The organism is Coriobacteriia bacterium, from assembly GCA_018368455.1.
Taxonomy (GTDB): domain Bacteria; phylum Actinomycetota; class Coriobacteriia; order Coriobacteriales; family UMGS124; genus JAGZEG01.
The window spans coordinates 173,015-230,685 of the sequence record JAGZEG010000002.1; the positions used below are offsets into that span (position 1 = coordinate 173,015).

Sequence of the window (57,671 nt, forward strand, 5' to 3'; positions counted from 1 at the left end):
CGAGCTGCGAGCGCATTCCCATGCTGCCCGACGTCGAGACGCTCGCAAACAACGAGGAGTGGCGCGAGCAGGAAGACGCCCTCCATGGTTTGGACGAGCAGGCTGGCGGGAGCTCTCCCCTGCGCCGGCAGGACATTTGCGGGAACTTCATCGACCCGGAGGGCTACCGCATCAGCTCGCTCAACCTCTCAAACGCCGCCGCCATCGTGCTGTACGAGGCACTGCGCCAGACCGGGTTTGCGGGGATGGAGGCGTAGGAGCGGCCAGCGACACATCCTTCCGGGGTCTCCCGGCCCCGCAGCCCGCAATTTCACCCGCAAAGAGACGGCTGATGCAAAAGGCCGAGAGGCACATCCAGAACTGGACTGCCCCTCGGCCTTTCTTTACCGTCCGATGCACCTGCTTTGACGTTGCGCGCTTACTCCGCCACCGCCGTCACGCCGGAGAAGGCGTTGACCTTGTCCTCGAGGTAGAAGACGTCGATCGTCTCGGCAGTGGCGTCAGCCGAGGACGAACCGTCGGCGCCCGCGGAGGTCGAGCTTGGTGCGGCCGCGCCGCCCTCGGTACCCTGCGAAGCGGGAGCCTCAGCCGACATCGAGCCCGCAACGGCGCCCGCGTCCCCCACGGGCATCGCGGGCGGTTCTCCGTCCGGCGCGCCCTCGGAGCCGGTACCTCCACTCGGAGGCTCGACGCCCTCGGGGAGCTCGGGCGGCTCGCCTTCCGTACCACTCGGCGGCTCCATGCCCTCGGGAGGTTCGCCCGGGAAGCCCTCGCCGCCCATGCCGCCAGGGCCGCCACCCATTCCCATGCCGCCACCGGGGCCACCGAACCCGCCGACGGACGTCCCCGTATACGCCTGCTGCGCTCCGCCCTCATAGCCGGTCACGCTCGCCGCGTCGTAGACACCCTCAACCTCATCACCGCTCACGACGCCACCGATATACACGTGGTACGATCCGCCGACCTCGAAGTTCGCGCAGCTAAGCACCGCACCCTGGTAGCTGCGGATCTGCGTACCGGCCACCTCGTCCTCGGAGGGGTCGTATGCGAACACGACCGTGCCGTCCTCATCGGTCACGACGATGACGTCCCCGGCGTCCTGAGCGGCTGCGAACTGCAGGTTCATCGTCACCTGATCGGAGTCGCTCTCTGCCCAGTCCATCGTCGAGCCCAGCGCTATGACCGTACCGCCGTTGACATAGGCGCCGCACGTGGCGTCGAGACCCGAGTCAGAGCGCGGGTTGGCCATCGCAACGACCGTACCGCCGTTGATGACGAGCCATCCGTTGGAGTCGATGCCGTCGCCCTCATCGCCCAGGCCGCCCATAACATGCAGGCTACCACCGTTGATCGTGCAGACGGAAACGTTGTCCTCGCTCGTGTTGACGGCGTCGTCCTGGCCAAGCACGCTGATGTTGCCGCCGCTGATCGTCAGGTGCAGCTCGGAGCCCAGCCCCTCGTTGTCGCCGACGATGGCGAGCCTACCCGTCCCCTGCTCGCCGCCGTCGATGTTCATCGACATGAACGAGTGAAACGCGCCGTCGATCTTCCAGAGCTTCTCCTGCGTGCCGTCATCCTTGTAGATACGCGCGATGTGCGAGCCAGTAACCGTGTTCGTCGAGCCGTCGGCGACGATGACGTTGGCACCCGCGGCGGACGTGTCCACCTCGGAGGTCGCGGTCTCCTCGCTGGCCTCCGCGTCGCACTCGTACACGTTGTAGAACAGCACGGCCGGCGCGACTGGGCAGGTGATGTCGAGGCCATCGAGCACAAGCGTCACAATAGCAGCGGGGTCATCGGCAGCCTCCCCGCCAAGGTCGACGGCGATCTGGCCGCTCGTGAGCTCGCCAGTCAGGCGATACGTGCCCGGCGTGGCGATATGGACGACCGTCACCGCGGCGGCCTCCTCGGCGGAGTGGCGGTCCTCCTCGGTCCCCTCGCCGTATGCGTTACCGCTGTCGTACGTCTCGCGATCCTCATAGTACACGACGTCATTGGCGACATACACGCCCGAAGCGGCAGCGTCAGCCGAGGTAGGAGCCGGTGCGCCATCCACGGTGACGCCCGTGTCGGAGACCTCGACGAGCACCTCACCTGCCGAGCTGGCAGCGCCGGAAGCCGCCGTCTCGCTCGCCAGCGCGACACCCGGGATCGCAAGGGCAAGCGCGGCGCCCACGCCCACGACGAGTTCGCGGCGCGTCAGACCGGCGCAGCGGCGAGCGCGCAAGGCCCGCCCCGCACGGTCGTCGTTCAACACAACGGCTGCCGTTACAGAGGTACCTGCGAGCCCGACCTCTTCGGTGCTTCGAACGACGGGGTTCGTTTGTGTGGCATGTGCGTTCGTCATCTTGGTCACGTCCTCTCGTAGCCTGGGAAAGCGCGCGAAGCCTGTGCCGCTTCGTTGGCGAGAGTGTACGAACGTTAGCTGAAAGAAACCTTCCGCAGCCGGAGCCCGAGGCCGGGGGCTCCGCCGCGGCACAGACAGACGGGCATCCCCGCGCTGCGTGTCCAACGTACCCTCTGCAACGCGTACGTCATAAGCAGGCATTTTGCTGCTGGTCTCGCCTGCTTGCCCCAACATCTGCGCCGTTCCTGAAAGTAAGGTAAGGTTGACGGAGATTCTCGTGAGGGAGTTTTCCGATAGCGCTGGACTCCCCGGAGTCCGTCAGACAGTCCCAAGCAGAGATCAAGCACGGGTGGAAGGCTCCCGCACAGGCCCGACTGCAAAGAAATCGCGTCTCGATGGCCAAAACGCGGCGCCATGCATGGCCGGGCATTCCACTACGCAAGCCGAAGTGACATGCCGTCCGATTAAACCCCAGGCAGCGCGCTCCCCTGTACCTGCGTCCGGACTTCCGAAGCATCGCTCCCGGCGGGACACCCATACACGACAGGCCATCTTGGCCACGAACACGCCCGCGGGCTGCAGCTGCGCTCCCCGGGCCCCTCGCGCGGCGGCCCGCACCCCGTTCGAGCAAAGTCAGCGCAGCCGGCCGCAAGCCCCCGCCGGGGAGCCCCTCCCAGCCACAACGCGCGCAGCGAAAGGCAGGCAGGTCAGCCCGCAGTCGGCGCTACGGAGAGGCACGTGCCGCCAGATGAGGCACCCGCGATAGCAGAGGTCTCCCGGGTCAGCCCGCACTCGACGCGGCGGAGGAGGGCGCACGAACCCGCTAGCGTCCCGCTGCCTCGTCCAGCGCGGCGAGCAGATCCTCCCGACCCGAGGTGCCCGTCTTCTGATAGATATGGTTGAGGTGGGTCTTCACGGTGTTGCGCGAGATATGCAGGGCGCCCTCGATGTAGGCAGCGTTGTGGCCCGCCAGCCACACCTGGAGGATCTCCGTCTCGCGCGGCGTCAGCCGGCAGCGCTCCGCCAACGCAAGCACGGCCTGCTCCTGGCTCGTGCGCTGCGGCGCGGCAAACGACTCCTCCGAGATGGCAACCCGCCCATTGAAGCTCGCGAACAGCAGGCACGCCACGACGAGAGCCGCCAGCGCGACAACCGCGCCAAGAGCGGGATCATAACCGATGCCCGCCGAGACGACGAGCCCGAGTACGACGCCCGCGAAGCACGCCGCCGACAGCGACGCCACCAGGCCGAGAGCGGGCAGACGCTTGCGGTGAGAGCAGTCCACCATGAGCACCCACACCAGGCAGAACACGCCGGATAGGCCGAGCGCCGCCACGGCAAGCGCCAGGCTGGCAAGCCCCATGGATCCCGAACTGCCGGCAACGGCCGCCCACACCAGAGGGCCTTCCACGATCCTCGAGGCGACACCCACGGCGCAGAACGCGAGCACGACGCCGAGCGCCACGAGGGGCAGCGTCGCGTAGAACAGGCGCATGATGCGCCGGGGACGCTCAAAAGCCACAAACGCGCACCCCAGCGCCATGGCAGCACCCGGCAGTCCCACGGCGCCCCATTCGGTGAGGGGTCCCGTTCCACCCCAGAGCACCTCGGGCAGCAAGGGCGCGCAGCCGCACACGGCGGCCATCGTCACGAGCGCGCACAGCACGAACATGCGCGGCGAGTAGTCGTTCAGGATGTTCGCGAGCAGCTGCGGCGTCGAGATGTCACCCGCATATGACACGTAGAACCGGGTACCGCGCGGCGGGCGCAACGTCAGGGCACCGACGGCGGGCATGAGCAGGGCGATGGGGGCGGCAATACCTTCAGGCAGCAGGCAGAGCACGCCAAACAGCGCGACGCCGAGCGCGCAGAGCACCGCCATGCCGAGCAGGGCCTCGCGCACCCCCTGCGCCGCGAAGAACTCCTGCCACGCCAGCGCCAACCACATAACGCCGGCGCCCGCAAGCAGCTCTCCGGCCCATATCACCCAGGGATCGATCACGCCCACGGACAGCATCAGCCCGCACGAGCCCGCCGATGCCAGCACGCCCAGCGCAAGGTTCGCACCCCAGCGACGCGAGAGCGGCACGATGCGCAGCGTCACGAGCAGGACAGCAAAAGCCGCCAGGGAGGCGCCAAGGCAAACAGGCACAAGCGCGGCAAGCCCGCTCATCACGACACCGCCGCGCGCAAACGGCCCGGCGAGAATGGCGACAAACCAGCAGACCAGGCAGGAAAAGCCAAGGAAGCGCGTAAAGGGGCGTGGCAGGGGAAATCTGCCTCGAGCGACGTCAGCGACCGAATTGCGCGGCCCTGTCGAACCGGGCGCCGTCTCTCCCGTCCTCGCAGGCCTGTCCCCGCCAGCACCACTCATCGCCCGCGCTCCCCCTTCGCGACCGCCCGCAGGAACGGCATCCCCGTCCCTGCGGCAGGACCTCGCCCAACAGGCCCCGACTGTATCGCAGCGGGCAACCTCGGGCAAGTCAGGGAAAGCTATGGGCACCCGGGCCTTCCGCAGGAGGGAGCACAGACCCGGAGCGCGAGCGAAACGGCAGCGGAGAGCCCAACCGCAAAGCCCGCATCGCTCCAGCATGAGCCGAAGGGGCTGCGAGCCTCGAAAAACCTCGCCGTCGCCCCCAAAGAGAGCGCGCCACAAAAGCGCGGGCGCCAAGGCTCTCGCCCCAACGCCCGCGCCTCATCGCGAGGTATTTTCCGTTACCGTGCGCGTATCACGCCAGCCGCGAGGGGCCTCCTACGCGATGCTCCCGTCGGCAAGGCCCTCGGCCAGCAGACGGCCCTCCGTCAGGCAGAAGCCCAGGCTCATGCCGGACAGCGGCGTGGAGTACTGCACGACGAAGCGGTTGCCCGCGTTGTTACCGGCAGCAAACAAGCCGGGGATCGGCTTGAGGTCGCTGTCGAGCACGTGATACTGGTCGTCGATGTCGAGGCCCGTCGTCTGGCACAGGCCGGGGTTCATGGCCGTCGTGCTGCCGACGACCGCGTAGAACGGCGCCGTGTCGAGCTTCGTGACGGCGAGGATGCGCGGATCCTTGGCGAAGTCGTCGTCCTGGCCTGCGGCAGCCATCTCCTGATAGTGCTTGAGCTCAGCGAGCGCGGCAGCCTGCTCGTCCTCGCTCCAGCAGCCCACAATGCGCACGAGATCCTCAAGCGTCTCGGCGCAGTACACGTCAGGCTGGCTGGAGTAGGCGATGGCCGTCGTGGGCTCGTCGCCCGGCTTCACGGCCTCCATGCTCTCGACCGTGGCAGGCCAGCCCTTCTCGCGACGATAGTCGACGGCCTCGTGGCACGGCGGCATCGAGTAGACGAGATCCTGCCAGTTGGCGTCGGCGATGGCAACGACCGAGCCCTTGGGCTGGCGAGGCACCATGTAGGCCGAGCCCTCGGCACCACCGGCGCACTCGTCGCAGAAGCGCTTGCCGTTCTGGTTCAGCATGACATAGCCGGGGCCCCAGGGCGCCTCCGGGCCGGCCTGACCCGTGTTCATACCGGCGTGCGGGCCGACCTCGATGTGGCCGCCAGCCCAGACACCCATGGCGATGGCCGAACCGTCGCGCTCGAGGAACATAGGCACAGCGGCAGCGAGCTCGATGTCACCGAGGCTCTCGGCCAGGTGACGGTACTCGTCGTTGATGTCGCGCATCATGTCGACGTTGCCCGCGAAGTCGCCGCCCGTCAGGATGATGCCCTTCGTGCCGGTCAGACGGCTATAGGTGCCGTCGGCGCGGTTGAGCACGACGACGGAGACCACGCGGCCGTCGGCGTCCTTCTCCAGGTACTCGGCGTGCGAGCTGAACAGCCACTGCGCGCCCAGCTCCTGGGAGTCCGTCTTCTGCTTCGTCATGAGCTCGTTCCAGCGCCACTCGGACAGGGCCATGTCGGGGTCGCGGAAGATGACGGTGCCGAGGTAGTACTTGTAGCCCGAGGGATCCATGACGATGCGCTCGTCAGGCGGGCAGGACGTCACGTGCATCCCGTGCTCGTCCATCCAGGCCTCGCCCATCTCGTCGATGGCGTCCTGCAGGAACTGGCCGGAGTGGTCGACGTAACTCTTGATGATGCGCTGGTTGGAGCGGCCCTGGTTGCGGCGATAGACCTCGCGCATGAAGTCCTGCGGGTCGATCTCGACAGCGCCGTGGGCAAGGGCCCAGGGGTTGTTGATCGTGCCAACCTCGCCGCCGATATACATGTGGGCAGCCTCTTCCTGGCTCTCCACCACCGCGACCGTCAGGCCGTTCTTTGCGGCGTGCTTCGCGGCCCACGTACCGGCCTGGCCACCGCCCACGATGACGACGTCGAACGTGCCGCCGTCAGCGATGTCGGCATCGGCGACGGGCGCGGGGGCCGTCTGCCAGGCGGCAGCCGCCTCAGACTGCCAGCGATTCGCCGGCGCGGCGGCGGGGGCGGACTCGGCGTCCTTGGCGTCCGAAGACGCCTCGGCGGCCAGGGCCTGCGTGGCGGCGGCGGACAGCGCGACCGTGGCAGCGGCGCCGGCCACAAAGCTGCGGCGCGAAACGGTGTTCGACGTAGCGTTCGTGTTGCTCATTGCGTGACTCCCCTTCGTAGTTGGGTGCGGCGTGTAGGCGCTGGATGCGCCCGCCGCCGGCAGCGAACGATAACGATGATGCGTCGCACCCCGCGGCACGCCATCAAACCCAAAGGGCGAATCCGCCGGTCAGATGCATATACAACCTCTGGGGTGATGCGCCGAAAGCGCCGACGGAGAGGGTTAGGACGCCTCGCCAAGCGCCCGTCCCTCTCCGGCCACGCCGTCACGCGCCCTTGGAGGGGCCGCAGGCGTCCGCCAACTCTGCGACCCCCTGCAGCGTTGCCGGCGTACGCCTCAAGAGAAGCCAGGGCGGCAAGAATCGGCTCGAGTGCGGTATTTCCGCCGAGTCCTTGGCAAGAATCTGCGCTAGTGCGGTGCGACCCCTAGCAATCCGCGGCAAAACTCCAGGTCGTGCTCCAGCAAGCGGAATCTTCCGTGGACTCCGGCAAGGTTTCCGCAGGTTCGAGAGGCCCGGCCGCTGCCAGTGCACCGCACTAGCGCAGATTCTTGCCAGACAACTCCGGAAAATACCGCACTAGGAGGATTTCTTGCCGCAGCCCCGTCGGCCAGGGCCGACGCATGCCCCTTTCGCCCCCATAGACCCTCGCGGAACCAATTCCACCGTCCACCGCGTTTCAGGCGCTCGCAGCATTTTGTGAACTTGTTGTGTAGAGTTGACATATGATAGTCAGGTACCTACAGAGCACGCGGCTGCCCCGAGGGGAGGCAGGCGCATCCAAGGGAGAGGAGGTTCGGCGCGGCCCGGAACAAAATGGTTGCCGGGGGATGCGATCCGCAAGCACAAGGGGAGGAGAGCGCAACCATGCGACACGAGACCAGGGGCGCGGCACCGGGGAGTGCAAGCGTCCACAGCTCCATCCGAGGCGCGCTGGCAGCGACGATTCTGCTCGCCGCACTGGCGCTGCCGATCGCCGGCACGCAGGCGCTCGCCAGTGAGGGCGCCGACAACCCGGACCAGCTTGCCGAGGTGAGCGGATTCCCGACGAAGGGCCGCTTCATCGACGGCATCTCGGCCCTGCCCGACTTCTACGAGAACAGCGCCAAGAACGCGGCGAACGCCGAGGCGGAGGCGCCCGAGCGCTTCACCGACCGCAACGGCTTCACCGTCCAGCGCACGCCAGCCGACCCCGTCAGCTACAACAATACGTACCTGGACGCCGATAACCGCGGCTGCACGTCGTGCCACACGCTCGAGAACGCACTCATGAGCCTGCCGACGTACCACCGCCTCATCATCTTCGGCTATAACACCGAGCAGACGTACGAGAACTGCGTGGCCTGCCACTCCGACTCGTACTCCGGCCGCAGCCTGGCGGACTCGCTGCACACCATCCACCTGTCCAGCGCAGCCTTCACCGGCGCCGATGCCGGCAGCTGCCAGTCGTGCCACTACCTCAACCCGGCCACCGACTCGTTTGAGCTGTGGGACGAGGTTAAGTACGACGTGCTCAAGGGCTTCACCGACGTAGCCGCCGAGGAGGCCGTCGCCGAGATCACGTACGACCAGACGACGCTGACGCCCGCCGAGAACCGCTACTACAAGACGATCATCGACGAGCCGAGCACGTGGCTGACCGATGACTCTGTCGTCGACGAGTCCATCTACGAGAACTGGGTCATCTCCATCGATGGCGACTGCGCCAACCCCGTCGAGATGACACTGCCCGAGATGGTCGAGAAGTTCGGCACCGTCAAGCAGGTCATGAAGAACGACTGCACAATCAACGGCGTGGGCCAGGCCACGATCATGCAGTGCGAGGTCGAGGGCATCCCTGTGTCCGCCATCATCGAGTACGCCCAGCCCAACGAGGGCGCCAACATCCTGAGCCCCATCAGCACCGACGGCTACAACTACGCGCAGATGAGCCTGGACTGGCTCATCGAGAACGACGCCATCATCGTCACGAAGATGGACGGCGAGCCCCTGCCCAACTCGCAGGGCTATCCCTGCCAGCTCTGGGTCAACAAGACGTCGGGCGGCAACTTCGTGAAGCGCCTCTCGAACCTGACGTTCATGACCGTGCCGGAGGACCAGCTGAACTCGCAGCTCTACCTCGGTGAGTTCACCGACAACCGCACGGGCATCGCCTACAGCAAGCCCAACGCCGGCGTGCTGAACTACCCAAGCGGCGTCGTGCTGAGCGGCGACGAGGCTACGACCGTGCACCTCGAGGGCTTTGCCGACGCGTGGAACGAGCCGATCGAGCGCGTCGAGTTCTCGTTTGACCACGGCGCGAGCTGGCTGTCGATGGACACGCCCGACAACAACGCCGACCTGTGGACGTACTGGCGCATGGACTTCACGCCGCCTGCCGAGGGCGCGTACCTGCTCACCATCCGCACGACGAGCCTGGCGGACGACGGCACCGAGCGTACGTGCCAGTACGACACCAACTTCATGTTCACGGTTGAGTAGGGGGAGGCACACGCGATGAAGGCAACGAACCAGAGGACGCGCCGCACTGTGGCGACGCTCGCCAGCCTTGGCATGGCGGCCTCGATGGCCACCTCCTCCCTGGCCGTGGCGTCCGAAGCACCCGATACGAGCAGCGCCGGAATTCCCGACGCCAAGGAGCGCGTCAGCGAGGTGCAGGCGCCGAGCAAGCTTGTCGAGGCGTCTGCCGAGGGAACGTTCGCGTACGACCAGACCACGGTCACGCCCAACGAGGACATCCGCAAGGTCCAGGGCAGCAGCGCCGTGCTGTGCGGCGCGCGCGAGGCGTCGTCGTACGCCAACCCCCTCGCCTGGGAGATCGCCGTGTCGGGCGACGTCGAGAACGCATTCTCGGCGCCGGTCGAGGAGCTCGTGGGCGAAGAGTCCGTCAACCAGCTCATGACATGCTCGTGCGGCGGCAACCCGGCTAACGGGCGCGCCATCGTCACGGCGGGCGTCAAGGGCATCCCAGTGGAGTACCTGCTGGCGCGCGCCGGCGCCGAGGCGACCGCCAACACCGTGACGTTCGTGGGCGCCGACGGGACGCGCGTCGCGATGCCCATCGGGTACGTGCTCGGACGTCACGCAGTTGTGAGCTGCGAGATCAACGGCGAGAACCTCGAGCAGTCCGTCGGTGGTGCCAACCAACTGTGGATGGCCAAGACGCCGGGCAACTACTTCGTTCGCGACGTCGTCGAGATCGTCGTCTCGACAGAGGACGAGGCGAACGTGCCGGCGGCGCCGGGCTCCGAGGACGAGCACCCCAACAGCCCAAACGCCGGCATCCTGGCAGCATCCGTGGCGTAGGGATCGGCACGGGCTGGCATCTCCGGCAATGGCGCACAAGGGCCCCGCACGTTCGCAAGCAAGAGCGTGCGGGGCCCACTCGAAATCGGCATCCGAAGGCAGCAATTTTCCGCGCGGTGCCAGCCACTCCATCGTCGAGTGCACACCCCATGCTAAGAAATGCCGTTCGGGAGACGCCGCGAAAGCAGCCCTGCTAGAAAATGCCGATCTGGCGATCCCGAACCCCCCGAAATCCCCCTCCACGCCTCTCCGACGGGCCTCTTCGGCACAAACCCACAGGTAATCCTCGACCAAAGCCCATGCGACGGTCGCCCAACCGTTATTTCTTAGCAGGCACCCCAAAGAGGCGTCACCTAAACGCACTTTCTTAGCGCTGGGCCGTCAATCCTCGCTCCTACCCGGCGCCACGGCAGCAAACAAGAAGGCCCCGCGCGCCCAATTCAAGGGCAAGCGGGGCCTTGCGCGGAACCGACGAGCGAAATGTGCCCGCGGTCTTACGCCGTGATCTCCTCGAACTGGTCGGGGCCAACGCCGCACACCGGGCACTTGAAGTCAGCAGGCATCTCGGTACCCTCGTAGACGTAGCCGCACACCTTGCACTTCCACTGGCGCAGCTCGGCCTTGATCTCCTCGGCCTCAGAGCTCGCGGCGTCACCCTCGCCCGAAGCGGCCTTCGCGCCCGAGTCGTCGCCAGCCAGCGAGGCCGCGATCGCCTGCGCCATGGCCTCGAGCTCGGCGACGTTGTCGGCGCTCGTCGTGGAGCGCAGCGTCACCATCGTGCCCACCTCGGTCATGTCGGGCATTTGGGCCACGATGTCCTTCATAAGCTGGCCAGACGCCGGCGACCACGAGCCGTTCTCGATGAACGACACGTGACGGTTCTGCATGTTGTGCGCCACGAGATCGTTCAGGAAGTTCTTCATATTCGTGAAGATGCCCATGTTGTACGTGGCGCTCGCGAACACGAGGTGGCTGCAGCGGAACGCCTCGGCGATGAGCCAGCTATCGTGCGTCTTGGAGACGTCGTACAGCTTGACGTTGGCCACACCGGCGTCGGAGAGCTTGCTGGCCAGGATGTTGGCTGCGTTCTCCGTGCCGCCGTAGATGGAGCCGTAGAAGATGGCGACGGCCTGATCCTCCGGCGTGTAGCTGCTCCACTTGCTGTACTTGTCGAGGATCCAGCCGAGGTCCTGACGCCAGATGGGGCCGTGCGTCGCGCACAGCATCGAGATGTCGAGCGTGGCGGCCTTCGTCAGCACGTCCTGCACGTTCTGGCCGTACTTGCCCACGATGTTGCAGTAGTAGCGGCGCGCCTCGGCCAGCCAGTTGTCGTCCTCGGTGAAGTTGACCTGGTCGGCGAAGATGTTGCCGTCGAGCGCGTTGAACGTGCCGAAGGCGTCGGCCGAGAACAGCACGCCGTTCGAGGCGTCGAACGTCATCATGACCTCGGGCCAGTGCACCATGGGTGCCTCGACGAAGGCCAGCGTGTGCTTGCCCGTGCTCAGCGTGTCGCCCTCGGCAGCCGTGATGAGGCGGTCGGAGACGTCCAGGCCGAAGAACTGCTGGATGAGCGTCGCGGCGGCAGCGGTGCACACGACCTTGGCCTGCGGGAAGCGCGAGAGCACCTGCGAGATCGCGAAGCTGTGATCGGGCTCCATGTGGTTGACGATGAGGTAGTCGACGGTGCGGCCGTCGAGCACAGCCTGCAGGTTCTCGAAGAACTGGCCGGTGATGGAGCGGTCGACGGTGTCGATGAGGGCAACCTGCTCGTCGAGCAGCAGGTAGGAGTTGTAGGCGACGCCCTGCTCCAGCGGGTAGGCGTTCTCGAACAGCGCGATGCGCTTGTCAGAGCCGCCGACCCACCACAGGTCGTCGGCGATCTGGCGAGCGTTGGCACGGCCCGAGAAAATGTCGTTGATCTTCGTGGCGGTCGCAGCGTCGGCAGCGGCCGAGGACTCGGCGGCGTTGGCGACGCGCAGGCTGCTCAGGGCAGCCAGAGCGGCAGCACCCCCGACCGTGGCCTTCACGAAGCCGCGACGAGACGTAGTGGTTTCAGACATACGATATCCCCTCTCCCCTGGTACAGAGCAGGCAGCGCCGCCCTCCGGAGCATAAAGTGCCCCGAGCTTGTCAGCACCTACCTACTTGCTTGCAAAATACTTCTCAATTGTACGCAGCTTCGGAACGAAAACCATCCCCCGTATACCATTCGCCTGCATATCCACACGTGGTGAGATGTCTTTTACCCGACAGGCTGCCCGCCCGTGCCCAGCAATCCACCGAAATGCAAGACCATCCGCGCGAAGTGGCAACCAGAAGCGCGTATCGTTTGCATACGGAACGCACGTGGGGTACATATGGAAAGAGTCGCGCCGGACGTACTCACACGCGAGAGACGGCCGGCGCAGGGCCACGCGACCAGCAAACTCCGTCGCCAAGCAAACGGGGGTACAACCATGCAGCTGAACGAGCCACCCGCAGCCACCAGCCTCAACGCCACCGGGGCGCCCCAGCCCCGTGCGACGCTCAAGACCGATGCCGGGCCGGCGTCCAGCGCAGACCTGAGCATGGCAGCGTGCGGGCCCAAGCTCGCACGCGCCCTCGAGCGGGCCGCCGTGCGCGACCTCGAAGCGAGCCGGCGAGACGTCTATCGCGCGCAAGACGACGAGGACCGCGAGCTCATCGAGCGCCTGCGCCTCGAGCGCAACGCCACGGTTGAGCGGCTCAACGAGCAGGCGCGCGAGATCGACGTCACCCGCGAGCTCGAGCTGAGTGCCCAGCGAGCCGCATGGGTCGATGCCAACGACATCGCCGCCGTGAAGCGTCGCGAGGCGCGAGCCGCCGTGAAGGAGGCACGCAAGCACGATGCCCCGCTGCGCCGCGCCTACCTCGAGGAACTGCGCCACGACCACAACGCACGCATCGAGCAGCTCGACGAGGAGCTCCACGCCCTGCGCGTAGCCCATGGTCTGGCCGAGGCCGAGTTGCGAGCGCCCTGGCTCGACGCTAAAGAGCGCACGCGCATAGCCAAGCGCACGATGCAAGCGGCGCTGTGCGAGCTGCGCGCCCAAGAGAAAGTTGAGCGCCCGCAGCGCATCGCCGGCGAGGACGCCGCGCGGCGCGAGCGCAACGAGGCGTCCGACAAGCGCTGGGAGGCCGCACGCAAGGCGACGACGGAGCATGCCGTCATGCAGGTGGAGATCCGCGAGGCGCGCCAGGCGGGCACCGGCGACCTCACTGCACTGCGCGCCCACGAGGCAGAGCTGCGCGCCCAGGCAGCACAGCTCGAGAAGGAAGCACGCGAGGGAGACCTCGCGGCCGCGAACAAGGCGTTCGAGCAGTGCCACGTGAGCAGCGTCAATCGGGCGGTCGCCCGGGCGGACCTGCGCTCGGAATGGCTGGCAGCGCGCCACGAGGCCGACATCGAGCGCAGGCGCTCCCGCGACGCGGTGCGAGCGTTCCGCGAATCGACGAAGCGTGAGATGTCCGAGGCCGAGGCGCGCATCCGCGCCCTGCGCAACGCCGAGAACGAGTCGTACGAGCAGGCCGTCAACGAGGTTTATCTGACGTGGGGCCTGAGCGAGGCCGAGCTGCGCAGTGAATCCCTTGACGCCCGCGCCTACGCCCACGAGCTCAAGCTTGCTGCGCGCGAAGCGAATCGCGCCTACCTCCAGCAGGGACGCGAGGAGGAAGCCGCGCAGCTCGAGGATATCCGTCAGAAGAGGAACGCCGCATACGAGAGCTATGCGCAGGAGGTTTTGGACATCCGCACGAAGCGTGGCGTCGCCCGGGCCGAAGAGCGCGAGTGCGCACGCACAACGGCACTCACGGTCTACGCCCGCTACCGGGCCGAGTTGGCCGGTGCGTAGGAGCAAGGTCGGCGCGTAAGAGCAAGTCGAAAATCCAGCGCCCCGTCGAAAGGCGGGGCGCTTACATTTTCAGGCTATTGCACAGCAGGCCCTGGCTGCACGAGACGCTCCAGTCCCACAGGGCGCGCTCGGCGTCGCCAGGGGCGTACGTTTCGAGACGCTCGATATCAAAGCCCCGGGTCAGTCCCTCGAGTGGAAGCATCGGGTGCGATGACACGAGCGGGCGCCATCGGTACACAAAAATCCCGCTAAGTGAATGTTTCTTCGCGGTCGCCTGCAAAAAACGGCGTCAAGTGAATGTTTCTTCCGGGCAAGGGCCGGGATTTTGGCGCGCCGGGAGACCCCTGCCCAGGAAAACCGCAGGTGAAATACTCGTGGCTAGCTAGTATTACCGGCAAAAACGAGGCCCTAGCGTCCAAGAAACGTGCACTTGAGGCCAAAACGAACACGGACGCCTCAAGAGCCGTGCACTTAACGGCTTTTTATGGCACGCGGCCGCACCCGGGCGCCGAGAAACGTGCCCATCCCGCACTGTGTACCCGCCACCGAGGTGCCAAATGACGCGTTGGCGCACCCCTCGCGCATCAAGCGCGCATCGTCCGGCGCGAAGAGACGCGCTACCATGGGGCCACACCTCCAGAACCAGGGCGCGCAGCCGCACGCGTCCCGCGAAAGGACATCCCCATGGTCACCCAGCCCGCCAGCGCAGTGCCTCCCTCCCCCGAACGTCCTCCCGAGCCCGTCAAAGCGTGTATCCCATCAGCCCCCGAAACCGAGACACCCGCCATCCCGCTCGAAGAGCAGCAGAACGTCTACCGCATCCTCGCCTCCCAGTTCCCCTTTGAGCAGGACATCCCCATGGCAACGGTGTCGCACGCACTCAACGAGGCCGGCGTCGACAGGGAGTCGTTCGGCTTCAAGAAGATGAAAGCCTTCCTTGCCGAGCTCACGAGCTTTCTCTCATTTACCGACATCATCGCCAACGGCGTACCGCAGCGCCTCGTGACGATCCACGAGCAGCCGGGCTGGGCCGCACCCACCACGAGCGCCCCCGAGACGGCAAAGCCGCGCCCCAGCCGCCCGCAGGCGTCCTCTCCGTCGAAAGAGCTCGAGCGCTTCGCCTGGCTGGGCTCTTGGAACAGCTTCCTCTCCCAGCTCGCCGCCATGGCGCTTCCCGAGAGCTGGGACTTCGATGCACCCGACGAGCGTCCCTCCGGGCAGAGGCCCTTCGCCATCCTCAAGAGCTTCATCTGCACGACGTTTTACCGGCTTAAGCTCGAGGACAAAGTTCTCGTCAACGAGGAGGGCACGTTCGCAGCATTCAACACCGGCCTGTTCGACCGCCGCTACGACGACATCTACGCATGCTTCGAGCCCTCGGGCGCAGGTGAATCCGACGAGCTGGCGCCCTGGAAGTTCGCTGGGCTGTGCACCTGCGGCGTGCGCACACTGGGCAAGCGCCTCGTCAGCACGTTCAACCCGCGCCCCGAGCCCGCATCGTACTTCGCGAGCAAAGACGACCTGCTCTACGACCTGAACCGCGAGCTCATCGTGGACTACGACCACATCCTCATCGACAACATCGCGCGACTTCCCATCGCCTACCTGCGCGACGAGCTGGGAGAGGATCCCGAGATGGTCGCCCTGCTCAGCGAGGCTGAGGCCCCGGACGTGGCACCCGAGCGCTATGCGGCCCTGCTCGGGCAGGTGGGGCGCTCCATACAGGCCAACCCGCGGCTGTTCCGCCGCCTGCGCTGGCGCCTGGAAGACGCAGTGGACGTTGCCAAGCGGCGCATCCGCTGGAACTACAAGACGGCCATCCCGTCGTACTACCCGCGCGCCAACACGATGAGCCTGCTGCTGCCGCTGTGCCTCCTCGAGGATGGGGTAGCCGACGTCGCACTCGTCGTGCAGCTCATGCCGTCGGGCGTCTACCAGGGACAGACGATCCTCACGATGCGCCAGGCGTACATGAACGCGCGACTCATCTGCCGCCCCGACAGCGACTGGCTCACGACCGTCGGGCGCGCGGACAGCGGAGAGGGCGAGGAGTAGGCCCCGGGTTCAGGGGCCAACCGCACCAGCCTCGAATCCAAGACCCGGCAGCGCCTACAGCTCCCCCGCCGCGAGCAGGTCGCGCACCTCAGAGAGGCTTGCGCAAACGCGGGTTGCAAGGGTACGGATCTCGTCGGTCGGCGCCATCGTATCAGGCACCATCACCGTGACGAAGCCGCCCGCAGCACCGGCGCGCACCCCAGGGAAGCTGTCCTCGAGCACAAGCGTGCGCGCGGGGACCGTGCCCAGGCGACGAGCAGCCTCGAGGAAGATGTCGGGCGCTGGCTTGGAGCGGGCAACCTGCTTACCGGGAACGATGGCCGCAAAGCAATCGGCGATGCCCGCGCGATCGAGGTTGTTGCGGATAAGCGCTTCGGGACTCGACGACGCCACCGCCATCGGGATGCCCTGGGCCGCCAGGTAGTCAAGCAGCCCGAACAGGCCCGGCTTGGGCGGCACACCTCGCGCGAAAGCGAGCTCGGCCTGGCGGTAAAACTCAGCGAACACGGCCTCGGCATCCACGTCGGCCCCGCAGAAGCGGCGGATGACGGCGAGGGCGGCGTCGCCGGTCGTACCGCGGGCTGCGTCGGGCATGCCGTCGGGCACGGTCAGCCCGAACGTCGCCAGCGCCGGCTCCCACAGCGTGCCCCACACGCGCTCGCTGTCGAACATGAGCCCGTCCATATCGAAAATGACGCCGTCGACCATGGGGTCGCCCCTCTCCCGTTTGTCCCATCCAAGCAGGCCAACCCGCGCTGCGGGTGCGCCCGGCGCCTAATCTACCGCAACACAAGCGGCCGGATGCCCGAGATGCGACATCCGGCCGCTCCACACATCACGCAGCGCTCGCCACAGCGCGCGCGGAGGCGTCCCTCCTTACGCAAGCACCGCCTTGCCGGCCGTGCGGCCCATCGAGACGGTCGCAAGCACGCCGGTGCCCGTCCCGGGGTAGTAGCTGCCCATGAAGCCGCCGACGACCTGGCCCGCGGCGAAGAGGTGCGCAATCGGCTCGCCAGCCGTGTCGAGCACGGCGCACGTAGCCGGGTCGACGCGCAGGCCGCCCACGGCGCCCAGGTTGTAGTCGTAGTTGCGCGTCGCGTAGAACGGCGCCTCGTCGATGGGCTCCATGCCGCAGCAGCGCGTCGGGAACTGCGAGTCCTTGCCGTCGGCCGCCATGTCGGCGTTCCACGTATCGATCGCAGCCTTGAGGTTGCCGGGGATAACACCCATCTGCTCGGCCAGCTCCTCGATCGTGTCAGCCGTCAGCACGGTGCCGCTCTCGATCTCGTCCGAGAGGTCGTCGCTCATCGGGCTCACACCACCGACGACAGCGCCACCCAGCGCGGCGGCCTTGCTGTCAAACACGCTCCACATGATGTGGTCCTCCTGCGCGAAGCCGGCACGCAGCACCCAGGCGTAGTGGTCGGACTCGCTCACGAAGCGACGCCCGTACTTGTTGACGAGAATGCCGGGGACCTCGGGCATGCCAGGTAGCGTGGGCGTGCCGCCGACATTGTTGCCCAGACCGATGAAACCGCCCATGCCGGTGAGGTCAGCACCAACGCTCATGCCCATGCGGATACCGGCGCCCGTGTTCGTGCCGACGGTGACGGCGTGGCTGTCGGCCAGTGCGGCGACCATGTGCAGGGAGAACGCCCTGGCCATGTCCTCGCCGCGATCGAAGCTGCACGTAGCAAGGATGACGCCCTTCGCGGCCTGGTAGCGCACGCCGTTGACGTCGACAACGCCCGTCACGACGCCCTCGCCGTCGACGACGAGATCAGCGACCTCCGTCTCCATGACAAACGTGCAGCCAGCCTCGTCACACGCTTTCTTGAGCGCGGCCACATGCCAGGCACCGTAGGTCAGGCCGTCCTCGTTGGCGCCGCTCGCGAGGTGGATACGGGGCTGCTGCAGGTCGGCGTCGACGTTGGGAATGACGCCGTTGCCGTACACCGTGTCGTACACGACGCCGAGGTCCTCCATAAACGCGATGCAAGCAGGGCCGTCGTCGCAGATGGACCGCACGAGCCCCTCGTCAAGCTGGCCCTCGCCCGCGGCAAGGTAGAAGTCGGCGTGCTTCGAGGTCGTGTCGCCAGAAACGCCGGCCGAGCTCTTCTGCAGGTCCGTACCGGCCGCCTGGATAACGCCCGACGAGTTGTTCGTGTTGCCGCCCACATTGGCCGCGCTGTCGATGAGGATAACGCTCGCACCCTCGCGCGCCGCGACGAGGCCGGCGACGAGACCAGCACCTCCCGCGCCCACGATGACGACGTCGGCGCTCTGGTCCCACGTGCCGTCATCAGCGGCGGGAGCGGCCACGGCAATGCCCGCCATCGCAGCAAGGCCAGCCGCAGCGCCCGCGACGCCGGCAGCCCCGCGCACGAAGGAGCGGCGAGAGAGCGAGGCGGATGGGACGTTCGTGTTCTGGGTCATGGGGATTCCCTTCTTCTCGAAACGGGGACGGCGCTCGTCACGCGCGAAGCCCGACGGCAGACACAGCCGCTTGCAGCTGGCTCGCATCAGCGCGCGTCACGCGTACGTTCGTACGAAGAGAGTATGGGAGCGAAGGAGCCCCGATGGCTATACCACTCGTCGTGGTAGACATCCTGAGCTGGGATGATAGCCAAGGATACCCATCCGTCGCGATAGGGGCCTACGCCCGCGCTGAGCCCCCGTCCCCGCCCGCGGCGAGAGCATCCCCAGCCCCTCGCCCCTCGATGAGGTCGATGAGCTCCTGCTGCGTGTGGATGTCCATCTTGCGGTAGATACTGCGGATGTGCGTCTTGGCCGTGTCGGGCGCGATGCCCAGCGAACGCCCGATGTAGGCCGCCGTCCGACCGCGTGCCAGCAGGCTCAGCACCTCCCGCTCGCGCGGCGTCAACGAGTGGCGACTTGCCAGGCCTGCGCAGGCTTCGGGGATCTCGTCGGTCGTCTCTGCCGGCTCACCCACCGCAAGCCATTGGCGCAGGGCGCTGCGTGGGTCGTTGAACACGAGCAGGACAGCCACAAAGAACGCCAGGACGATGGCCATGAACAGCAGGGCCGATGCCGTCTGGCCAGAAGAAGCGCCCTCCCCCTGCGCGACCAGAAGCCGGGTGCCCACGAGCATGCCCGGCACCTGAGACGCCTGAAACACGAGGTAGCCGAGGGCATACGTGCGCACGACGGGGCGATTGACACGCCGCGCAAGGTCACCCCAGTACACAACCATGAAGAAGTAGAACACCGCGAAGCCGAGCTCGTTGACGGTCGCGGCCAGCCACGTCGGCACGATCTGCACCGACGCCAGCGCAACGCCCGCCACCGTGGCGACAAGACCAACCGCATAGATCTGCGAAGCCCCGAATCGCGGACTCAGCCGAGCGCTCGCCAGCAGCATCACGAGGCCCGCCAGCAACTCGGAGCCCGCCATGCCAACGCGTGCGCGCAGGACATCCCCCGGCTGACTCAGGTCAAGCACGCCCGACATGAGGCCGAACGTGAGCCCCACGAGCGCCGGCAAGATGAGCAGGGTCCAGCTGAACGTGACGGCGTGGGCCGCGCCAGGAGGGGGCGGGGGCGTCGGGGCGTCGCCGAGCCGACGTGTTCCCAGCCAAGCCAGCCACGAGCACGGCAGGGAGCACGCCAGCAGAGCCGCGATCTGGACGGCCCCCTGGACCTGCGCAGGCAAGACGAGCAGCCCGAGAAACAGCCCCGTCGAGCTCACGAGCGAGAGCCCCATGTCCACGAGGCCGGTGCGCAGGCTCATACGCGAGAACATCTCGCCCCACGCTATCTTGAGGAAGCCGATGGCCGCACCGCCGAGGCACGAGCCCGCGACGAACGCCACAACGCCGCCCGTGAATGTCGAGATCGCGATGCCCACCGAGCCGGACGTCAGCAAGATGCCCGCCAGCGCCATGGCACCGCGCGAGCCGACGATCGTTGAGAGGGCGCCGCTGAGAAAGACGATCATCGTGAGCGCCGCAACGTTTGCGAGCAGCGTGATACCCGTCGGGATAGCCAAGATGCCGTCGAGCTGGGCGAGCACGGAGATCGACAGCCCCGTCTTGCCCACGAGGCACGACCACAGCCAGATGCAGGCAAAGCTCACCCAGCGCGGCCAGCCGCCCGTAAGCTCGGCGCGCACAACGTCGCGCCATGAGCCGTCGGGGGAGGCGTGCGGCGAAGTCATCGGATCCGCCACCAGATCAGAGGCGCCAGAACTCGCATCCCCTTCGATTCCAGCGGGACCCCGCCTCTTCGTCCTAGCCTCGCCCATGCCCACCTCGCCCCAAAACGTCGCGTGCCCCAAGGGCATTATCGCCCCTGGAGCACGCGTTGTGGAACATTTTGTTAGCGAGCCCAGACTCGGGCAGGCCCGTCAGATCTGGCGCGATCGGGGCCGGGTAAGCCCGTCAGAGATCCGCACGCGGTAGAGCCTAGGACACCAAGGCGCAGTATGCGCGCCCATGTCGAGAGGCCCCTAGCGCGCCTCGGCCGCAGCAGCCGACTCGCCGGCGATGTGGCCCCAGACGAGACCGCCGGTCAGCGACGTGCCCGAACCCGGGTAGTACAGGCCGTACCAGCCGCCCGAGTTCATGCCGCCGGCGTACAGGCCGGGGATGACCTCGCCGTTGTTGTCGATGACCTCAGCCTTCGTGTTGATGAGCAGGCCACCCAGCGAGCCGAGGTTCGCCGAAACGTTGAGGTTGGCGTAGAACGGCGGCTTGTCGAGCTTGATGAGCTGCGTGTCGCGGTTGTACTCCAGGTCCTCGCCGCTCGCCTCGATGTTGGCGTTCCACAGATCGATCGTGTTCTGCAGGTTCGTCGCAGGCACGCCGATTTGCTCGGCCAGCTCCTCGATGGTGTCGGCGCCGAAGATCGTGCCGTCGTCGACGGCAGCCTGCGGGTCGGCAGCCCACGGCGTTAGCCCCTGCTCGATGGCATTCTGGTCAAAGATCATGTACGTATGGCCGCCGAGCTGCGTCTCCTGCTGCCAGATGGCGCGGTACGTGTAGGCGTAGGTGGCGTCCTCGCACACGAAGCGGCGGCCCTTGCAATTCACGAAGATGCACGGGATGAGCGGCAAGTCGTTGGCCGTGGCGTTGCCGGTGGCCATGTCGTAGTCGATCGTGCCGCCGACGCTGGCAAGCTGGGCATTCACCGCAAGGCCCATGCGGATGCCGTCGCCGTTAGCGTGCTCGGAAATGAAGCAGGCCTGCGTCGTGAGGTCCCAGTACTGTTGCTGGTTGAAGCTCTTGCACAGGTCCTCGGCGCGGTCGATGCCGCCCAGTGCCATGATGACGCCCTTGGACGCCTTGATGGAGACCTCGGCGCCGTCGCGCTCGACGATGGCGCCCATGACGCCCTTGTCACCGGAGTACACGAGGCGCTTGGCCTTCGTCCCAAACGAGAACTTCGCGCCGAGCTTCTCGGCCTCGGCCGTCTCGGCGTCGGTGAGCACGCCGCCCTGGCCGCCAGCACCGCCGCCCTCGTAGACGTGGATGCGGTCGGCGTGCAGGCCCTCGGTCACATAGGGGACATGGCAGTTGCCGTAGACCTTGACCCAGTTGATGCCGATCGTGGACAGCCACTCGATGAGCTCGGGAGCGCGGCCGCACATCGTGGTGATGAGGTCCTCGTGGCCGATGCCCTCAGCCTGCTCGACGTAGCACTGGGCGTGCTTCTCGGGCGTGTCGTCCTGGAAGTCGGTGAACTCCTTCTGCCAGGAGGTGCCGGCCGCCTGAATGACGCCGCCCGACATGGCCGTCGTGCCACCGGTGATGTCGGTCGCCTCGACGACGAGGACGTCGGCACCGGCCTTCGCGGCAGCGCAAGCGGCGGAGAGGCCCGTGCCGCCGGCACCCAGAATGAGGACCTCGCACTCCTCATCCCAGCTCTCGGGCTCGGGCGCTGCAGCCGCCTCGCCTGCGAGGGCAGTCGCGGAGGCGCCCGCGACGAGGGCGGCGCCGGCTGCGGCAGCGCCTGCGACGAAGTTCCTGCGCGTGAGTTCGGCCATGGTAGGTTCCCCTTTCGATAGCGATGACGATGCGTGGATGCGGGGCCGAAGCGTCCCTGACCGCAAGGCCAGAATGCATGCGCCCGGACTACCGAAAGAGAGCCCGGGCGCAGAACCGCCAACCCGTATCCCGCATTCGATGTCGCATCCCACTATGGCCCGCAAAGAGGGCCCGCGTCATCCTCCTCGCACGTGAGCGGCGCTACCACGATAGGTGGTATGGGGCCCCGAGCTGGGATTTCAAGGGTGCGCTCCCGAACACGCCGCTTCCTACTCCGTTCCCGACGCGGCCTCCGCATACTGCACGAGTACGTCGCGCTGCCGCTTCCGAGCGTTCACCGTGCAGCCTTCTATAACGTAACGCGCACGACCGCATACGGGGCACCGGGAGTTGGGCAGGCGTCCGCGGCCTCAGCCGACGCGCAGAGCTGCACGATGGAACCGCCCTCGATCTCGTGCACGACCGGGATGACAACGTCGCCAAGCCGGGCGGCCGTGCAGTACTGGACGTCGAGTCGATGCACGCGAGAACTGATGCCCTCCGGCAGCACGCCGAGCGCCATGGCAACGTACTGTGCGTTGTTGACGTGGTGGTTCGTGTCGATGTGGGCCGCACTCACGACGAGCGGGGTCAGCACCTCGCCCGGACCGTCGACGGAGATGCGCCGCTGCAAGGGCGGCATGTCGAGCGGAGCGTCATTCTCGAGATCGCCGCGGTAAGGCTCGATCTCCTCCGCTGGCGGGCGAATGGGCCGCGCCAGCGCGTCGTCGTACATGAACCAACGAGTATCCGCCCTGACGAGCTCCGTGCCGTCGGGTCGGGTGATCATAAAGTTGCGGTGGGCAAAAAGGCTCTCGAAGCCCGTGGCCCACGTGCTGACGACGATCTCGTCGGTAAAGTGAGGCAGCTCCGCGATCTCGACACCCCAGTTCGCAAGCAGCCATCGACGGCCAACCTGTTGGGCGTGCGTCGCGCCGACGCCGAAGCCCTCCGACTGGAACAGCGAGCAATCCTGCAGGTAGTTAAGCATAGCCGCTATGGACAGCGTACCCGTCTCGTCGACCTCGCTATAGCGAACCCTGCTTGTAAACGAATACATCCGCCGTCCCCGCCTTCCCGCTGGCGCCGCCGTGGCGACAGCCCGCTATCACGCGTTTCCGGCACCACCTTACTGCAAACAGGCGCCTCGTGGGAAAACGATCCGGCGGTTTTGTCAGCGCGGATCACGCATGTGGGAGGCATTCGGGGAGGTGACGGCCCCTGGGCAGCCCCGCACCCCGGACGAGAGCACGGCGGTCCGAAATGCGAGGCTTTTGGTGTCGGAGGACACTCGGGGACGCCGATCCGCGCGCTACCGGGCGACTCGCGGACAGGAATCGCCGTCGTGTATGGGCGTCGGCGGGATGCGCGGAGCAGGAGCCGGGAGACCCCCAGGCCAGGGCGCCGGGATATCCCGGCGGCGGGCGCACGGCACCAGCGCCGGCATGCACGAGCGCGGTTCCTGGCCACGAAGGCGCACTCCGGCGGCGGCCCCGCGGGCGCTCGGGGCCTGCGCGCATAAAAGGCGTGCCGCATGCACTCGAGATGCATGCGGCACGGTTTCCCTGGGCCACGGGCGCGAGGGGGCGGTGGGAGTAGGCAGCCGGACAGCCCGGGATGCCCCTGACCAGGGCGGCAAAGCCCACCGCGCCCGACAGGACGACGCCGGACGTGGCAACCAGGCCGCCCAGAGCCCCGCGGGCCGCAGGCTCGCAGTCACCTCGACCCGCCGCGGAACTTCCTCGTCACGCAACGGGTCGAGGCAGCCGCATCGCCCGCAGCAACGCGTGCCCACGTCGCAGGGCCCCATGCCTGCGGTACCATAGCGCTACACCCAGCAAGCATCCCGCCCGGAGCGCGCCAAGCCCGGCCCGCAGGCGGATCCGCCCCACTCGCAAGGATGACAAGCATGGCCTCTCGCAACAGCCACATGACCCGCACGCGCGAGCACCCTCTCTGGCAAGCGCTCGCCTGCGCCGCACTGGTGATCGCGCTGGCACTCGGATCGCTCGGAGCTGCTGGGTGCAGCGTCCCCGGCAGTGCCGGCACAAATCCCACAGCCGTCTCGACTAAGGAAGCCTCCGGCGACGTCCCCTCGGCTGCGTCCGTTTCGGCAGAAGAGTTCCTTGCGCGTATTCCGAGTTACGCAGGATCGGTCTACACCGTGCTCAACGACAACGAGCCCTCGTTCACGGCAGCAGACGCCACAACCGACGCATTCGAGACGTACGCCCCACTCGACAAGCTCGGCCGATGCGGCAGCGCCTACGCCTGCCTCGGCGTCGAGCTCATGCCCACCGAAGAGCGCGAGAGCATCAGCGAGGTACGCCCCACCGGCTGGCACTCGAGCCGCTACGACTTCGTGGACGGTGAGAGCCTTTACAACCGCAGCCACCTCATCGCGTTCCAGCTAGCCGGCGAGAATGCCAACGAGCGCAACCTCATCACGGGGACGCGCCACCTCAACGCCGACGGCATGCGCCCGTTCGAGGAAATGGTCGGCGACTACATCCGCCAGACGCGTAACCACGTGCTCTATCGCGTGACGCCGGTCTTCGCGGGCGACGAGCTCGTGGCGCGCGGCGTGCAGATGGAGGCTCGCTCCATGGAAGACGGCGGGGCAGGCGTCAGTCTCAACGTCTACGTTTACAACGTGCAGCCTGGTGTCGGCATCGACTACGCGACGGGTGACAACTGGGAACTCGACGAAAGCGAGGTCGCGCTACTAGGTGTCGGAGCTGCGGAGGAGCCGGAGGCCAAGAACACAGAAGCGCGGAGCACCGCAACGGCCGAGCCCCGCGACTACGTGCTCAACACGAACTCCCGCAAGTTTCACGGCCCCTCGTGTGACGCGGTCGAGACCATCGGCGCCAACAACCGCGCTGACGTCCATGAGTCGCGCGATGACCTCATCGCCGCCGGCTACGCCCCCTGCGGCGCGTGCAATCCATAACGCCGGTAGCAGCGATACCCCAACTATTAGACAACACGTGTCGCTTTGCAAAACTTTGCGAAAGATGCGAACGGCCGCACGGGGCGCCACCAAAGCGGCGCCGGAACCCGGACCCGCACCCCGACGTAGCGCCGCGCCGTCGCGACGCCCGCGCTACGACAGCTCCTCGGGGACGTGGGCGCGCAGGTTAGCCATCGTCAGCGGGACGCCGGTGAGGTTGCCGAGCACATGGTCGGCAGCGAGCTCGTCGGAGTAGTCGTCGAGGAAGTAGGCGGCCACGCTGCCGTCGGTGGCACTCGTGTGGCAGACGAGGGGCTCGAGCTCGAAGGAAGCTACGCGCGCCACAGAGATAGGAGCGTCCTCCGAAGCGTCGGCACCACCAACGCCCTCGCCCGCAGCAACCGTCCGCTCGATGCGCAGGGCAGCCGCACCCCCGAGAATCGTGCGGATGTCGTCGGCCTGGCCCGAGACGAAGTTGCCCAGACCGTAGAAGACGATGCCCTCGCCACCCGCCTCCGTGCGCATGCGACCGTATGGCCCGAGCACGTGAGTGTGCGAGCAGACGACGGCGCCCGCCCCCGCGTCGATGAGGCGTTCGATGAGATCGCGCTGGTATTTCGTCGGTTCGGGGTCGTACTCCTCGCCAATATGCAGGAAGCAGATGACAAGATCCGCCTGCTCACGGGCCACCGCGACATCCGCGAGCAAGTGCGTCTCTCCGGACTCGTCCAGCACGTCCACGCGATGGGCATCCTCCTCGCCGAGATCACGACCGTTCAGCCCGTACGTGTAATCGAACAGAGCGAGGCGGATCCCATTGCGCTCGACGTACGCCGGCCCGCCCGCAGCATCGGGCTCCGCGTGCAAGCCCAGCAGCGTGACTTCGGGGTGCTCACGCGCCCAGAACGCCGTCGTCTCGTCGATACCCGCCGGGCCTTGGTCGTTGACGTGGTTCGTCGCACCGAGCACGATGCCGAAACCCGCATCCACCAGCGCATCGCCCAGCGATTGCGGCGTCGCAAACAGCGGGTAGCCGCTGCGACGGGCCGGGTTTTCCACGAGGACCGTCTCCTGGCAGACCGCCGCCAGATCGCTCGCCCCGATTCGCCCGCGCACGTGATCGAACAGCGGCGCGAAGTCAAAACTGCGGATCGCAGCGTCATAGGCGCCTTCGTAGATGTTCGGATGCGCAATCACGTCGCCCACAACGAGCAGGGAAAGCGAGCCGTCGCCACCGCCCGCGCCAGTCGGGCCCTCGTCCTCGACCAGCGCAAACCCCCACGACAGCCACTCCCACAGCGTCACGCCCCTGTCCGCCGACATGATGCGCAGCCGAGGCCGGCGAACCGAGGAAGGCGGCGCGGGTTCCATCTCTATCCGGGCAGCCTCCACGCCGAGCCGCGATGACATCCACACCGGATAGAGCCGGCCAGCGCTCCGGCCCCCGGCATCGCGATCCGCAGAACCGACGGGCGCCATGCGATCAGCTCGCCAGCGATACATGAAGAGGTGCTGGGTAAGCGGCTCCTCCGAGGTAGCGCCCCCATCCCCTTTGGCGCTCAGCCAGAACGGCCGAGAGCTGCCGAAATTGCCGTGGCGCCACAGCAGGAAGACGACCTCGAGCGCCCCATCGCCATCGAAATCCGCAGCAAAGACGTCGGACACCTGCCAGTCCTCCGGCGTCTCAAGCAGCACGCCGTCGCCCGCAGCGCCGGCATCCCCGTCGACGCCGGCATGTGCGTCCCGGCCCCCGGCCGGCGCGCTAGCAGCGGCCGCGTCAGGCGTCTCGCCACTCGCGTTGCCCGCGCCCGCAACCCCAACCGGCGCGCCGTCCGAAACACCAATGCCAGTGCCGATCCCGCCTTCGGCCATCGCGCCAGCCGGCCCACCGCTCGCGTCGTCCGCGTCACCCTCTGCACGCGCATCCGCAACCCCAACCGGCACGTCGCCCGCAGCCCCGGCCCCACTCGCCCGCCCATCGCGCACGACCAGGCGGCGGTCTCGCAGCTCGATGCTCTCGTCGATCCCGTCGCCATCCAGGTCGGCCGCCAGCTCGGCATCGGAGAACGTCGCCCACGCGGGCGGCTCACCGCCCGGCTCGGCGCCCAAAGCCGTGTGCGCCAGGGCGGCGGGGCCGGCAAGCACGCCCAGCCCCAGCCCCGCCGTCAACATGCGCGCAACCTCTCGCCGCGAGAAACCCTCGGCGCCCACAGGGCCGCGCTCTACCACAGGTCCTGCGCGCTGAACGCGAAGTCCTTCACCCACGGCACGACGTCCGCAGCCCGCTGCTGGGCGGCATCCCAGTCGAACGTCGTGTAGTCGTTCACCTGGACGCCGATCATCTCGCGCCACGTCGAGTCCGTCAGCCGCTGATCGATAGGCTGCGCAAACTGGTAGAAGCTATACGCGGGCCCCGACGCAAGGCGCAGCGTCCCGTCCACCGGCACGATGACAGTCAGGTTCGCGATAGTGCCTGTCCCGATCTCCAGAACAGCGCCGTTGGGATCGGTCGCAATGTCTGTCACGATGGCCGCCGGGAACTCCGTCGTCGTGAACTCCACGCCACCGGCGTCCTCCTCGTGCACCGCCTGCCAGAAGTGCTCGAGCTGCACGCCAAAGCTGCGGATGAGCTCAAACTCGTCTTCGGTCGGCAGTTCGGCGCGCAGCTCCTTGTTGGCGATGACGCGCAGCTGTTCGGCAAGCTGCTGCAGAATGGAAAGGTTGTCCAGGTCGGCCTGATCGGGCATGCCATACAGAGACAGACCCGCCGAGGTCGCCTGCACGAGCGACCCCAGCCGACCAAACACCGCCGGCTCGGGCTCCACGTAACCGCGGTCGTCGCGAGGATCGATAACCACACCGCCCGCCTCGGCCATCACCTGCTTGGCATAGAGCACCGTGTCGTGCTTGAGCTCGGCAAAGCTGCCGCCAAACGTCTTGAGGCTGCGGCGCGCCCACGCCTCGCCCTGCATGGCGTTCGGCCAACCGGCGCCCTTCACGTCCAGCAGCGGGCGCAGCATGTTGAGCCACTGCGCATACAGGCTCGCCTTCCACAGCGAGTCCGGCGCCGCCGCAATGCCCTCGCGCACCTTCGTGAGTTGCTCGTCATAGTTGGGATATGTCGTGTCGCCCTGCCCAGCCAGAACATCGTAGGCCGCCTGCGAGCCAAGCGCCGCCGGTACGTCGAGCACGTCGGGCAGCAGGCGCTGGGCCCCGTCTTCGCGTTCCTTCACGCGGTCGTAGATGAGCTGCTGGAAGATGGACGCGTCGAGCGTGAAGCGCTGCCCCATGAAGCGGAAGCCCTTGTTTTCATCGAGGCGGTCGACGTCCTCCTCGTCGTCGAGCATGGGGATGGAGTTGATCTGCGGCGCCGGCAGCTGAGCCGCGAGGTCGCTGAACGCCTTCCAACCAGCGTCGTTGCCCGGCAGGGAAGTCGGCGAGGCATCCGCGCCGAACGCGGAGCGCACCAGCGGGATGTACTCGTAGAAGCCCGCGTCGTCGCTCGCGCCCGCAAAGAACGACGTCACCTGGTAGATGGATGCCCACGCCGCATCGGGCGAGACTGCGGCCGCCCCGGAGTCCACCGCAGAGCCATCCGGCCCCACGATGCCCATAGCAGCAGGCAGCCCGTTCGTCGTCCCCAGCTGCGCCAGTGCCATCGTCATAAGCAAAGCAGCGCGGCCGAGCAGCTCGGAGGACTGCGTGAAGTTACGCCGGCCATACCACATCATCGCGCGGAAGTAGCTCGACAGCGCTTCGCTCTCGGCATAGTAGCCGCGCGGCGCGTACTGCGTGTAATCCTCCTCCGCACCCTCGAACAGCGGCGAGGGGGCGATACCCGCCGCGTCCGTGACAAGCCGCAGCTCCTCGGAGGCCATGCCCTGCGTCTCGGCGTCGAGCTGCGAAAACGCGCCCGTCATCGGATCGAGCAGGGCCGTCCCCACCGCAAAGAAGCCGGTGTTGAGCCGGGCCGCCGCCTCCCACTCCGACCCCGCCAGCACCTGGAGCTGCGTGAGGCTCTCGTCGAACATGCGCATGCTCAGGTCGAGCAGCGCTGTGGCAAGGTGGTCGCGCTCGACTTTCTTGAGCAAGTAGGCAAAGTAAAGGTGGTACGTGTGCACCATGGAGTCAACCGTGACAAAGTTCGGCATGAGGTTGTAGCGGTTTATCTCGTAGAGCTCAAAGAACTCGTAGCCGCCCGAGCCGAGGATCTCGTAGAAGCCGCGCTCCCGCAGGGAGGCGAGGGCCGCGTCGGCTTGATACGCGTCTCCGATGTTGATGACGTTGCCCAGGTCGTCGGCCCAGGGCATATCGGGCACGCTCGGTACCTGGGACTCGAGCTCCTCGGGAAGTCCATCGAGGAAGAGCGGCCGCTGAACAGGCGCGTCAGCCGGGGCGATGTCGGCCGTCGCGGAGGTGTCAGAGCTCGCGCCACCCGTAAAGAACGAGAACCAGCCGTCGGCATGCGCGGGACGGGCGAAGGCCCCGCCAGCCGCAACGGCAGCCACCGCGCCCGCCGCCGCGACAAACGCGCGCCTCGAGAGCGCACGCACACCATCGGAAGGGATCGAATCGGACGTGCGCCGCTGCGTCATGGAAGACTCCAATCCTCGGAGACGGGAGACCTGTCGATGACGAGTATACGCCCCAGACACCTGGGAAATGGTGCGCAGGGAGTTCGCGCGCAGTTCGGGGAAACGACCGCGCCCTACCGCGACGCATCTCGCGGCCGCGCAACCGCATTCGCCAGACGCAGCCGAGCCAGTGTCAGCGAGCCGCGTAGGCTCGCCGCCTCAACCGCCATGTACAGCCGCGTATACACCTTGCCCCGCACCGGCATGACGCGCGGCGCCACGACGGGACCCGCCTGCCGCAAGCCCCACTTACGCAGGCAGGCGGCCAGATCCGCACACACCGAGCCGTCCTCGTCAAAGCCGGGGATGCTCTCCTCGTCCGCCCGGTACGGCATGGTTAGGCACGGCCTCCCGCCGAAGCGCGCCGGCTCGCCGGAATAGTCGGCCAGCTCGGGCAGCAAGTCGTGATAACGCGAGGGGATGGACCTGCCCCACCTCGTCTCGACATGGCGGGGATTCGTCACGTCGATATCCATGATGGCGGCGAACATGGACATGGGCATGCCCTCGAACAGGCTGTCCTGGGCCTCGCTCGCCTCGAAGCGGTCGTAGCCGCCCTCGCACCCGTCGTAATACACGAGCCACTCCTCAGCCATGACGAGCTGGGGCGGCGCGTCGTAGTCGCTCGTGATAGCCGAGGACAGGCGCTCGAGCTGCTCGTGGATGGCCTGGGCCCGCGCGAGCTGGTGGGCGCTTCGCTCCAGACAGCTTTCCATGAGTTCCGCAGCGTCCCCATCCGCGTCGTCCACGACGTCTTTGACCTGCTGCACCTGAAAGCCGGCGTTCTTGAGCATGACGCACTCAGCCACGCGGAACACGTCGATGTTCGAGTAGGTACGGTAGTTCGACTCGGGGTCGCGACGCGGCGAGATGATGCCGAGCTGTTCGTAGTAGCGCAGCGTACCTCGCGATATGCCGAGGGCACTGAGCAGCACGTTCGTAGGATACGACTTGCCACGAGCCGTCGTGGGAGCCATGGAGCCTCCGTCTCGAAGTGCCGCGCGTCGCGAAAGCACGGCAGGCCTGCGGACAAACGGAAGAGGCCGTCCCCTCCGACAGGAGACGGCCTCCTTTGCTCCCACTTTACCCGAACGATGTGCGTCCGGACAGACCATTCCGCTCAGCGGCGCCACCCAAACGGGGCTATTTTGCCGCTAAGCGCAGTCCCGCAGGCAGCCGACGAGCCTACGCCACGCCGTTGGCCGCGTTCTCGCCAGCGATCTTGCCGAACACGAGGCACTCAGCGATGTTGCCCGTGCCCTGGTAGTAGTAGGCGTTCACGCCACCGCACTCGCCAGCGGAGAACAGGTTGGGGATGGGGTTGCCATCGGTGCCCATGACCTGAGCCTTGGAGTTGCGGCGCGGGCCACCCTGCGTGTTGAGCATCGCAGGCTGCAGCGGCAGAGCGTACAGCGTGCCAGAGAACGGACGCATGCTCTCGGCGGGACGGTCGTACTCGATGTCCTCGCCCGTCTCGGCATAGCCGTTGAAGCGCTCGATCGTCTTGGCCAGGATCTCGGGGTCGGCGTCGATCTTGCCGGCCAGCTCGGCCGCGTCGGCACCGGAGACGATGATGTCGTCAACGTTGTCCGGCAGAACCGCGAGCTCCTCGAGCAGGGCCTTCTGCTCCTCGTCGAACACCATGTGAGGACGATAGCTCTGGTTCGGGATGCGCCAGGTGCCGTGGCTGTACACGTGCCCGTGACGATCGGTGTAATCCTCGCGGAAGAAGCGCGAGCCGTCCTCGGCGACGCAGATGAGCGCGCCGTACGTAGCCGGCTCAAAGCCCGACGACATGAACAGGCGGCAGCGCTCGCCCTCGGCGACCTCGTAGGCGTTGCCGCCGAGCATGCCAAGGCTCTCATAGTTGTGCATGTGCCACAGGTCAGCGCCGACCTCGATGCCCATGCGCACGCCGTCGCCGACGTTGTACAAGCCACCGATGGGGGCCATGCGGGGCACGCCCAGGTAGTCCTGGATCATCTGCTTGTTGCACTCGAAGCCGCCGCAGGCCAGAACGACCGCGCCAGCGCCAACGCGCACCTCGGAGCCCTCGTGCTCGATGACGGCGCCCTGGATGGCCTTCGTCTCGGGATCCTGGATGAGGTGCGTGGCCGGGGACTCGAGCCACACGGTGATGTTGGACTCGCCCTGGACAGCGCCCTGGACCGTCGCGTAGAGCTGGCCGTCGAAGCAGTTGTCGTGCACGGTCACGGCGTCAACAGAGGCCGCGTCCTCGAGCTCGGGATACTCGGGGCAGACCCACTTGTAAATGGCCGCGATGTCCATGCCGGCCGTCTGCTCGTCGCCCGTGTGCTCGGCGGCGTACTCGCTCCAGATGCAGGGCTCGGTGGCACCGAGGTCGCGCATGATGTCGGGCGTCGTCGTGATGCCCTCGGCGTACACGTCGATGATGTCGGCGTCCTGGTCCATCTTCCAACCGAGGTTAGCGAGGTAGCGCTTGAGGGACTCGACGTCCTTCGTGTACATGGCGATCTGGCCGCAGAAGCGGGAGTTGCCGCCCTCGCCGCCCTCGGGAGCGCGATCGACGAGCAGGACCTTGGCGCCGGCACGTGCAGCGTAGACGGCAGCCGTACCGCCAGCAGCGCCGTAGCCGACGACGACGACGTCGTAGTTCTCGTCAAACGACGGGGCCTCGTCAGCGACGGCGAGGCTGGTCGCAGCGGCGCCGAGAGCAACAGCGGCGCTGGCGCCAGCGACGAACTGGCGACGGGTGGGCGAGTGCGTGGAAGTGGCAGACATAAGTAGCAGCCTCCTCGTAAGATCCCTTTCCGGCACGTCCTGCTCGGGCTTGTCGTGCGATGCGCCCGATCAAGTCATGCGTGGATCGGTGATTCCAGGCGCCCCCTTGGCGTCTGGGCTGGCCTCAGAGTGGGTTGGCTAGGCTATGCGGGTCAAGAGTTTTTTAAACCGCAGGTAAACGGCATAGTGCACACGTCAATGGCACAGGGTGTGCGAGTGTGGGGGTGAGCTTCCACCTGTCAATAGCATGGCGTTCGCACCCATGTGGTGCCATACCGGCTACGGTATCCGGGGTCTCAGGCGACCTTGGGGAAGCGGGGCGGATGTGGGATGGGCCCCTTGCGGTGGAATCCACGTTCGCCCTGCGCCCCGCCGAGGCCCCGACGGCGCACACGCAGGCGTATCATGGGCCGCATGATGACGACGACTCCTTCTCCCGAAACATATCCAGCCCCGCAGGCACCCGCGACCGCCCCCATCCGCGGGAGATTCGCGCCCACACCGTCGGGACGCATGCATCTCGGCAACGTGTGGTGTGCCCTCATGGCATGGCTCGCCGTGCGCTCACGGGGAGGCACGCTCGTCCTGCGCATCGAGGACCTCGACCGCCACAAGATCCCTGCCGGGGCCGAGGCCGCTCTCATCGACGACCTGCGCTGGCTCGGGTTCGACTGGGACGAGGGACCTATCCGCCAAAGCGAGCGCACGGCGCTGTACGCCGAGCACGCCGCCCGCCTCACCGCCGCCGGCCTCACGTACCCCTGCTTCTGCTCGAGAGCTGACCTGCACGCCGCCGAAGCGCCTCACGCCAGCGACGGCACGCCCATATACGCGGGCACATGCCGGAGGCTCTCTCCCGAGCAGGTCGCTCACTTGCGCGCCACCCGGCAGCGGCCGCCCGCACTGCGCCTCGTAGTGCCCGGCGAAGACGACCCCGCGGGCACCATCTGCTTCGAGGACGGCACGTACGGCCCGCGCCGCGAGGTGCTGGCGCAAGAATGTGGCGACTTCCTCGTGCAGCGCTCCGACGGCGTATTCTCCTACCAGCTCGCCGTGACCGTGGACGACGCGCTCATGGGCGTCACGCAGGTCGTGCGCGGATGCGACCTGCTGCCCTCGACGGCTCGCCAGATCTACCTGCAGCGGCTGCTCGGCTTTGCGCAGCCCGCCTATGCGCACATCCCGCTGCTGCTGGCGGCCGACGGCACGCGGCGGCTCTCCAAGCGCGACCACGACTGCGACCTTGGCTTCATGCGCGAGCACTTCGGACGGCCCGAGGTTCTGCTGGGACGGCTCGCCCAGCTCGGAGGCCTGCGCGACGCGGACGAGCCCGTCTCGGCGCGCGAGCTGCTCGACGGCTTCTCGTGGGATGCGTGGGCGACAGACCCCGCCCACCGTATGGACATCCCTGTGCCGGGGTCGTTCTTCTGCTGAGAGGCTCGTGACGTGCAGCGCGGGCTGCGTGCCTCGGGCGCGCGACTCGAGGGCGGCGCGGGCGCGAGCCAAGAGCACGAGTCGAGGGCGGCGCGGGCGCGAGTCCCCAGTAGCGCGGCCCGGCCACGGTGCCCCGCTGGGCGCAACGTGCGGTTCTGCGAGGTTTTGCAAAACGGCGTCTCCGAAATGGGCGCGATCTTCGGTTCTGCTCGATTTGCGGAGATCGTCGCGGCGCAGGGAACGGCGCTGCCGAGAGAACCCGCAGGTAGAGAGACTGCAGGCAACAAGCCGCCCCAGCTCGCGCGCTCAAACCACCGCGCAAACCTCGCACGACCGCAATCTGCGCCCATTTCCAGGCGTCGGTTTTGCAAAACCTAGCACAACCGCAGATCGCGCCCCCGGTGATGCCAGCTACGCGGCCCGCATCGTTCAGACCTCAGGGACCTCCCGAGATTCGCGTCGTCGATCGCGAGTACAGGGCCCCCGCCCACCTGCAAAGCATCTTCGAGCGGTTCTTTTGCAAGGCCAGCGCCGCGACCTGCAGCAGAGCGACGCCGAGCTCGGGCTGGCCCCCACACGTGAAATCGTTGCAGCTCACGGAAGCGCTATCCAAACCGAAAGCATCTGCGCCTCATGACGCCTACAATCACCCTGCCCATGGGCCCGAACAGCTCAACCGAAATGTAAGGAGTCCCTGTGACACAGTTCAGCCACGTCATCATCCGCCGCCCCGGAAAGTCGCTGTGCAACGGTATCACCAGCGCACCGGAACTCGGTCAGCCCATCTACGAACGCGCCCTCGAGGAGCACTACGACTACGAGCATGCCCTTGAGAAGTGCGGCGTCGACGTGACGGTTCTGCCCGCGCTCGAGGAGTACCCGGACAGCTGCTTTGTGGAGGACCCTGCAGTGATCACGCGTTGTGGGACTATCATCACCAACCCCGGAGCCGCAAGCCGCAACGGAGAGAAGAACGAGATCGAGCCCGTCCTGCGACGCTTCTTCGACGACGACCACATCGCGCGTATCGAGGCACCCGGCACGCTTGAAGGCGGCGACGTCATGATGGTGGGCGACTACTTCTATGTTGGGCGCTCGGCCCGCACGAATGATGAGGGCATTCGTCAGTTCTGCGAGATCCTCAGGGGCTGGGGCCTCGAAGGCTCCGAGGTGCCGCTCGAGGAGGTGCTGCACCTCAAGACCGGCGTCAACTACATCGAGAACGGCAACATGCTCGTCTCGGGCGAGTTCATCGACAAGCCCGACTTCGCTTCATATAACAAGGTTGTAGTCCCCGCCGAGGAGGCCTACGGCGCCAACTGCATCTGGGTGAATGGCACCGTCATCGTGGCGCAGGGCTACCCCACCGTGCTCAAGGCGGTGCAAGACCTGGGCTACCCGACCCTCGTGGTGGACACGAGCGAGTACCGCAAGATTGACGGCGGGCTCTCCTGCCTGTCGCTGCGTTTCTAGGCGTCGGGGCCCCTCGGGCCCGAGTCACTGACCCGCCCCCATCAAACGCAAACGGGGGCCGGATGCGAACGTCCGGCCCCCGTAGCATGCACAACTGGCGGAGAGCTGGGGATCCATGCCTGCCTGCGGCAGTCACATCCTGCTTCGGCCGCGCCGCGACCTCGCCCGCTCGCTACGGGCGGCGCGCTGCGCCCCTCGCCGTATGCTCGCGCCCTCCCGGGTTCGAATCCCCAGCTCAGGCTTCCCTTAAACGCAAACGGGGTCGAGCAAGAAGCTCGACCCCGTAGCATGTGCAACTGGCGGAGAGCTGGGGATTCGAACCCCAGAAGGGGATTTATGTCCCCTTACTCGCTTAGCAGGCGAGCACCTTCGGCCTCTCGGTCAGCTCTCCGCGTGCTGTCGAATCATACCGCAAGAACCATCCTCGACGCAACGATGCAAATCCGTTTCTTTTGCGCAGAGCCTGTTCGCCCCAAACTCGGCCCTCCCCCAAGTGCTGCCACCCGGCAAGAAAAGCCGGGGATCTGGCAAGAATCGCCTTGTGTGCGGCGTCACGCGCATCGCCCTGGCAAGAATCCCGCCTAATGCGGTGCACCGTGCGCCCAATCGGGCCTAACGCGCCGCAAGAGCACGCAGCCGGCCAGCAAAAACCCAGGTAGCGCTCCCCAGGCTGCCCGAATCTCCCCGCATCGGACCACACTAGGATCGATTCTTGCCAGCACTCTCCGAAAAACACCGCACTCGAAAGCTTTCTTGCCGACCTAGCCGAGTCACGCAGAACAGAAGTCGACTGCTCCGGGCTAAAACAGCCGCTCGGTCGTCGCGCCGACTACCTGCAGACGCACGTGCCGCACCCGGAAACCGCGAGTCGCCAGCCCCTTGCTCCCCCTACGCCGTCTCGTTGCGCACAAAGAAGTCGCGCGCGTTCTCGAAGAACATCTTGCGCGCAATCCGCTCGCCAAAGCGCGCCTGAACCAGCTCGTAAAAACCGCCCACCTTCTCGCAACCATCGAGCCAGGCCGGCACGTCCGAGCCATCGTAGTCGGAACCCAGAGCAATCACGTCTTCGCCTCCGAGGTCGAGGAAATGCTCGATGTGTGCCGCCACCTCGTCGAACGTTACATCGGTGCCCGTCTCAGCCATGTTACGCGTCGTCAGGAAGCCGCGACAGTAGTTGAGCCCCGCGACGCCGCCCGCATCGCGAATGACGCGGAATTGGTCGTCCGTGAGGTTGCGCGGCACGTCACACACCGCCCGCGCGTTGGAGTGAGAAGCGGCGAACGGCCGGCGCGCGATGTCGACAAAGTCAGCAAATCCCGCGTCGTTGAGGTGCGAGACATCCACGACGATGCGCGCATCCTCAAGTCCGCGGATCGCCTCGCGCCCAAACGTCGTGAGGCCCTCGTCCGTAAGGCTGCCACTGCCGATGGGATTGCGATCGTTCCACGTCAGAGTGATCATCTTCACGCCGTCAGCCGCAAGCTCATCGATAGCGCGAACGCTGTGGTTGAGCACGGAGGCGTTCTCAACCGTGAGGAGGGCAGCGGTCTTGCCCGAAGCGAGCACGCCATCGATGTCGCGAGCGTCACGCAGAAGCGTCACGCGATCAGAGAAGCGCTGCACCTGGTCGAAAAACCAGTCGCGCGCCTTGCAGTAGAAATCGTGCGCACCGTGGCGATGGTACATATCGGGAATCCAGATGGCGAAGCACTGGCACCAGGCAAATCCCCGGTCGGCCCCCATGCGGTCGAGCGCCAGGTGACCGCCGTTGTGCTCGAGCGTGCCGCTCGGGTCGATACCCTGCTCGAGCAGCTCGGCGAAGTGCGTGGCATACGGCTCGCAGTCGGCCATACCCAGAGCGTCAATCGTGTCGCCATGAAGATCGAAGACATGCAGGGGGCAAGCGGATGTGTGCGCAGAGGGCGAACTCGCACGATTGGATGCGGGATTCGGCTGGTCGGCCACGATGACACCTCCGGAAACGAGAAAGGGCGAGGAGGTTTTGGCCTCCCCGCCCTGATTTCTCATGGTGCGCCGTATAGGATTCGAACCTATGACGTTCTGATTCGTAGTCAGACCCTCTATCCAGCTGAGGTAACGGCGCGTTTGAGCTTGGATATATTCGCATCCCAAGCCGGCGCTGTCAACCAGAATCCCAATCCCGTAGGTTCATCACAAGTTCGACACATAGTGCCACACAAGCAGACCCAGGTCGAGCAGCCTCCCCGACCGCAGCACTCCCCACATGGGTATACGTAATCCTAGTAATACCTTGAGCGCGGCCGCACGGTCGCCACCCGCGAGCACTCAAAGAAAGGCAGCCTCACATGGAACCGGAACGCACCCTCCTCGGCCATGTCGACAACGAGGACATCGACCGTCTGCGTGCTGCCATCCCCAACGGGCTCACCGAAGACGCGGCCTCTCTCATGGGGCAGTTCACTAACCTCATGCAGGAATACCGCGCCGCCATCCGAGCCGTGCGCACAAAGTTCGAGACCCTCGACGAGGACGCCAAGGTTCGGCTCGACCGCAACCCCATCCACGTCATCTCGACGCGCCTCAAGTCCCCGCAGAGCCTCCTCGAAAAGCTGCAGCGCAAGGGCTTCCCGCTTACGATCGCAAGCATCCGCGAGAACATCTACGACGTGGCGGGCGTACGCGTCGTGTGTAACTACCTCGAGGACGTCAACGAGGTGGCCGAGGCCCTGCTGCGACAGGACGACGTCACGCTCATCGAGCGCAAGGACTACATCACCAACCCCAAGCCGTCGGGCTATCGCAGCCTGCACCTCGTCATCAGCGTGCCGGTGTACCTGAGCGACCGACGGCAGGAAGTGCCCGTCGAGGTGCAGCTACGCACGATCGCGATGGACTTCTGGGCGAGCCTCGAGCACCGGCTGCGCTACAAGAACGAGGACGTACTGCAGGCTCACGGGCCCGAGGTCGACGACATCCGCGCGCGCCTCGTGGAGAGCGCGCACCTCATCGCGGCCATCGACCAGGCCATGCAGCGCTTGCAGGACGACATCGAACGCCTCGCCGACGAGCACGACGCTGCCGCAGCGGCCGAGCGGGAGAAACTCGCGTAGGAAGATCCTGCCGAGCGGAGTCGCGAGCTGCACCTGCAGACCCGCTCGAGCAAGCGCGCCGGGGCGCCGAATACGCTCATGTCTGCGGGGCCTCGCCCGAGCTCGCGAGCCCGACCCGAACACGTATGCTGCGCGTGCACGCGGACAGGCTTGCCCAGGCGAGCGCCGGGCGTACATCGCGTTCCCCGCACGCTTTCGCCATGCTGTCCGATGCGACGCTTCCCGCTACAAAATCCGCCCTCGTGAAAAACGCTGCTACGTTTTGCCGCGATATGTACGATTCGGGCTCTCTTATCGCGGTGATATCTTCATACTCTATGATATCACCGCAGGTAAATCGCCTGCGTATATTCCCAGCAAGTAACTTGCATCGTACATATCGCATGCTTTTGTATCAGCGCAATTCACAACGCTCGGTTTTGTAGCAGCGACACCCCCGCACGCGGGCACCCGCCCCGCCACCATGCGTCCCCGCAGGCCCCCGCCTCGCGAAATTCGCAAGCCCTCTCACGACAGGGGACGACTCCCTGCCGCTCCGCCCCGTTCGTGAGAAGGGACGCGCCATGGAACCCAGGCGCACGCCGGACCCCCGGCACGAAACACGCAGGTCAGCCACAACATCAGAGGAGAGAAAAGCCCGGCGGGCAGCACAGCGGCAAGATGCACAGCACATAACGACATACGACAAAGTAAGCCACGCAACTTGCTGTTCAACCGTTGAACAGCTTCCCTATTCCCCGGGAGGTGTGCTCATGGACCGCGAGGGCGCGCATGTCGACAAGTGCTGGAAGGTCTCGCAGGTAGCACAGCTCATTGGGCTGTCGCGCCGCGACATCCAGCGCGCATGCTACCGAGGAAAGGGAGGCGTCGGCATCCTCGATCCCCAAGACAGCACATGGGGCCGGCGCTCATATGGGCCCGAGGACCTCGCACGGCTCTATGTCGTCAGCATCTACAAAGCGCAGGGGCTCAGCCTGCCGGAGATCAGCGTGGCCTTCGAGCAAGCCCAGGGAAACTACCGCGCGATTCTCTGCCGGCAAGTCGCCCAGCTGCGAGAGCGTCGGGACAACGTGGACTGCCAGCTCGCACGGGCCGAAGCCCTGCTGAGCGCGACCACCCCGGGGGCCTCGATCTCCGCGGTCTCCCATCTGCAGCTCGACATCAGCCCCCTCCCTGCGCTCATTGAGCAGCTCGCCCTGCGATGCATGATGCGCAGCGGCGCCCCCGCCACCCTGATCAGCCGGACAAGTGGCGGACGTCTCACGACGCTGCTCAAACGCCTAGCGGAATGCAAAGGCCACATCGCCCCTGAGGCCGAGCAGCCACAGGAAGTCGCACGAGAGCTCGTCGAGCAGGTGCAAATGCCTGATGCCGGACCGGATGCGCGCAACCAAGCCGTTCTCCTCCTCAGCGCCGTTCTTGACGAGCCGGGCATCGACCTTGCCATCGAACTCTGGCTCGAGCCCGGCGCTCACGCCTATCTCTGCGACGCCATCGGAGCGTTTGCAGAGCAAGCCGCCACGCCGTAGCCCGCAGGGCAGGGCCCCGCGACCGTCCCCGAGAGCAAACCGAGGCCCGCGGCCCGCCTGTACTCCACACTCGCACGTTCGTGCTCAGGGAACGGGGCGCGGCCGTCCGACCAGCACGGTCACTTCGGACAGCCGCGCCCTTGCTGTTCACCTGTTGAACAGCTTTCGTTCTGTACTGCAGAAGTCCCGCGAACCCGGAGCCGCCAACCCTCGTCGCTTACAAGAGGAGCCTGCTATGAAGAACCCCCTCGCCGGCATTGCCTCAGCCTCCCGCAACCTTGGCACCGTTCAACGCTGCCTCATCTGCGGCGCGCTCGGGCTGGTGCTCGGCATCGGAGGAACGCTGTTCGTGCTCAACTTCAACCCGCCCGACCACTGGATGCCCACGGCGTCCTCCGTATTCGGGCGCATCGTCCAGTGCAACGAGCTCATCAGCGTAACGCAGAGCTACCAGATCGTCGAAAAGGTGACCGACACCAACAAGTTCTTCGACCTTTTCAACATCCCGTTCACGCAGAACAGCTTCTGGTATCGCTACGCAGGCGACATCAAAGCCGGCGTCAACCTGAAGACGGCAAATCTCGAGGTCGACGGAACCTCCGTCCGCATCACGCTCGACAAGCCATACATCATCGCAAACGAGCCCAACATGGACGTCTCGGGCGTGCTCGAGGAGAACAACAACGCGCTCAATCCCATCCACGTCGAAGATGTCGACGCGTTCCAGCGCCAGTGCATCGAGACGAGTCGGGAGAGCGCTGTAAACGACGGCCTGCTCGAAGAGGCCCGCGCCGCCGCGGAAGAAAACATCCGAGAGATATTCAAGGCAGCTCTCGGGGACGAGTGTACCGTCGAGTTCGAATACCGGTCGGAGGAGGATACGCAGTGAAAGGCAAGCTCATAGCTGCGGCTGCCATCGCAGCCGTCCTTGTTGTGGCGTTTTTCGTTCTGAACTGGGCGGTCTTTTCTTGGGGGTAGAGGGTGCATCGCGCTCGGGGCCGCCACGCATCGCGCCCGCCCGTAGCTCCCCCTCCTCCCTCCGCTACAAAACCCGGCCTCGTGAAAAACGCTGCTACGTTTTGCCGCGATATGTACGATTTGGAGGCCCATATCGCGGTGATACCTTTTTAATCGATAGTATCATCGCAGGTAGATTACTCGTCAATATTCCCAGCAAGCAACTTGCATCGTACATATCGCGTCCTTTTGTATCAGCGCAATTCACAACGCCCGGTTTTGTAGCAGGCGCCGCCCCACAACGGCGGGCCACCCCGCAGTGCCGCCCCGCGACCCCCGCCCCGGCCCCGCGCAGCAAAACGCCGCCCGCAAGCCTTGAAAAGCCTGCGGGCGGCGCCTCTTCGTGCGTCTCGTATGTACCGAGCGATTAGGCCCGCGCCTACGCCTTCGGGAACTCCTCCTCGGGCACGATGACGTCGCAGCCCATGTACGGCACGAGCACCTCAGGCACCGTCACCGAGCCGTCGGCGTTCTGGTAGTTCTCCAGGATGGCGGCCATCGTACGGCCTGCAGGCAGGCCGGAGCCGTTGAGCGTGTGCAGGAAGCGCGACCCCTTGAAGCTCGACGGGTCGGTGTACTTGATGTTGGCGCGACGGGCCTGGAAGTCGCCGCAGTTCGAGCAGCTCGAGATCTCCTTGTAGTTGTTGTAGCTCGGCAGCCACACCTCGAGATCGAACGTCTGGCGCGCGGAGAAGCCCAGGTCACCGCCGCACAGGTTCACGATGTGGTACGGCAGCTTGAGCGACTGCAGGATGTACTCGGCCTCCTCGATCATGAAGCGCAGCTGGTTGTCGGAGTCCTCCGGCTTGGCGAACATGACCATTTCGACCTTGTCGAACTCATGCTGGCGGATGATGCCGCGCGTGTCGCGACCGGCGCTGCCGGCCTCCTCGCGGAAGCACGGGGTGAACGCCGTGTAGTGGCGCGGCAGCGTGTCGCCGTCGAGCGTCTCGTCGCGGTGGATGTTCGTGAGCTGAACCTCAGCCGTCGGGATGAGGAACATGTCGCCGCTCACGTGGAAGGCGTCGTCCTCGAACTTGGGCAGCTGGCCCGTGCCGTACAGCGTGTCACGGTTGCAGATGACCGGCGGCCAGAACTCCTTGAAGCCGTGAGCGCGGTGCACATCGAGGAAGTAGTTGATGAGCGCACGCTCGAGGCGGGCGCCCATGCCGGCGAGCAGAGTGAAGCGCGTCGCGGCCAGCTTGACGCCGCGATCGAAGTCCAGGATGCCCAGACTCGTGCCCAGGTCCCAGTGCGCCTGCGGCTCAAAGCCCTCGGCAGCGAAGTCGCGCGGCGTGCCCCAGCGCTTGACCTCGACGTTCTCGGAGTCGTCCTTGCCCTCGGGCACGCAGTCGGCCGGGAAGTTGGGGATGTGGCTCACGAGCTCGGTCAGGGCCGTCTCGGAAGCGGTGCGCTGCTCGTTGAGCTCGGCGATGCGGTCATTGAGCTCGCGAACGTGGGCCTTGGCGGCCTCGGCCTCGTCGCCCCGGCCCTCCTTCATGAGGGCGCCGATCTCCTTCGAGGCGGTGTTGCGCTCGGCCTGGAGCTGCTCGACCTCGGCGATGGCGGCGCGACGCTGTTCATCCAGAGACAGGAAGCGCTCCTTGTCCCACGTGCCGTGGCGCTTGGCCATGGCGGCGTCGAGGATCTCGGGGTGCTCGCGAAGCAGGCGAATGTCGTGCATGATGCGTTTCCTCCTATGGATGCTGCTGGCGTCTAGCACGAGACAGTATAAACTCGGCAGCAGCAACAGGCCGGGGCCGCTCCCGAACGGGAAATGTCTTCATCGAGCGCAGACGCAGCGCGCGATACGGGTATGCTATCGTTCGCATATCAGCGCCGGCGGTTCTCGTCCGCCGGTCCATCCGTCAGGCGCCCACCGCAGGGCAGCACGTTACCGGGAGGCTCATCGTGGCCGTGATCGACTTTCTCTTCAGCACGCCCGCCGGCGTTGCCATCCTCTTTTTCGGTGGCATGGTGCTGTTCGCAATCATCGCGTTCTTCTCCGAGCGCAAGACGCACAAGATGTTCTACAACCACCCCCAGGAGGAAGAGGACGAGTGGGGCGACGATGACGATGACTGGGACGACGACGAGGACGACAAGTAGTCGCTCTTGCCAGTAGGCACAACACGCAAAGCGCCGCCACCCTCGGCATGAGGATGGCGGCGCTTTTTAGTGGGCGGAGCTTTTCCTACGCGACCTCGCCGCCGAACTTCACGCCGATGTTCGGCAGGTTCTCGTAGCTCGCACGGGCTTCGTCGCTCGTCGGGTCGGCCGGAGGCGTGTCGCGCGTCTCGATGCGGATGGACACGATATCGCGCGCAAAGTAGTTGCCCGGCGTCGAGCCAAGCCACAGCTGGTTCGTACCGCCCACGGACTCCACGAGCGAGGCGCCGTTGACGTTGAACACAAGCGGGCAGTACCGCGTCGTTACGTAGCGCAGCGGCAGCGCGACCTCGTAGCCGTCTGCCGAGGTGAACACGATGGTATTGGCTGCGGGATCCACGCCGGCGATCTGCAGGAGCACCGTCGTCGAGATGCCCTCGACCAGGGCGTTGGCAACCGACAAGCCGTCAGCGGGATTGGCAGCGCACGTGCAGCCCATCATGACCTGCTGGACCTCGCTCGTCTGGGCTATCTCCCCCATCGTGGCCGTGAACGGGTTAGCCACGTCACCCGTGACCTCGAGCACCCAGTCCTCGGCAGCGACGGCCTGCTCGCCCTCGCCACCGCTCACAACCTGCGAGCCGCACAGGTACTTCGACGCACCGCCGATGTGCTTGGCAATCCACTCGTTGGACGACACCTCGCTCTGCGTCCAGCCAAACGTACCTGTGACCTCGTCCTGCTGGACAATGGCGCCCGCACCAACCTGCTCCTCCTGCTGAACCTGCGCCACGGCCGGCCGGATGACGCCATCAGCACCGGGAGCCGGCGAGGCCAGCGCTGCGGCCTGCACCGCGCCAGCGGCAACGAGCGCCGAGCCCACGCCCACTGCGAGCGCCTTGGATGTCTTCTTCATAGCGCACTCCTCTTCGTTGCGATGGCGCCGGGATGCCGAGTCTTCCTGACACCCCGGCGCGCACGGGGTTAGCGGATGTGGAACACGGTGTCGACGTCCTGGGGGATGACGCGGCCCGTCTCGGTGACGACGCGCACGCACAAGTCATAGCTGCCGGGCTCTAGGCCCTCGAGCGTGTACGACCAGTAGATCCAGCGATCGATCGTCGACGAGGACGTGTCGCAGACCTGCCATGTCTTGCCGCGGTCGAGCGAGAACTGGATCTCGGTGACCTGCTCGTTAAAGCCGTCGGCGTAGCCCTCGAACGTCACGGTGTTCGTATCGGTGAAGATCTGACCGTCCTGGACGTTGAGGAACGCGGCAACCGGCTTGTTGAAGTACGTGTCGTCCTCGCCGGGCACGAGCGTGCCGGGCACGTCGTTCTTCCACTTCGTCACGTCAGCGGAGTCGAGGAACTGCAGCTCGGTGATGTAGCGGCGGCTTGAGGAGGCGCCGGTGCCCTCCGTGAGCATCGCGCAGGGGTAGCCGAGCTCGCTGGGGAGGTTCTCGCCGTTCATCTGAAAGACGAGGATAGCCTTCTTCTCGATGAGCCAGTCAACCTTGAACGTGGACTTGCCCTCCTCGCACACGAGCGTCACCGCGTCGCCCGTCACGCCCGCCATCTCGCAGATCGTCTCGAATGGGATGCCCGTGACCTCGGCGTTCGCGATGAACGCGTCGCCGACGCCGTTGGCCGAGCAGTTCCACTTCATGACGCGCGTCTCGAGCTGGTCCTCGGGAATGTCGACGAGCTTGAGGTCGAGCGGGTTGTCGACGAGGCCACCGACCGTGATGACGCGATCCTGCAGGATGGAGTCGTCACTGCTCGAGTGCAGAGCGATGCCATTGGGGTTCGTCGAGGCGGACAGCTGGTAGTAGGCCTCGTCGTTGTCGGTCAGGACATTCTGGTCGAACGAGAACGTACCCTGGACGTCGGCGACCTCCGTGAAGCCCTGCATCTGGTCGTACTTGACCTCATCCCACAGGCTGAACTCGCCCGTTGTGGGGTCAACGTAGTGGCACGACATGCAGCTGCCGTTCAGCGAGCTGAACGCGTCGCTGTTGAGGTGCGCGTTGTGCACGACGTTGCCGAGCTCCAGGCCCGGACGGTTGAACAGCGGGCCCTGCTGGCCGTCGTGACACGCGATGCACGTCGTAACAGAGAGCGGGTCGTCACCGTAGCTATTAAGACCGTTGTGCGAGATGGGGCACCACTCGATGGCGTCCTCGAGCGCGTGGCACGACGTGCAGCCGCGCTCCTGCGCCTTGATGATGCCCACATTGTAGTGGCGCGCGTCGTCGGGCACCGGCTGAACCTGCGTGCCGTCCTCGAGCGTCGTGATCTCGGGAGCGTAGATTGCCTTGGCATCCTCATCGCGCTGCGTGCGGTTCTCGACGTAGGCCGCGAGCTCGTCGGGATTGTCAAAGACCGACTGGTCGGCCTGCGAGTCGTACGTCCTGGTTGGTGCGTCAGAGCTGGCCGCGTCCTGCTGGCCGCTCGCCGCCTCGCCAGCGCCAGCGGGCACCGGGGCGCACAGAGCCAGCGCAACGGCCGCCGTGGCGCCACAGGCGAGCAGCGCGCTCAAGCGACGTCGAATGCCGGGACGCTCGGCAACGGCCGCGCACACCTTCTTGTTCATGAGTCTCCTCCTTCTGCCGGATTTGGGCCTGACAGTACGTCACGGTAGAAAAAGACCTGGTCAGGCGGTATCGACCAAACGGCCGATTCATCTGGGAGTAGCCCGGGTCGGGGGGAGTCGGCCAAAAAGTCGATAGTGACAGGCAGGCCGTTTCGCACCGATAATGGCAGTCACGCGCAACTGTGCGCAGGCGATGACCGCCCCGCGTGCGCCCATGATAAAAGCGAGCCGAGAGGAGAGCACATGCCGATAGAGCGCCCGGAGCGGCTGCGCCTACTTGGCATCGCTTGCTGCGCCGTCGGCTACGGCCTCAACTCGGTGTGGTGCATCCTCATGGGACACACGCCCGAGTTCATGGCGTCTGTCTCCGAAGCCGGGCTCGCCGTGAACACACGGCTGTTCTATCTGGCAGGCGTCCTTGCCTTCGCCCTGGTATGTATAGCGCTCCCCGGCGTCATGCGGCGCTCCGACAGCGTGCTTCGCTTCGTGCTGCCCATCGTTGGCATCATCGGCACCGTCTGCTTTGCCCTGCCTGCCAACGGCTTGCTCGCACCGCTTGTGCCCACGGCGCTCATTGGCCTGTTCCTAACCGGCGTCGTGTTCTTCTGGATCGCAGCGCGCTACATCCTGCTGCTTGCGCGCTCACAGGGCGTCCGGGCCGTCATCGCGGGCGTTAGCGGCGGGCTCGTTCTCAAGGTCGCGCTGGCGGAGGCGTTCAACGACGTACCGTCGTTCGCCATCCACCTGGGATGCGCCCTGGCTGCGCTCATCCTGGCCGCCGGGCTGTTCGAAGTAGCGTGTGCCCTGTTGCGCAAGGCCGCCACCCGCGAAGACAGCGCAGGCACCGAGCCGGCGCATGCCTCAACATCGCATCCGCAGCTAGAAGTTCCGGACGGAAAACTGGGCGCGGCAGACCACCGTCCGCACCGCACGATATTCGGTGTCCCACAGCGCGAGCCGCTGGGCGCCCCAGCGGCACGGAGTACGCGCATCTCGATGTACCTGCTGCTCGTCGTTGCCGGCGTCGTGCTCGCCGTCGCCCGATCCGTCAGCAACCTGGGCCTGTGGGGCGGGTCGGGTGCCATCTCGGACACGTCGCCCTGGCTTGCCGGCGTCATCATCCCTGGCGCGCTTGTGCTGTTGTTCGCATACTTTATTCTTGTGCGCACCGACCGCCTGCCGCTGGCGACGCGCTTTCAGCCGGCACTGTTCCTGACAATGGCAGGCCTGTTTGCCGTCGCCATCCAGTCGAACCCGAGCGGGACGGGCATCGTGCTGCTCACCGTCGTCATTCAGGTCTGCGAGCTCTTCGCGCACCTGACGCTGTGGACGGTCACGGCAACGGCACTTGGCGTGCTCGGCATGCCATCGTACCGAGCGGTCAGCCTGGGCTGGGGCATTTACGCGGCCGCATCGATCATCTGGGTCGCCGTGCTCGCCAACGCCCCGATGATCATCACGCTTGTCATCATGCTCGCGCTCTATCTTGGCACCGTTGGCCTGCTGTACGTCATTGGCACGCTGTCAAGCGGACGAGTCGGCATCCCCGAGGCAGCGCCCACGAGCACGCAAGCAGATGCGGGGCAGCCCCACGCCCAGATTCCGGCAGCCCAGCCCCTCATCGATCGGTGCCACGCCCTCGCCGAGGCGTACGGCCTTTCACCCCGCGAGACAGAAGTACTCGAGCTCGTCGTGCAGGGACGCTCCTACGCCGTCGTGCAGGACGAGCTCAGCCTGTCGGGCAGTACCGTCAAGACGCACATGTCGCACATCTACACGAAGACGGGCACCACCGGTCGCCAAGCCCTGCTTGATCTCGTCTGGCACACCGAACCCGGAGACGAAGGCGCGGCTTAGCTCGCGCGGCCGACTTACGCTTGAGATTCCCGAAACTCGGCCACTAGGTCTTCTGCAAGATAACCGTCGCTTCGACAATGCATGTCTGATATGCCGTTACTCATAAGGTCATACGTATGAGAGCGATAAAAGAAGCCAAGCGCTTCTCGAGGTGACAGGTGTGCCAGCTCGGCGAACAATCCCACAACGCGGGCATACTTCTTTTGAAGCAGAATGGGATTGGCGTTCATAGATGTTCGCTTCCCTCAAAATGGAGATACCGGTCGATAACGCGCTGCGTCCTGAGGCAAATTTGATCGTTCGGCCGTTCAAAACGCAGGCGCCTGATTGCCTCCCCCTTATCGATCAGTCCATCAAAATAGAGTTCCACCGTGTTGAATACCTTGTCGTTTGCCACGCCCCCACGCACAATTTCGTAATCGCTCTCGTCGCAACCAGCCCGGCATGCGAGAATGAAATCGAGCCAATCTTCATCATATGCGTCAAAAACAAGCGCCCTGACCTCGGCAAATACCCGATCTTCAAGGCTATAGCGCGACACGATACCCGGTTTCCCCTCACGCAGGAAACGCCGGCACCACGCACGAGCCTGGTCGGGAAGAGGCGTCGTGTAAAAACCTCGGCCAAAGTCAACACGATCCCGCGAATGGAGAAGGTCGGGGTGAGCAACCTCCATATATGAACCGTGGTAGACGATCACGCATCCACCCCCTTATCACGCATAACGCGTAGGATATCGTCAACGATGTAGTCTTTACCTTGCGTGTGCAGTGCGTCGTAACTCGGTATGACATAGGTATAAAGAAGGTCATCAGGCCCAGTCAGCGCCCGATACACGCGATCACCCGGGACGCCAAGCCGTTCTGCAACGCTTTCGATGCAAAAGATCGCAAACTCGAGACTGTCAGCCAAAGAAGGGCCAGAGGACATAGCACTGGGGCCGTTCCAATCAGCTCTCATGCAATGCCTCCCATCAACAAGATCCTATGCCATCGCGCTAATACACCAATCTGGTATGTCCATCGCCCTTACTATACCCAGGTGATAGACAAACACCCAAGAGTTCAGCCAATCCCACTTCACACCGTGATAGCATCGGAAAAGTACCAAGCTTCCGGAACCCGTGAGAGGCAAGAACATGTCTACACAAACAAGGTCGACTTCCGGGATTCTCGCAACGCTCTTAATATCTCTTATAATCTCGGGAGCCCTATGCGGCTGTTCGACACCGAATATTCAGGTAACTGTAACACCGGGAGAAACCACCTCGTCCCCCGGCAATGTCGCAGAACTCCCAGAAACAGACGCCAACAACCCACCCGCAGATGCGACGACCACTACATACCCCTCACAGGCAGCCATCGACCAGGCAGGCTTTAAAGAGGAAATGCTGCGTCGCGGCATCGAAGAGAATCGCAACAACCCAAGATTCAACCCCTATTGGAACGTCATCGACTTCACCTTCACGATGAACCGAAGCGACCCGAGCGCTCCCTATCCCGACCACATGCGCTACGTATACGCCACCCCCGAGGGCATCACAGAAAGCGAATCGGGCATCGGCCGCATCACCCTTTATCCCAGTCCCGCCGGCCCCTCTTACGATATATGGGTTATGCACCGGACGGACAGCGAAGGGACCCCGTACCTGCGCTCGACCGCCAATGTCGAGGGTATCGGTATTGTCGATATCGCATATTACGAAGATTTCAGCGATAGCTGGTACATCGCAAGCACAGGCGAGGCAATTAGTTTGGACACGGATGGCGTCTGGCGCCCGTTCGGCGATCCCGACGCTGAGCCGTGGACGCCATACTTTTTCGGATAACGGAAAATCCGGTCAGGACCTCGCGCACGCAAAGCGCCGCCACCCTCGGCATGAGGATGGCGGCGCTTTTTAGTCGCGGGCTTGCTGCCGCGGCGAAATCGCCCCTACTTTGCGAGCTTTTCGATGACGGTCTCAATCTCAGCGAGCTTGCGGTCCTTCTCCTCGTCGGAGCCGGAGTCGGCCGCGGCGCGCACGCAGTGCTCGATGTGCGCCTTGAGCACGGTCGCGTTCGTCTTGGAGAGGAGCTTCTCCGTCGCCATGAGCTGTGTCGAGACGTCGATGCAATAGCGGTCGTCCTCGACCATCTTGATGATGCCGTCGATCTGGCCACGCGCCGTGCGCAGGTAGCGCAGGACGGTGGCGTGGTCGGCCATCATGTTAGGCAGCCGTGATGTCGAGGACCTTGTAATTCTCGCTCGCACCGGTGACGGCAGCCCTGAGCTGCTCGGGCGTCACGTCGTCAGAGCACTCAACCTCGACGGTGTTCGTGTCGTGATCGGCCTCGGCATCGGTCACGCCGGCAACGGCCAGCAGCGCCGACTCGACGTTCGCCTCGCAGTGACCGCACATGAGACCCTGCGTCTTGATGGTGTACTTCATGATGATAGACCCCTCTCGTCGTTGATCGAATGGCCGGGCGCCACGCCCGTCGCAGGCACGCACCCTCTTGACACGACGGCCCCTGGTGCGCAGGCCGCTTGTACCCTATTTCTCGCGCGGAGCGAGCTTGCTCTTGAACCCCCGCAGGCGCAGCGCGTTGCTGACGACGCAGATGGAGCTCAGGCTCATAGCCGCCGCGCCGAACATCGGCGACAACTGCCAACCCAGCAGCGGGTAGAACACGCCCGCGGCCAGCGGAATGCCGATGGAGTTGTAGAACAGCGCCCAGAACAGGTCCTGCTTGATGTTGCGAATCGTGGCGCGCGACAGCTCGATGGCCCGCGTCACGTCGAGCAGGTCGGAGCGCATCAGGACAACATCGGCGGAGTCGGCTGCGATGTCGGCGCCGGCCCCAATGGCGATGCCCACGTCGGCGCGTGCCAGGGCAGGCGCGTCGTTGATGCCGTCGCCCACCATGGCGACGGTCAGCCCCTCGTCCTGCAGCTCGCGAACGTGGCGCTCCTTGTCCTGCGGCAGCACGTCAGCGATGACGTCCTCGGGCGCGATGCCCACCTGAGCTGCGATGGCCCGGGCGGTCATCTCGTTGTCGCCGGTCAGCATCACAGCACGCACGCCCAGCTCGCCCAGCGTGCGCACGGCCTGGGCGCTCGTCGGCTTCACGGTATCAGCCGCGGCGATCGTCCCCATGAGCGCGCCGTTCTTCACAAAGAACAGCGGCGTCTTGCCGGCCTTGGCGCACGTCTCACGCACGTCGGTCGGCGCCGGCACGCCGAGCTCCTCCAGATAGCGCGCGTTGCCGGCGGCGATGACGTTGGCGCCCTCGCGCGCCGTGACGCCCCGACCCGGCAGCGCTTCGAAGTCGCTCACCTGACGGGCGACGATGCCGACCTCCTTGGCGTGGGCGACGATGGCGGCGGCCAGCGGATGCTCGCTCTGAGCCTCCAGCGCGGCGGCCATCTTGAGCAGCGCCTTCTCAGAGACGCCCTCGACCGGCAGCACATCGGTGACGCTCGGCGTACCGCGTGTGATCGTGCCGGTCTTGTCAAGCACGACGGCGCCGACCTTGTGCAGCGTCTCGAGGGCCTCGGCGCTCTTGAACAGGATGCCCATCTCGGCGCCCTTGCCCGTGGACACCATGATCGCGACAGGCGTTGCCAGACCGAGCGCACACGGACAGCTGATGACGACGACGGCAACAGCCGAGGTCAGCGAGCGGCCCACGTCGGCACCGGTCGCAATCATCCACGCGACGAACGTGATGGCGGCGATGCACAGCACAACGGGCACGAACACGCCGGCGACCTTGTCGGCCATGCGGGCGATGGGTGCCTTCGTAGCGTTGGCGTCCTCGACGAGCTGGATGATGCGCGCGAGGTTCGTGTCGGCGCCCACGCGCGTCGCCCGGAACGTGAACGCGCCCGTACCGTTGATGGTCGCGGCGCTCACCGTGTCGCCGACGTTCTTCTCAACGGGGATGGACTCACCCGTCAGCGCCGACTCGTCGACGGCCGACGCGCCCTCGAGAATGACGCCGTCCACCGGGATGGACTCGCCGGGACGCACGCGCACGACATCGCCGACGTTGATGTCGTCGACGGAGACCGCGCGCTCTTCATCGCCCACGACGAGCGTGGCCGTCTTGGGCGCAAGGTCGATGAGGTGCTCGATGGCGTCACCCGTCTTGGCCTTACTGCACGTCTCAAGGTACTTGCCCACCGTAACGAGCGCCAGGATCATGCCGGCCGACTCGAGGTAGAGGTTGTCCATCGCGAACATGTGCGCCATGTGGGCCATACCCTCGCCGAGCTCCGTGCTCACGACGAACATCGCATACAGCGAGTAGATGACCGAGGCGGCGGCGCCGATGGCGATGAGCGTGTCCATGTTGGGCGCACCGTGGACGAGCGACTTGAAGCCGTTCGTGAAGTAGGCGCGGTTGACGAGCAGGATGGGCGCCACGAGCAGCAGCATGGCGAGACACCAGTTCATGATGTGGGCCTCGCCGGTGAAGAACGATGGCAACGGCCAGCCGAACATGTGGCCCATACCCAGGTAGAACAGGGGAACGAGGAAGACGATTGACGTGATGAGGCGGGTTCGCATCTTGCGAGCCGTCTCCTCGAGCTTCTTCGTGGGGCTCTCGAGCTTGAGCGGCTTGCGAGCCGCCTGGCCGCCCGCAGCCCCCGCGGCACCCGGAGCCGCCTGGGGGCTTGCCGAGTAGCCGGCTTTGTCGACGGCGGCGCAGATGCCATCGGCGCTTAGGGCAGCGTCGTCGTAGTCGACGGACATGGAGCCCGAGAGCAAGTTGACCGCAACGCTCTGCACGCCGGGAAGCTTCGTGACCGCCTTCTCCACATGCGCCTGGCACGCGGCGCAGCTCATCCCGCCCACGTCGAACTTCTGATGCGCCATGCGCGTATCACCTCCAAGCCGGGGTCACGTGGTCAGCTCGCAGCGCAGGCCCGCGGCCCTCCAAGAAAGTTTGCCTCTACGTACATACCATCTGACTCGGAGTATAGACCCCCACCCCAGGGGGGTGTCAAGCTCATTGAGAGACTTCGGGCGGTCGGAAGAGCCCGCTCGACCTCTCCGCGTCGCTATACGGGCCTTCCTCGGCAGTCGTTAGGCCCGCTCGACCACCGAACGGCGTCACGCAAGCCCCTCTTCGCCGCCTCTTTGCACGGGACGCCCACCCGGACGGCCAAGAATCGCGCTCGTGAATAGGCGTTCTGGAACCTGAGGCCTTCGACGGGCCGAGGACGCCAAATCTACCTGCGGAAACGGCGGGCGCGTCCTCATCGGGCAGTACATGAGCTCATCTTCTGGCCACAATCCAGCCCCGCCCCGCAGAACTCCGCGCGAAGGCCCCTCCCGCCCAGCGAGAGAGCACGCTTGTTTGAATAGGCATCCTTACCGTGCGCCCGAGGCCGTCGGTTCGCCAATTATTCGGTACCATATTATTCGGTAGCTAATGAATATCGCTCGCAATCCTTCGGAAGGCGGGCGAGCCCACGGGGAGGACGCCATGCCTGATACGTCGAACCTTGCGCTGCTGCGGGCGTTTCGCCGCTGCTCGCACCTGCAGCGGCTCGCCAGCAAGAACCATGGGCAGGATCGCCTGCTCATCGTGCTCGCCGAGCGCGGAACACTCCTGCAGAGCCAGCTGGCAAAGATCACGCAGCGCCAGCCCGCCACGCTCTGCCAGCAGCTCGAGTCCATGGAGCAAGCTGGCCTCGTGGGCCGCTCCCCCAACGAACAGGACCGCCGCCTCGTCGACGTCTCGCTCACACCTGCCGGCAACGCCGCCGCACAGGAGGCCATCGCTCGCCGCCAGGCTACGGCCGACGCCCTGTTCGGCCCTCTCACCAGCGAGGACGACCGCGCCGCACTCGCCCGCATCCTGAATACGCTGCACGACGCCTGGAAAGCCGAGGTTCACGGCGGCGACCTCACGGCCACGCACCGCTAGGCAGGCGCCCATGCGTTTCATCTTCTCGTACGCCCGACGCCATGCGCCCATGATGCTCGTAGCCATCCTTTTCCTCTCCGTCGAGACGATGGCCGACCTACTGCAGCCCACGATGATGTCGTTCATCGTCGACAACGGCGTGCAGAGCGCTGACGTGCGCCAGATCCTGCGATACGGCGCCATCATGCTGCTCATCGCCGCAGCTGGCGCCGGCGCGGCCTTTATGCGCAACAACCTGTCGAGCCGTGTGTCGCAAAGCGTTGGCCGCGAGATCCGCTCTGACGCCTACCGCAAGGTGCAGACACTCTCGTTCGAGAACATCGATCGCCTCAAGCCCGCCTCCCTCATCACGCGGCTCACCAACGACATCACCGTCATCGTCGAGTTCGTGAACTCCACGATGCGCCTCGCCGTAAAGACGCCGCTGACGGCCATCGGCGCCTTCGTGCTGCTCGTCATGCAGTCGCCGCAGCAGACGCCCGTCATCCTCGTGCTTATGGCCGTCGCCGTCGCGCTCATCACACTCATGACGCGCCTTTCCCGCCCGCGCTTCGCCCGCCAGCAGCGCGCCATGGACGGGCTGAACGACGTCAGCCGCGAATACCTCTCGTCGGTGCGCGTCGTCAAGGCGTTCGGCGCGGAGGCCCGCGAGCAGACACGTTTCGAGAGTGCCGCCTCGACGCTCGCACTCGCCGCGACGGCGGCCATGCGCGTCCCGGCCGTCATCGGGCCCGCGCTCAACCTCGCTGCCAACCTGGGCATTGTCGTGTTGCTGTGGATCTCGCAGGCACAGGATCCCGGCCAGATCGGCCGCCTCATGGCCAGCGTCAACTACACGACGCAGATCGTCATGTCGCTCGGCATGGTCGGCGGCGTACTCAACGGCGCGATGCGGGCGCTGACCTCCGCAGGCCGCGTGCAGGAGATCATGGACGAGACGCCGGCCCAAAGCGTACCCGCCGACCCCGAGCCCCTCACCGAGCCCCACGGCGACATCGAGCTGCGCTCCGTGAGCTTTCGCTATGCCGGCGCTACGCACGACGCGCTGTCGGACGTGAGCCTCAGCGTCCAGGCCGGCCAGACCGTCGGCATCATCGGGCCCACCGGCTCGGGCAAATCGACGCTCGTGAGCCTCGTGCCGCGCTTCTACGACGCCACGAGCGGCACGGTCCTGCTCGACGGTCACGACGTCACTCAGCTTGCAGAAGAAGACCTGCGCGCCGTCATCGCCGTCGTGCCGCAGCGAGCCGTTCTGTTCACCGGCACAATCGCCGACAACCTGCGCTGGGGCGACGAGGGCGCGTCCGACGACCAGCTGTGGGATGCCCTGCGCACAGCCTGTGCCGACGAGTTCGTGCGCGCCCTGCCCGACGGGCTGGACGCCCAGCTCGGTCAAGGTGGCGTCAACCTGTCCGGCGGTCAGAAGCAGCGCCTCTGCCTGGCGCGTGCCCTACTGCGCAGGCCTCGCGTACTTATTCTCGACGACTGCACGAGCGCGCTGGACGCCTCGACGGAGGCCCACGTGCTCGAGGGGCTGCGTGCCCGAGGCGAGCAAGGCGGCCTCACGATGCTGCTCATCAGCCAGCGCATATCCACCGTGCGGCGCGCCGACGTCGTACTCTGCCTCGAAAAGGGCCGCGTGCAGGGACTGGGCACGCACGACGAGCTCATGGCGGGCTGCGCGACATACCGCGCGATCTACGAGTCGCAGGTCGGCGAGCCCGAGCCCGCCGGGACGAGCGTCGCCCCCGCGCAGGGAGGTGCCTCCCATGGCGCATAGCCCCGTCCCCGGCCCCGGTGGCCGCCCCGACCACCGGGCGATGCGCTACGGCAAGAAGGTCCGCCCCCGCGACGCCCGCGCCACGGTCCGGCGCCTCTGGGGCTTCACGCGCGGCCATCGCACAGCCCTGCTCGGCATATTCGCGTTGGGAGGGGGCTGCGCGCTCGCCCCGGTGCTCTCGCCGCTGCTCGTGGGGCGCGCCATCGATGCCATCAACCTGCACGGACCCGTCGCCACGACGCTCGGCCTGCTGCTCGCCGTCTACGTGGGCGGCTATCTCTCCAACTTCCTGCAGGGCTTCGTCATGGCTGGCGTGGGCCAGCGCATCGTGCGCGACATCCGTCTGCGCCTGTTCGCCGACATGGAGCGCCTGCCCCTCGCGTTCTTCGACCGCCGTCAACACGGCGATCTCATGAGCCGCATCTCCAACGACGTCGACAACATCTCGACGACGCTCGCCGAGTCGCTCGCCCAGATCATGGTGTACGTGTTTTCCATCGGAGGCGCGCTGGCCGCGATGCTCTCGCTCAACGTGCTGCTCACCGGCGTCACGCTTCTGGCCGTCGTGCTCATCCTTGGCTTCAGCCGGCTCATCACCCGGCACACCCGGCCGCTGTTCCTGCGCCAGCAGAGCGTGCTCGGCCAGCTCAACGGCCACGTCGAGGAGAGCGTCTCCGGTCTGGCGCTCGTCAAGGCCTTCGGCCGCGAGCAGGCGATGATCGACGCGTTCGAGCAGGCCAACGAGCAGTACCGCGACACGGCCGTGCGTGCCCTCGTGTGGTCGGGCCTGCTCATGCCGTTCACGAACGTCATCAACAACCTGTCGTTTCTCAACGTCGCCGTCGTCAGCGGCATCCTCGCCTCGCAAGGGCTCATCGGCGTCGGGCTCATCTCGAGCTTCCTGCTGTACTCGCGGCAGTTCACCCGGCCGTTCGTCGACATCGCAAGCATCTACAACCGGCTGCAGTCGGCCCTGGCCGGCGCCGAGCGCGTCTTCGAGGTCATGGACGAGCAGCCTGAGCCGCCCGACAGCCCGGAAGCCCTGCCCCTGGATCGCCCGCGCGGCGACATCGCCATCGAGCACGTGACGTTCGGCTACGACCCGGCGCGCCCCGTGCTGCGCGACGTGAGCCTGCAGGTGTCGGCAGGGACGCGCGTGGCCATCGTCGGGCAGACGGGCTCGGGCAAGACGACGCTCATCAACCTGCTGACGCGCTTTTACGACGTCGACGAGGGCCGCATCCTGCTCGACGGCCACGACCTGCGCGCCTACCGCATGGCGGACTTGCGTCGAGCGTTCGGGTCCGTGCTGCAAGACCCCTCGCTGTTCAGCGCCACCGTCACGGAAAACATCTGCTACGGGCGGGAGTTCACCTCGCCGCAGGCAGCACGGGAGGCGGCAACCCGCGCTGCGGAGGCAACCAGCGCCGACGCGTTCATCCGCCAGCTTCCCCAGGGCTACGACACGGTACTCGAGGGCGGTGGTGCGGCGTTGTCCCAGGGGGAGCGCCAGCTGCTCACGATTGCGCGGGCATTCGTGGCCGACGCACCCATTCTCATTCTGGACGAGGCGACGAGCTCGGTGGACACGCTGACGGAGCGCGCGATCCGCGCTGCCATGTTCGAGCTCACACGCGGGCGAACGTCGTTCGTCATCGCACACCGGCTGTCGACCGTGCGAGACTCGGACCTCATTGTCGTTTTGGACAAAGGGCAAATCGTCGAGCGAGGCACGCACGAGGAGCTGCTGGCAGCAGGCGGGCGCTACGCCCAGATGTGGCGCACACAGAGCGGGGAGGACGAGACGGGCACCCACGCCCAAAACTAACCTCTTACACCAAGACACATGCCATTTTTCTTGAAATGTGATTGCCTATTACTATAATCGCTCTCGTATTACACATAAAACTGGCAGGCCATTTTCAGTTTCCGGGCTGTCTGGTGAGACGGTCTCGCGCCGCGCCACACCTTCGAAAGCGATGAACCATGGCACAGGTATCAACCCACAGCGTCGTCGTCATCGGAGCGGGAGTCTTGGGCTGCGCGGTAGCCCGGGAGCTTTCTCACCTCGACACGGACGTCTTGGTCCTCGAACGTGCGCACGACGTAGGAGAAGGGTCAAGCAAGGCGAACAGCGGCGTCGTCCATGCAGGCTTCCACCCGCGCGGAGGCTCGCTCAAGGGCACCTCGTGCGTGGAAGGAAACGCCCTGTTCGATAAGCTGACGACCGAGCTTGACATCCCATTTCGCCGAATCGGCGCCCTGATGGTCGCTTTTGAGCGCTCCGGCATCGACAAGCTCGAGGAAAAGCGAGCCCGCGCCGCACTCAACGGGGCCGGCACGCTCCCCATCGTGTCGGGCGACGAGGCCCGC

The 57,671-nt window shown here is 65.9% G+C and carries 38 protein-coding genes, 2 tRNA genes and 1 pseudogene (1 of these 41 cut by a window edge); 17 read left to right on the forward strand and 24 right to left on the reverse strand.

All coding sequences use genetic code 11. The annotated features are described in order from the left end of the window. A protein-coding gene (locus KHZ24_01995; GenBank protein ID MBS5449976.1) for a tRNA (cytidine(34)-2'-O)-methyltransferase crosses the window boundary here: on the forward strand, nt 1-257 show its 3' end. It extends 367 nt beyond the left edge of the window; the window shows 257 of its 624 coding nt (coding positions 368-624); its start codon lies off the left edge, out of view; its stop codon occupies nt 255-257. 161 nt (nt 258-418) lie between these two features. On the opposite strand, the gene KHZ24_02000 is transcribed toward KHZ24_01995, so the two are convergent. The 3 genes from KHZ24_02000 to KHZ24_02010 all read right to left on the reverse strand — a co-directional run bounded on the left by KHZ24_02000 (nt 419) and on the right by KHZ24_02010 (nt 6,911). Then, nucleotides 419-2,347 (reverse strand): carbohydrate-binding domain-containing protein, encoded by a 1,929-nt coding sequence (locus tag KHZ24_02000; protein ID MBS5449977.1) that lies wholly within the window; start codon nt 2,345-2,347, stop codon nt 419-421. An 823-nt stretch (nt 2,348-3,170) separates the two neighbouring features. After that, on the reverse strand, nt 3,171-4,520 hold the full coding sequence (locus KHZ24_02005; GenBank protein ID MBS5449978.1) for a helix-turn-helix transcriptional regulator: 1,350 nt from the start codon (nt 4,518-4,520) through the stop codon (nt 3,171-3,173). A gap of 579 nt (nt 4,521-5,099) precedes the next feature. Next, nucleotides 5,100-6,911 (reverse strand): FAD-dependent oxidoreductase, encoded by a 1,812-nt coding sequence (locus KHZ24_02010; GenBank protein ID MBS5449979.1) that lies wholly within the window; start codon nt 6,909-6,911, stop codon nt 5,100-5,102. An 826-nt stretch (nt 6,912-7,737) separates the two neighbouring features. On the opposite strand from KHZ24_02010, the gene KHZ24_02015 reads away from it, so the two are divergent. Both KHZ24_02015 and KHZ24_02020 read left to right on the forward strand, forming a co-directional pair. Then, entirely contained in the window at nt 7,738-9,351 is a 1,614-nt protein-coding gene (locus tag KHZ24_02015) for a molybdopterin-dependent oxidoreductase (protein MBS5449980.1), read from the forward strand. Between the two features lie 15 nt (nt 9,352-9,366). Next, nucleotides 9,367-10,176: a molybdopterin-dependent oxidoreductase gene (locus KHZ24_02020; protein ID MBS5449981.1), complete on the forward strand. Its 810-nt coding sequence runs from the start codon at nt 9,367-9,369 to the stop codon at nt 10,174-10,176. A 494-nt stretch (nt 10,177-10,670) separates the two neighbouring features. Here the strand turns inward: KHZ24_02020 and KHZ24_02025 are convergent, their stop codons facing one another. Continuing rightward, nucleotides 10,671-12,236, reverse strand: a complete 1,566-nt coding sequence (locus KHZ24_02025) for an MBL fold metallo-hydrolase (protein ID MBS5449982.1) — start codon at nt 12,234-12,236, stop codon at nt 10,671-10,673. Between the two features lie 396 nt (nt 12,237-12,632). On the opposite strand from KHZ24_02025, the gene KHZ24_02030 reads away from it, so the two are divergent. After that, on the forward strand, nt 12,633-14,045 hold the full coding sequence (locus KHZ24_02030; protein ID MBS5449983.1) for a hypothetical protein: 1,413 nt from the start codon (nt 12,633-12,635) through the stop codon (nt 14,043-14,045). Nucleotides 14,046-14,106: 61 nt separating this feature from the next. Here the strand turns inward: KHZ24_02030 and KHZ24_02035 are convergent, their stop codons facing one another. Continuing rightward, nucleotides 14,107-14,262, reverse strand: a complete 156-nt coding sequence (locus tag KHZ24_02035; protein MBS5449984.1) for a hypothetical protein — start codon at nt 14,260-14,262, stop codon at nt 14,107-14,109. Nucleotides 14,263-14,729: 467 nt separating this feature from the next. Here KHZ24_02035 and KHZ24_02040 point away from each other — a divergent pair, with 467 nt between their 5' ends. Further along, on the forward strand, nt 14,730-16,100 hold the full coding sequence (locus KHZ24_02040) for a DUF3825 domain-containing protein (GenBank protein ID MBS5449985.1): 1,371 nt from the start codon (nt 14,730-14,732) through the stop codon (nt 16,098-16,100). 54 nt (nt 16,101-16,154) lie between these two features. Here KHZ24_02040 and KHZ24_02045 read toward each other — a convergent pair whose 3' ends face one another. From KHZ24_02045 to KHZ24_02065, 5 genes are all read right to left on the reverse strand, one after another. After that, entirely contained in the window at nt 16,155-16,808 is a 654-nt protein-coding gene (locus tag KHZ24_02045) for an HAD family phosphatase (GenBank protein MBS5449986.1), read from the reverse strand. Nucleotides 16,809-16,976: 168 nt separating this feature from the next. Continuing rightward, nucleotides 16,977-18,536 (reverse strand): FAD-dependent oxidoreductase, encoded by a 1,560-nt coding sequence (locus KHZ24_02050; protein ID MBS5449987.1) that lies wholly within the window; start codon nt 18,534-18,536, stop codon nt 16,977-16,979. Between the two features lie 220 nt (nt 18,537-18,756). Continuing rightward, a complete protein-coding gene (locus KHZ24_02055; protein MBS5449988.1) occupies nt 18,757-20,277 on the reverse strand; it encodes a hypothetical protein in 1,521 nt (506 codons plus the stop codon). A gap of 291 nt (nt 20,278-20,568) precedes the next feature. Then, nucleotides 20,569-22,104: an FAD-dependent oxidoreductase gene (locus KHZ24_02060; protein ID MBS5449989.1), complete on the reverse strand. Its 1,536-nt coding sequence runs from the start codon at nt 22,102-22,104 to the stop codon at nt 20,569-20,571. Between the two features lie 350 nt (nt 22,105-22,454). Beyond that, nucleotides 22,455-23,204: an acyl-[acyl-carrier-protein] thioesterase gene (locus KHZ24_02065; GenBank protein MBS5449990.1), complete on the reverse strand. Its 750-nt coding sequence runs from the start codon at nt 23,202-23,204 to the stop codon at nt 22,455-22,457. 870 nt (nt 23,205-24,074) lie between these two features. Here KHZ24_02065 and KHZ24_02070 point away from each other — a divergent pair. Next, complete coding sequence (locus KHZ24_02070) at nt 24,075-25,097, forward strand: DNA/RNA non-specific endonuclease (protein ID MBS5449991.1); 1,023 nt, start codon at nt 24,075-24,077, stop codon at nt 25,095-25,097. Nucleotides 25,098-25,250: 153 nt separating this feature from the next. Here the strand turns inward: KHZ24_02070 and KHZ24_02075 are convergent, their stop codons facing one another. From KHZ24_02075 to KHZ24_02090, 4 genes are all read right to left on the reverse strand, one after another. Then, nucleotides 25,251-27,269, reverse strand: coding sequence for a CapA family protein (locus KHZ24_02075; GenBank protein ID MBS5449992.1), 2,019 nt, complete (start codon nt 27,267-27,269; stop codon nt 25,251-25,253). A 50-nt stretch (nt 27,270-27,319) separates the two neighbouring features. Next, nucleotides 27,320-29,692 carry a DUF3160 domain-containing protein gene (locus tag KHZ24_02080; GenBank protein MBS5449993.1) on the reverse strand — a complete coding sequence of 791 codons (2,373 nt, stop codon included), beginning with the start codon at nt 29,690-29,692 and terminating at the stop codon, nt 27,320-27,322. A 113-nt stretch (nt 29,693-29,805) separates the two neighbouring features. Next, nucleotides 29,806-30,708 carry a MerR family transcriptional regulator gene (locus KHZ24_02085; protein MBS5449994.1) on the reverse strand — a complete coding sequence of 301 codons (903 nt, stop codon included), beginning with the start codon at nt 30,706-30,708 and terminating at the stop codon, nt 29,806-29,808. Nucleotides 30,709-30,916: 208 nt separating this feature from the next. Further along, nucleotides 30,917-32,494 carry an FAD-dependent oxidoreductase gene (locus tag KHZ24_02090; GenBank protein ID MBS5449995.1) on the reverse strand — a complete coding sequence of 526 codons (1,578 nt, stop codon included), beginning with the start codon at nt 32,492-32,494 and terminating at the stop codon, nt 30,917-30,919. 417 nt (nt 32,495-32,911) lie between these two features. Here KHZ24_02090 and gluQRS point away from each other — a divergent pair, with 417 nt between their 5' ends. Continuing rightward, nucleotides 32,912-33,928: a tRNA glutamyl-Q(34) synthetase GluQRS gene (gene gluQRS, locus KHZ24_02095; protein ID MBS5449996.1), complete on the forward strand. Its 1,017-nt coding sequence runs from the start codon at nt 32,912-32,914 to the stop codon at nt 33,926-33,928. Nucleotides 33,929-34,624: 696 nt separating this feature from the next. Further along, complete coding sequence (locus KHZ24_02100) at nt 34,625-35,401, forward strand: N(G),N(G)-dimethylarginine dimethylaminohydrolase (GenBank protein MBS5449997.1); 777 nt, start codon at nt 34,625-34,627, stop codon at nt 35,399-35,401. Between the two features lie 297 nt (nt 35,402-35,698). Here KHZ24_02100 and KHZ24_02105 read toward each other — a convergent pair. From KHZ24_02105 to KHZ24_02115, 3 genes are all read right to left on the reverse strand, one after another. Next, nucleotides 35,699-35,792 (reverse strand) — tRNA-Ser (locus tag KHZ24_02105). Nucleotides 35,793-36,289: 497 nt separating this feature from the next. After that, on the reverse strand, nt 36,290-37,429 hold the full coding sequence (locus tag KHZ24_02110) for a membrane dipeptidase (protein ID MBS5449998.1): 1,140 nt from the start codon (nt 37,427-37,429) through the stop codon (nt 36,290-36,292). Next, nucleotides 37,429-37,505 (reverse strand) — tRNA-Arg (locus KHZ24_02115). Before KHZ24_02115 ends, KHZ24_02110 begins: the two co-directional genes overlap by 1 nt. Before the next feature lie 223 nt (nt 37,506-37,728). On the opposite strand from KHZ24_02115, the gene KHZ24_02120 reads away from it, so the two are divergent. From KHZ24_02120 to KHZ24_02130, 3 genes are all read left to right on the forward strand, one after another. After that, complete coding sequence (locus KHZ24_02120; GenBank protein ID MBS5449999.1) at nt 37,729-38,493, forward strand: GTP pyrophosphokinase family protein; 765 nt, start codon at nt 37,729-37,731, stop codon at nt 38,491-38,493. 752 nt (nt 38,494-39,245) lie between these two features. Further along, nucleotides 39,246-40,022: a MerR family transcriptional regulator gene (locus tag KHZ24_02125; protein MBS5450000.1), complete on the forward strand. Its 777-nt coding sequence runs from the start codon at nt 39,246-39,248 to the stop codon at nt 40,020-40,022. A gap of 235 nt (nt 40,023-40,257) precedes the next feature. Further along, entirely contained in the window at nt 40,258-40,911 is a 654-nt protein-coding gene (locus KHZ24_02130) for a DUF4230 domain-containing protein (GenBank protein MBS5450001.1), read from the forward strand. 507 nt (nt 40,912-41,418) lie between these two features. Here the strand turns inward: KHZ24_02130 and serS are convergent. Then, nucleotides 41,419-42,723: a serine--tRNA ligase gene (serS, locus tag KHZ24_02135; protein ID MBS5450002.1), complete on the reverse strand. Its 1,305-nt coding sequence runs from the start codon at nt 42,721-42,723 to the stop codon at nt 41,419-41,421. 224 nt (nt 42,724-42,947) lie between these two features. Between serS and KHZ24_02140 the strand changes: the two genes are divergently transcribed. Next, a complete protein-coding gene (locus KHZ24_02140; protein MBS5450003.1) occupies nt 42,948-43,148 on the forward strand; it encodes a hypothetical protein in 201 nt (66 codons plus the stop codon). Nucleotides 43,149-43,233: 85 nt separating this feature from the next. Here the strand turns inward: KHZ24_02140 and KHZ24_02145 are convergent, their stop codons facing one another. Continuing rightward, nucleotides 43,234-44,064 carry a molybdopterin-dependent oxidoreductase gene (locus tag KHZ24_02145; protein ID MBS5450004.1) on the reverse strand — a complete coding sequence of 277 codons (831 nt, stop codon included), beginning with the start codon at nt 44,062-44,064 and terminating at the stop codon, nt 43,234-43,236. A gap of 68 nt (nt 44,065-44,132) precedes the next feature. Further along, nucleotides 44,133-45,743: a molybdopterin-dependent oxidoreductase gene (locus KHZ24_02150; protein MBS5450005.1), complete on the reverse strand. Its 1,611-nt coding sequence runs from the start codon at nt 45,741-45,743 to the stop codon at nt 44,133-44,135. Between the two features lie 243 nt (nt 45,744-45,986). Between KHZ24_02150 and KHZ24_02155 the strand changes: the two genes are divergently transcribed. Beyond that, entirely contained in the window at nt 45,987-47,600 is a 1,614-nt protein-coding gene (locus tag KHZ24_02155) for a helix-turn-helix transcriptional regulator (protein ID MBS5450006.1), read from the forward strand. A gap of 226 nt (nt 47,601-47,826) precedes the next feature. Here the strand turns inward: KHZ24_02155 and KHZ24_02160 are convergent, their stop codons facing one another. Beyond that, entirely contained in the window at nt 47,827-48,300 is a 474-nt protein-coding gene (locus KHZ24_02160; protein MBS5450007.1) for a DUF3990 domain-containing protein, read from the reverse strand. After that, nucleotides 48,297-48,530: a DUF3791 domain-containing protein gene (locus KHZ24_02165; protein MBS5450008.1), complete on the reverse strand. Its 234-nt coding sequence runs from the start codon at nt 48,528-48,530 to the stop codon at nt 48,297-48,299. Before KHZ24_02165 ends, KHZ24_02160 begins: the two co-directional genes overlap by 4 nt. A 208-nt stretch (nt 48,531-48,738) precedes the next feature. Here KHZ24_02165 and KHZ24_02170 point away from each other — a divergent pair, with 208 nt between their 5' ends. Next, a complete protein-coding gene (locus KHZ24_02170; GenBank protein MBS5450009.1) occupies nt 48,739-49,428 on the forward strand; it encodes a hypothetical protein in 690 nt (229 codons plus the stop codon). Between the two features lie 104 nt (nt 49,429-49,532). Here the strand turns inward: KHZ24_02170 and KHZ24_02175 are convergent, their stop codons facing one another. Both KHZ24_02175 and KHZ24_02180 read right to left on the reverse strand, forming a co-directional pair. Further along, nucleotides 49,533-49,805, reverse strand: coding sequence for a metal-sensing transcriptional repressor (locus KHZ24_02175; GenBank protein MBS5450010.1), 273 nt, complete (start codon nt 49,803-49,805; stop codon nt 49,533-49,535). A gap of 1 nt (nt 49,806) precedes the next feature. After that, nucleotides 49,807-52,461 (reverse strand): annotated as a pseudogene (locus KHZ24_02180) (heavy metal translocating P-type ATPase). A 613-nt stretch (nt 52,462-53,074) separates the two neighbouring features. Here KHZ24_02180 and KHZ24_02185 point away from each other — a divergent pair. From KHZ24_02185 to KHZ24_02195, 3 genes are read left to right on the forward strand one after another with little or no spacing between them, the layout of a single operon-like run. Next, entirely contained in the window at nt 53,075-53,518 is a 444-nt protein-coding gene (locus tag KHZ24_02185) for a MarR family transcriptional regulator (GenBank protein ID MBS5450011.1), read from the forward strand. 10 nt (nt 53,519-53,528) lie between these two features. Continuing rightward, nucleotides 53,529-55,298 (forward strand): ABC transporter ATP-binding protein, encoded by a 1,770-nt coding sequence (locus tag KHZ24_02190; protein ID MBS5450012.1) that lies wholly within the window; start codon nt 53,529-53,531, stop codon nt 55,296-55,298. Further along, nucleotides 55,288-57,126: an ABC transporter ATP-binding protein gene (locus KHZ24_02195; GenBank protein ID MBS5450013.1), complete on the forward strand. Its 1,839-nt coding sequence runs from the start codon at nt 55,288-55,290 to the stop codon at nt 57,124-57,126. The genes KHZ24_02190 and KHZ24_02195 overlap by 11 nt, the downstream gene beginning before the upstream one ends. Nucleotides 57,127-57,671: the final 545 nt, after the last annotated feature.

Excerpts from the sequence above, each read along its gene's own strand:
- KHZ24_02000 (MBS5449977.1), bottom strand. The coding sequence starts at position 2,347 with ATGACGAACGCACATGCCACACAAACGAACCCCGTCGTTCGAAGCACC.
- KHZ24_02005 (MBS5449978.1), bottom strand. The coding sequence starts at position 4,520 with ATGAGCGGGCTTGCCGCGCTTGTGCCTGTTTGCCTTGGCGCCTCCCTG.
- KHZ24_02010 (MBS5449979.1), bottom strand. The coding sequence starts at position 6,911 with ATGAGCAACACGAACGCTACGTCGAACACCGTTTCGCGCCGCAGCTTT.
- KHZ24_02015 (MBS5449980.1), top strand. The coding sequence starts at position 7,738 with ATGCGACACGAGACCAGGGGCGCGGCACCGGGGAGTGCAAGCGTCCAC.
- KHZ24_02020 (MBS5449981.1), top strand. The coding sequence starts at position 9,367 with ATGAAGGCAACGAACCAGAGGACGCGCCGCACTGTGGCGACGCTCGCC.
- KHZ24_02025 (MBS5449982.1), bottom strand. The coding sequence starts at position 12,236 with ATGTCTGAAACCACTACGTCTCGTCGCGGCTTCGTGAAGGCCACGGTC.
- KHZ24_02030 (MBS5449983.1), top strand. The coding sequence starts at position 12,633 with ATGCAGCTGAACGAGCCACCCGCAGCCACCAGCCTCAACGCCACCGGG.
- KHZ24_02040 (MBS5449985.1), top strand. The coding sequence starts at position 14,730 with ATGGTCACCCAGCCCGCCAGCGCAGTGCCTCCCTCCCCCGAACGTCCT.
- KHZ24_02045 (MBS5449986.1), bottom strand. The coding sequence starts at position 16,808 with ATGGTCGACGGCGTCATTTTCGATATGGACGGGCTCATGTTCGACAGC.
- KHZ24_02050 (MBS5449987.1), bottom strand. The coding sequence starts at position 18,536 with ATGACCCAGAACACGAACGTCCCATCCGCCTCGCTCTCTCGCCGCTCC.
- KHZ24_02055 (MBS5449988.1), bottom strand. The coding sequence starts at position 20,277 with ATGACTTCGCCGCACGCCTCCCCCGACGGCTCATGGCGCGACGTTGTG.
- KHZ24_02060 (MBS5449989.1), bottom strand. The coding sequence starts at position 22,104 with ATGGCCGAACTCACGCGCAGGAACTTCGTCGCAGGCGCTGCCGCAGCC.
- KHZ24_02065 (MBS5449990.1), bottom strand. The coding sequence starts at position 23,204 with ATGTATTCGTTTACAAGCAGGGTTCGCTATAGCGAGGTCGACGAGACG.
- KHZ24_02070 (MBS5449991.1), top strand. The coding sequence starts at position 24,075 with ATGACCCGCACGCGCGAGCACCCTCTCTGGCAAGCGCTCGCCTGCGCC.
- KHZ24_02075 (MBS5449992.1), bottom strand. The coding sequence starts at position 27,269 with ATGTTGACGGCGGGGCTGGGGCTGGGCGTGCTTGCCGGCCCCGCCGCC.
- KHZ24_02080 (MBS5449993.1), bottom strand. The coding sequence starts at position 29,692 with ATGACGCAGCGGCGCACGTCCGATTCGATCCCTTCCGATGGTGTGCGT.
- KHZ24_02085 (MBS5449994.1), bottom strand. The coding sequence starts at position 30,708 with ATGGCTCCCACGACGGCTCGTGGCAAGTCGTATCCTACGAACGTGCTG.
- KHZ24_02090 (MBS5449995.1), bottom strand. The coding sequence starts at position 32,494 with ATGTCTGCCACTTCCACGCACTCGCCCACCCGTCGCCAGTTCGTCGCT.
- gluQRS (MBS5449996.1), top strand. The coding sequence starts at position 32,912 with ATGACGACGACTCCTTCTCCCGAAACATATCCAGCCCCGCAGGCACCC.
- KHZ24_02110 (MBS5449998.1), bottom strand. The coding sequence starts at position 37,429 with ATGAGAAATCAGGGCGGGGAGGCCAAAACCTCCTCGCCCTTTCTCGTT.
- KHZ24_02120 (MBS5449999.1), top strand. The coding sequence starts at position 37,729 with ATGGAACCGGAACGCACCCTCCTCGGCCATGTCGACAACGAGGACATC.
- KHZ24_02125 (MBS5450000.1), top strand. The coding sequence starts at position 39,246 with ATGGACCGCGAGGGCGCGCATGTCGACAAGTGCTGGAAGGTCTCGCAG.
- KHZ24_02130 (MBS5450001.1), top strand. The coding sequence starts at position 40,258 with ATGAAGAACCCCCTCGCCGGCATTGCCTCAGCCTCCCGCAACCTTGGC.
- serS (MBS5450002.1), bottom strand. The coding sequence starts at position 42,723 with ATGCACGACATTCGCCTGCTTCGCGAGCACCCCGAGATCCTCGACGCC.
- KHZ24_02145 (MBS5450004.1), bottom strand. The coding sequence starts at position 44,064 with ATGAAGAAGACATCCAAGGCGCTCGCAGTGGGCGTGGGCTCGGCGCTC.
- KHZ24_02150 (MBS5450005.1), bottom strand. The coding sequence starts at position 45,743 with ATGAACAAGAAGGTGTGCGCGGCCGTTGCCGAGCGTCCCGGCATTCGA.
- KHZ24_02155 (MBS5450006.1), top strand. The coding sequence starts at position 45,987 with ATGCCGATAGAGCGCCCGGAGCGGCTGCGCCTACTTGGCATCGCTTGC.
- KHZ24_02165 (MBS5450008.1), bottom strand. The coding sequence starts at position 48,530 with ATGTCCTCTGGCCCTTCTTTGGCTGACAGTCTCGAGTTTGCGATCTTT.
- KHZ24_02170 (MBS5450009.1), top strand. The coding sequence starts at position 48,739 with ATGTCTACACAAACAAGGTCGACTTCCGGGATTCTCGCAACGCTCTTA.
- KHZ24_02175 (MBS5450010.1), bottom strand. The coding sequence starts at position 49,805 with ATGATGGCCGACCACGCCACCGTCCTGCGCTACCTGCGCACGGCGCGT.
- KHZ24_02185 (MBS5450011.1), top strand. The coding sequence starts at position 53,075 with ATGCCTGATACGTCGAACCTTGCGCTGCTGCGGGCGTTTCGCCGCTGC.
- KHZ24_02190 (MBS5450012.1), top strand. The coding sequence starts at position 53,529 with ATGCGTTTCATCTTCTCGTACGCCCGACGCCATGCGCCCATGATGCTC.
- KHZ24_02195 (MBS5450013.1), top strand. The coding sequence starts at position 55,288 with ATGGCGCATAGCCCCGTCCCCGGCCCCGGTGGCCGCCCCGACCACCGG.